At 70.9% G+C, this 55,800-nt stretch carries 47 protein-coding genes and 1 tRNA gene (1 of these 48 running past the window's edge); 15 read left to right on the forward strand and 33 right to left on the reverse strand.

Features of this window, described 5'->3' with window-relative positions:
- Positions 1-89 precede the first annotated feature (89 nt).
- Positions 90-1,775 carry a mechanosensitive ion channel family protein gene (locus V8J39_RS11165; RefSeq protein ID WP_336460956.1) on the forward strand — a complete coding sequence of 562 codons (1,686 nt, stop codon included), beginning with the start codon at positions 90-92 and terminating at the stop codon, positions 1,773-1,775.
- Positions 1,776-1,953: 178 nt separating this feature from the next.
- Here the strand turns inward: V8J39_RS11165 and gltB are convergent, their stop codons facing one another.
- From gltB to V8J39_RS11190, 5 genes are all read right to left on the reverse strand, one after another.
- Positions 1,954-6,492 (reverse strand): glutamate synthase large subunit, encoded by a 4,539-nt coding sequence (gene gltB, locus V8J39_RS11170; RefSeq protein WP_336460957.1) that lies wholly within the window; start codon positions 6,490-6,492, stop codon positions 1,954-1,956.
- The gene (locus V8J39_RS11175) at positions 6,479-7,225 is read right to left on the reverse strand and encodes a hypothetical protein (RefSeq protein ID WP_336460958.1); all 747 of its coding nucleotides are present in this window, start codon (positions 7,223-7,225) and stop codon (positions 6,479-6,481) included. Before V8J39_RS11175 ends, gltB begins: the two co-directional genes overlap by 14 nt.
- A gap of 124 nt (positions 7,226-7,349) precedes the next feature.
- A complete protein-coding gene (locus V8J39_RS11180; RefSeq protein ID WP_336460959.1) occupies positions 7,350-8,786 on the reverse strand; it encodes an NAD(P)-dependent oxidoreductase in 1,437 nt (478 codons plus the stop codon).
- 154 nt (positions 8,787-8,940) lie between these two features.
- A complete protein-coding gene (locus tag V8J39_RS11185; protein WP_336460960.1) occupies positions 8,941-9,744 on the reverse strand; it encodes an undecaprenyl-diphosphate phosphatase in 804 nt (267 codons plus the stop codon).
- 84 nt (positions 9,745-9,828) lie between these two features.
- Entirely contained in the window at positions 9,829-10,812 is a 984-nt protein-coding gene (locus V8J39_RS11190) for a complex I NDUFA9 subunit family protein (RefSeq protein ID WP_336460961.1), read from the reverse strand.
- A gap of 184 nt (positions 10,813-10,996) precedes the next feature.
- On the opposite strand from V8J39_RS11190, the gene V8J39_RS11195 reads away from it, so the two are divergent.
- Positions 10,997-11,081 (forward strand) — tRNA-Leu (locus V8J39_RS11195).
- A gap of 127 nt (positions 11,082-11,208) precedes the next feature.
- Here V8J39_RS11195 and V8J39_RS11200 read toward each other — a convergent pair.
- Positions 11,209-11,970, reverse strand: a complete 762-nt coding sequence (locus V8J39_RS11200; RefSeq protein WP_336460962.1) for a hypothetical protein — start codon at positions 11,968-11,970, stop codon at positions 11,209-11,211.
- Between the two features lie 229 nt (positions 11,971-12,199).
- On the opposite strand from V8J39_RS11200, the gene V8J39_RS11205 reads away from it, so the two are divergent.
- A complete protein-coding gene (locus tag V8J39_RS11205) occupies positions 12,200-14,488 on the forward strand; it encodes an arginine/lysine/ornithine decarboxylase (RefSeq protein WP_336460963.1) in 2,289 nt (762 codons plus the stop codon).
- A 16-nt stretch (positions 14,489-14,504) separates the two neighbouring features.
- Here the strand turns inward: V8J39_RS11205 and V8J39_RS11210 are convergent, their stop codons facing one another.
- Positions 14,505-16,055, reverse strand: a complete 1,551-nt coding sequence (locus V8J39_RS11210; protein WP_336460964.1) for an MDR family MFS transporter — start codon at positions 16,053-16,055, stop codon at positions 14,505-14,507.
- Between the two features lie 95 nt (positions 16,056-16,150).
- Here V8J39_RS11210 and V8J39_RS11215 point away from each other — a divergent pair, with 95 nt between their 5' ends.
- Positions 16,151-16,702 carry a MarR family winged helix-turn-helix transcriptional regulator gene (locus tag V8J39_RS11215; protein ID WP_336460965.1) on the forward strand — a complete coding sequence of 184 codons (552 nt, stop codon included), beginning with the start codon at positions 16,151-16,153 and terminating at the stop codon, positions 16,700-16,702.
- A 19-nt stretch (positions 16,703-16,721) separates the two neighbouring features.
- Here V8J39_RS11215 and eutC read toward each other — a convergent pair whose 3' ends face one another.
- Positions 16,722-17,462 (reverse strand): ethanolamine ammonia-lyase subunit EutC, encoded by a 741-nt coding sequence (eutC, locus tag V8J39_RS11220; RefSeq protein ID WP_336460966.1) that lies wholly within the window; start codon positions 17,460-17,462, stop codon positions 16,722-16,724.
- Entirely contained in the window at positions 17,459-18,844 is a 1,386-nt protein-coding gene (locus V8J39_RS11225; protein WP_336460967.1) for an ethanolamine ammonia-lyase subunit EutB, read from the reverse strand. The genes eutC and V8J39_RS11225 overlap by 4 nt, the downstream gene beginning before the upstream one ends.
- Before the next feature lie 223 nt (positions 18,845-19,067).
- Between V8J39_RS11225 and V8J39_RS11230 the strand changes: the two genes are divergently transcribed.
- Entirely contained in the window at positions 19,068-21,377 is a 2,310-nt protein-coding gene (locus tag V8J39_RS11230; RefSeq protein WP_336460968.1) for a xanthine dehydrogenase family protein molybdopterin-binding subunit, read from the forward strand.
- On the opposite strand, the gene V8J39_RS11235 is transcribed toward V8J39_RS11230, so the two are convergent.
- The 4 genes from V8J39_RS11235 to pip all read right to left on the reverse strand — a co-directional run bounded on the left by V8J39_RS11235 (position 21,362) and on the right by pip (position 25,674).
- On the reverse strand, positions 21,362-22,264 hold the full coding sequence (locus tag V8J39_RS11235; protein ID WP_336460969.1) for a ketopantoate reductase family protein: 903 nt from the start codon (positions 22,262-22,264) through the stop codon (positions 21,362-21,364). The genes V8J39_RS11230 and V8J39_RS11235 overlap by 16 nt on opposite strands.
- A gap of 55 nt (positions 22,265-22,319) precedes the next feature.
- Positions 22,320-23,174 carry a hypothetical protein gene (locus tag V8J39_RS11240; protein WP_336460970.1) on the reverse strand — a complete coding sequence of 285 codons (855 nt, stop codon included), beginning with the start codon at positions 23,172-23,174 and terminating at the stop codon, positions 22,320-22,322.
- Positions 23,171-24,538 carry a hypothetical protein gene (locus tag V8J39_RS11245; protein WP_336460971.1) on the reverse strand — a complete coding sequence of 456 codons (1,368 nt, stop codon included), beginning with the start codon at positions 24,536-24,538 and terminating at the stop codon, positions 23,171-23,173. Before V8J39_RS11245 ends, V8J39_RS11240 begins: the two co-directional genes overlap by 4 nt.
- 155 nt (positions 24,539-24,693) lie before the next feature.
- Positions 24,694-25,674: a prolyl aminopeptidase gene (gene pip, locus V8J39_RS11250; RefSeq protein WP_336460972.1), complete on the reverse strand. Its 981-nt coding sequence runs from the start codon at positions 25,672-25,674 to the stop codon at positions 24,694-24,696.
- A gap of 62 nt (positions 25,675-25,736) precedes the next feature.
- Here pip and ubiG point away from each other — a divergent pair, with 62 nt between their 5' ends.
- Positions 25,737-26,504, forward strand: a complete 768-nt coding sequence (ubiG, locus tag V8J39_RS11255) for a bifunctional 2-polyprenyl-6-hydroxyphenol methylase/3-demethylubiquinol 3-O-methyltransferase UbiG (protein WP_336460973.1) — start codon at positions 25,737-25,739, stop codon at positions 26,502-26,504.
- A gap of 109 nt (positions 26,505-26,613) precedes the next feature.
- Here ubiG and V8J39_RS11260 read toward each other — a convergent pair whose 3' ends face one another.
- Genes V8J39_RS11260 through V8J39_RS11270 form a run of 3 tightly spaced genes read right to left on the reverse strand, consistent with a single transcriptional unit; the run spans position 26,614 to position 28,098 of the window.
- Positions 26,614-27,069, reverse strand: a complete 456-nt coding sequence (locus V8J39_RS11260; RefSeq protein WP_336460974.1) for a MarR family winged helix-turn-helix transcriptional regulator — start codon at positions 27,067-27,069, stop codon at positions 26,614-26,616.
- Positions 27,070-27,093: 24 nt separating this feature from the next.
- Positions 27,094-27,369, reverse strand: coding sequence for a glutaredoxin 3 (gene grxC, locus V8J39_RS11265; protein ID WP_336460975.1), 276 nt, complete (start codon positions 27,367-27,369; stop codon positions 27,094-27,096).
- Between the two features lie 33 nt (positions 27,370-27,402).
- A complete protein-coding gene (locus V8J39_RS11270; protein WP_336461205.1) occupies positions 27,403-28,098 on the reverse strand; it encodes a ComF family protein in 696 nt (231 codons plus the stop codon).
- Between the two features lie 73 nt (positions 28,099-28,171).
- On the opposite strand from V8J39_RS11270, the gene V8J39_RS11275 reads away from it, so the two are divergent.
- Positions 28,172-29,002, forward strand: coding sequence for a methyltransferase domain-containing protein (locus V8J39_RS11275; RefSeq protein ID WP_336460976.1), 831 nt, complete (start codon positions 28,172-28,174; stop codon positions 29,000-29,002).
- Here V8J39_RS11275 and V8J39_RS11280 read toward each other — a convergent pair.
- Together V8J39_RS11280 and otsB are read right to left on the reverse strand one after the other, a co-directional pair.
- Positions 28,999-30,426, reverse strand: coding sequence for an alpha,alpha-trehalose-phosphate synthase (UDP-forming) (locus V8J39_RS11280; protein ID WP_336460977.1), 1,428 nt, complete (start codon positions 30,424-30,426; stop codon positions 28,999-29,001). The genes V8J39_RS11275 and V8J39_RS11280 overlap by 4 nt on opposite strands.
- A complete protein-coding gene (gene otsB, locus V8J39_RS11285; RefSeq protein WP_336460978.1) occupies positions 30,426-31,232 on the reverse strand; it encodes a trehalose-phosphatase in 807 nt (268 codons plus the stop codon). Before otsB ends, V8J39_RS11280 begins: the two co-directional genes overlap by 1 nt.
- A gap of 123 nt (positions 31,233-31,355) precedes the next feature.
- Between otsB and hemH the strand changes: the two genes are divergently transcribed.
- Positions 31,356-32,429: a ferrochelatase gene (gene hemH / locus V8J39_RS11290; protein ID WP_336460979.1), complete on the forward strand. Its 1,074-nt coding sequence runs from the start codon at positions 31,356-31,358 to the stop codon at positions 32,427-32,429.
- A 266-nt stretch (positions 32,430-32,695) separates the two neighbouring features.
- Here the strand turns inward: hemH and V8J39_RS11295 are convergent, their stop codons facing one another.
- Together V8J39_RS11295 and V8J39_RS11300 are read right to left on the reverse strand one after the other, a co-directional pair.
- Positions 32,696-32,878, reverse strand: a complete 183-nt coding sequence (locus V8J39_RS11295) for a hypothetical protein (protein ID WP_336460980.1) — start codon at positions 32,876-32,878, stop codon at positions 32,696-32,698.
- Positions 32,879-33,024: 146 nt separating this feature from the next.
- Positions 33,025-33,684, reverse strand: a complete 660-nt coding sequence (locus V8J39_RS11300) for a L,D-transpeptidase (RefSeq protein WP_336460981.1) — start codon at positions 33,682-33,684, stop codon at positions 33,025-33,027.
- Positions 33,685-33,921: 237 nt separating this feature from the next.
- On the opposite strand from V8J39_RS11300, the gene V8J39_RS11305 reads away from it, so the two are divergent.
- The gene (locus tag V8J39_RS11305; protein ID WP_336460982.1) at positions 33,922-34,437 is read left to right on the forward strand and encodes a CAP domain-containing protein; all 516 of its coding nucleotides are present in this window, start codon (positions 33,922-33,924) and stop codon (positions 34,435-34,437) included.
- 156 nt (positions 34,438-34,593) lie between these two features.
- Here V8J39_RS11305 and V8J39_RS11310 read toward each other — a convergent pair whose 3' ends face one another.
- From V8J39_RS11310 to hslO, 7 genes are all read right to left on the reverse strand, one after another.
- Positions 34,594-35,094 carry a L,D-transpeptidase family protein gene (locus tag V8J39_RS11310; protein ID WP_336460983.1) on the reverse strand — a complete coding sequence of 167 codons (501 nt, stop codon included), beginning with the start codon at positions 35,092-35,094 and terminating at the stop codon, positions 34,594-34,596.
- Positions 35,095-35,196: 102 nt separating this feature from the next.
- Complete coding sequence (locus V8J39_RS11315) at positions 35,197-36,426, reverse strand: class I SAM-dependent RNA methyltransferase (protein WP_336460984.1); 1,230 nt, start codon at positions 36,424-36,426, stop codon at positions 35,197-35,199.
- Between the two features lie 4 nt (positions 36,427-36,430).
- A complete protein-coding gene (locus V8J39_RS11320) occupies positions 36,431-38,287 on the reverse strand; it encodes an ABC transporter ATP-binding protein (RefSeq protein ID WP_336460985.1) in 1,857 nt (618 codons plus the stop codon).
- A complete protein-coding gene (locus V8J39_RS11325; protein WP_336460986.1) occupies positions 38,284-40,137 on the reverse strand; it encodes an ABC transporter ATP-binding protein in 1,854 nt (617 codons plus the stop codon). The genes V8J39_RS11320 and V8J39_RS11325 overlap by 4 nt, the downstream gene beginning before the upstream one ends.
- A 159-nt stretch (positions 40,138-40,296) precedes the next feature.
- Positions 40,297-41,433: a CCA tRNA nucleotidyltransferase gene (locus V8J39_RS11330; protein WP_336460987.1), complete on the reverse strand. Its 1,137-nt coding sequence runs from the start codon at positions 41,431-41,433 to the stop codon at positions 40,297-40,299.
- Positions 41,417-42,061 carry a CoA pyrophosphatase gene (locus V8J39_RS11335; RefSeq protein WP_442902579.1) on the reverse strand — a complete coding sequence of 215 codons (645 nt, stop codon included), beginning with the start codon at positions 42,059-42,061 and terminating at the stop codon, positions 41,417-41,419. The genes V8J39_RS11330 and V8J39_RS11335 overlap by 17 nt, the downstream gene beginning before the upstream one ends.
- On the reverse strand, positions 42,054-43,073 hold the full coding sequence (gene hslO / locus V8J39_RS11340) for an Hsp33 family molecular chaperone HslO (RefSeq protein WP_336460988.1): 1,020 nt from the start codon (positions 43,071-43,073) through the stop codon (positions 42,054-42,056). Before hslO ends, V8J39_RS11335 begins: the two co-directional genes overlap by 8 nt.
- A 136-nt stretch (positions 43,074-43,209) precedes the next feature.
- Here hslO and V8J39_RS11345 point away from each other — a divergent pair, with 136 nt between their 5' ends.
- Positions 43,210-43,653: an NUDIX hydrolase gene (locus tag V8J39_RS11345; protein WP_336460989.1), complete on the forward strand. Its 444-nt coding sequence runs from the start codon at positions 43,210-43,212 to the stop codon at positions 43,651-43,653.
- 3 nt (positions 43,654-43,656) lie between these two features.
- On the opposite strand, the gene V8J39_RS11350 is transcribed toward V8J39_RS11345, so the two are convergent.
- A complete protein-coding gene (locus tag V8J39_RS11350; protein WP_336460990.1) occupies positions 43,657-44,928 on the reverse strand; it encodes a PP2C family protein-serine/threonine phosphatase in 1,272 nt (423 codons plus the stop codon).
- Between the two features lie 258 nt (positions 44,929-45,186).
- Here V8J39_RS11350 and V8J39_RS11355 point away from each other — a divergent pair, with 258 nt between their 5' ends.
- Positions 45,187-45,519: an Hpt domain-containing protein gene (locus V8J39_RS11355; RefSeq protein WP_336460991.1), complete on the forward strand. Its 333-nt coding sequence runs from the start codon at positions 45,187-45,189 to the stop codon at positions 45,517-45,519.
- Positions 45,520-45,574: 55 nt separating this feature from the next.
- Here the strand turns inward: V8J39_RS11355 and ilvA are convergent, their stop codons facing one another.
- Complete coding sequence (gene ilvA, locus V8J39_RS11360; RefSeq protein ID WP_336460992.1) at positions 45,575-46,822, reverse strand: threonine ammonia-lyase IlvA; 1,248 nt, start codon at positions 46,820-46,822, stop codon at positions 45,575-45,577.
- A 146-nt stretch (positions 46,823-46,968) separates the two neighbouring features.
- On the opposite strand from ilvA, the gene V8J39_RS11365 reads away from it, so the two are divergent.
- The 3 genes from V8J39_RS11365 (at position 46,969) to V8J39_RS11375 (ending at position 49,536) form a co-directional block, all read left to right on the forward strand.
- Entirely contained in the window at positions 46,969-47,493 is a 525-nt protein-coding gene (locus tag V8J39_RS11365; protein ID WP_336460993.1) for a hypothetical protein, read from the forward strand.
- Positions 47,494-47,666: 173 nt separating this feature from the next.
- A complete protein-coding gene (locus tag V8J39_RS11370; protein WP_336460994.1) occupies positions 47,667-48,890 on the forward strand; it encodes an argininosuccinate synthase in 1,224 nt (407 codons plus the stop codon).
- Positions 48,891-49,146: 256 nt separating this feature from the next.
- Positions 49,147-49,536 carry a hypothetical protein gene (locus V8J39_RS11375; protein WP_336460995.1) on the forward strand — a complete coding sequence of 130 codons (390 nt, stop codon included), beginning with the start codon at positions 49,147-49,149 and terminating at the stop codon, positions 49,534-49,536.
- Positions 49,537-49,612: 76 nt separating this feature from the next.
- On the opposite strand, the gene deoC is transcribed toward V8J39_RS11375, so the two are convergent.
- The 4 genes from deoC to V8J39_RS11395 all read right to left on the reverse strand — a co-directional run bounded on the left by deoC (position 49,613) and on the right by V8J39_RS11395 (position 54,464).
- Entirely contained in the window at positions 49,613-50,335 is a 723-nt protein-coding gene (deoC, locus tag V8J39_RS11380) for a deoxyribose-phosphate aldolase (RefSeq protein WP_336460996.1), read from the reverse strand.
- 80 nt (positions 50,336-50,415) lie between these two features.
- Positions 50,416-51,132, reverse strand: coding sequence for an HAD family hydrolase (locus tag V8J39_RS11385; protein WP_336460997.1), 717 nt, complete (start codon positions 51,130-51,132; stop codon positions 50,416-50,418).
- A 117-nt stretch (positions 51,133-51,249) separates the two neighbouring features.
- Entirely contained in the window at positions 51,250-52,128 is an 879-nt protein-coding gene (locus V8J39_RS11390; protein WP_336460998.1) for a ribokinase, read from the reverse strand.
- 71 nt (positions 52,129-52,199) lie between these two features.
- Entirely contained in the window at positions 52,200-54,464 is a 2,265-nt protein-coding gene (locus tag V8J39_RS11395) for an NADP-dependent malic enzyme (protein WP_336460999.1), read from the reverse strand.
- 197 nt (positions 54,465-54,661) lie between these two features.
- Here V8J39_RS11395 and mutS point away from each other — a divergent pair, with 197 nt between their 5' ends.
- Positions 54,662-55,800, forward strand: the 5' portion of a protein-coding gene (gene mutS / locus V8J39_RS11400; RefSeq protein ID WP_336461000.1) for a DNA mismatch repair protein MutS. 1,516 nt of this gene lie beyond the right edge of the window; only the first 1,139 of its 2,655 coding nucleotides appear in the window; its start codon is at positions 54,662-54,664; the stop codon falls past the right edge of the window.

Raw genomic sequence — 55,800 nt, forward strand, 5'->3', positions numbered from 1 at the left:
GGGGGGGAGGCGCGCCTCCCCCCCGCCCTTCCCCGATTGACCCTCCCACCTGGCGGAACCTGAGGGCACCGGGCGCGTTCGCCCCATCGATGATCCGCGCGCGCTTCCTGATCGCCCCCTTTCTGGCCTGCCTTCTCGCCGCGACGCCGCTCGCCGCGCAGCAGGAGGGCGCGGCCCCCGAGGGCGACAACCCCGGCTGGTACGAGAGCGACGAGCTCGATCCCGGCCAGGCCGAACCCGCGGCGCCGATCGACCACTCGACCCCCCGCGCGATGGTGTCGAGCTTCCTCGACCGCGCCGATGCCGGCGACTGGAAGACCGCGGCCTGGCTTCTGAACCTCACCTTCCTGCCCGAGGACGAGCGCGCCACCCGCGGCCCCGTCCTCGCGCGCGAACTGGCGACGGTGATCGACCGGCGGCTCTGGATCGACTGGCAGTCGCTGCCGGGCCGCCCCGACGCGGTGATCGAGGACGAGACCGGCCAGAATCCCCAGGCCGGCACCGTGCGCCGCTCGCTGGTGCTGGCCACGCTCGAGACCGGGCAGCGCGTCTACGACCTGCGCATCGCGCGCTACCGCGAACCCGACGGCGACCTGAAATGGGCCTTCGCCCCCGACACGATCGAAAACGTGCCGCTGCTGTTCGACGCCTTCGGCCCCCGCTGGTTCGAGGCCTGGCTGCCGCCCTGGGCGCAGGACCGCTTCGCCGGGCTGCGGGCCTGGGAATGGGTGTTCCTGCCGCTGATGCTGGTGGTGCTGTTCGGGGTCGGCGTCGGGGTGCGGCGGCTGGTGATCCGGCTTTCGGGCCGGTTCCAGCGCCCCTACCTGCGCCGCGCCGCCGCCGCCGCCGCCACGCCGCTCGCGCTGGTGGTGGCCACGGCCGGGGCGCAGGCGCTCTCGGGGCTGGTGGTCAGCTTCTCGGGCCCGACGATCACCATCCTCGCCCCGGCGCTGACGATCCTGATGGCGGCGGGCCTCGGCCTCGCGGCCCTGCGGGTGGTCGACGGCGTGCTCGACCACGTCTCGCGCCGCTACGTGGGCGAGATCTCGGATGCCCGCTCGGTGAAGGAGCGCGAGCTCTACACCTCGATCTACGCGCTGCGCCGGGTGATCATCCTCGCCACCGTCGCCTTCTCGCTGATCGTGCTTCTCGTGCGGCTCAACATATTCGAGACGATGGGGATGACGCTGCTGGCCTCGGCGGGCGTGCTGACGGTGGTGCTGGGCATCGCCGGACAGGCGGTGCTGGGCAATATCCTCGCCTCGCTGCAGATCGCGCTCGCGCGGCCGGTGCGCATCGGCGACACCGTGGTCTACGAAGGCCAGTTCGGCCATGTCGAGGCGATCTTCTACACCTTCCTGCGCATCCGGCTGTGGGACGAACGCAGCCTGATCGTGCCGGTGAAGCATTTCGTCAGCCAGCCGATCGAGAACTGGTCGGTCGGCAACGCCCGCATCATCAAGCGCGTCGACCTGCTCCTCGACCTCGCCGCCGACACAGACGCGCTGCGCGCGGCCTACCTGCGGCTCGCCGCCGACATTCCCCAGATGGTCTCGCAGGACGAGATGAAGATGCAGATCATCGGCCAGGACGACCGCGGCGTGACGGTGGGCTTTTACGGCTATGCCGACGACCCGGCCTCGAGCTGGGATCTCGAATGCAACCTGCGCGAGGTGATGCTGACCTACGTGCGGACCGAACATCCCGACTGGCTGCCGCAGGACCGCTTCCGCGCCTCGGACGCCGGCGCGGCGGGCGCCCGGACCGCGGACTGAGCCCCCGAACGGCAACAGCGCCCCGGTCTCCCGAGGCGCTGGCAGAAGTCGCGCGGGGGGGTCCGGGGGGGGACGCGTGCCCCCCNACGGCAACAGCGCCCCGGTCTCCCGAGGCGCTGGCAGAAGTCGCGCGGGGGGGTCCGGGGGGGCACGCGTGCCCCCCCGGCCTGTCTTCGGATCACTCCGCCGGCACCGCCTGCGGCTCGTCGGTCAGCGGGTGCGGCAGGTGCACCAGCATCTCCTTGGGGCAGACCTGGATGAAGTTCGCCCGCTCCTCGGCCCAGTGCGACAGGATCTGTGCGGCCTTGACCGACCCGGTCTCCTTGGCGTGGCGCTCGATCAGCCCCTTCACCTCGGCCTCCCAGTGCGGATGCCCCAGCCCGCAGGTCACGAGGCTCTCGAGGTTCATCATGTCCTCGGCGGTCCCGTCCGGGTCGTAGACATAGGCCATGCCCCCGGTCATCCCGGCGCCGAAGTTCGCGCCGATCCGCCCGAGGATGACCGCCTTGCCGCCGGTCATGTACTCGCAGCCGTTCGACCCGCAGCCCTCGATCACCACCGTCGCGCCCGAGTTGCGGACCGCGAAGCGCTCGCCCGCGCGGCCGGCCGCGAACAGGTACCCGTCGGTCGCCCCGTAAAGCACCGTGTTGCCGATGATCGTGTTCTCGGCCGCGACCAGCGGCGAGGCCATCGGCGGGCGCACGACGATCGTGCCGCCCGACAGGCCCTTGCCCACGTAGTCGTTCGCGTCGCCCTGCACCTCGATCTTCAGGCCCGGCGCGATGAAGGCGCCCAGCGACTGGCCGGCGGAACCGGACAGCTTGATCGTCAGGTGGTCGGGCTGCAGCTGGTTGCGCATGCCGAAGTTCTGCACGATGTGGCTCGCCGCCCGGGTCCCGATCGTGCGGTGGGTGTTGCGCACGGCATAGGACAGCTGCATCTTCTCGCCTTCCTCGAAGAAGCGCTGACCGTCCTTGACGATCTCGGCATCCAGCGTGTCGGGCACGAAGTTGCGCGGCTTCGAGCGGTCGTAGACGATCTTGTCGAAGCCATCGACGGTGATCAGCAGCGGGTTCAGGTCGAGGTCGTCGAGATGCGCCGCACCGCGGCTGACCTGCGTCAGCAAGTCCGCACGCCCGATGATCTCGTCAAGGCTCCGCGCGCCGATGGCGGCCAAGATCTCGCGCACCTCCTGGGCGTAGAAGGTGATCAGGTTGACCACCTTGTCGGCCGAGCCGGTGAACTTCGCGCGCAGGCGCTCGTCCTGCGTGCACACGCCCACCGGGCAGGTGTTCGACTGGCACTGGCGCACCATGATGCAGCCCATGGCGATCAGCGCCGCGGTGCCGATGCCGTATTCCTCGGCCCCCATCATCGCGGCGATGACGATGTCGCGGCCCGTGCGCAGGCCCCCGTCGGTGCGCAGCGTGACCCGCTCGCGCAGCTTGTTCATCGCCAGCACCTGGTGCGCCTCGGTCAGGCCCATCTCCCACGGCAGGCCCGCGTATTTGATCGACGTGGCCGGCGAGGCCCCGGTGCCGCCGTTGTGGCCCGAGATCAGGATGATGTCGGCTTTCGCCTTGGCCACGCCCGCGGCGATCGTGCCCACGCCCGAGGACGCGACCAGCTTCACCGTGACCTTGCAGCGCGGGTTGATCTGCTTGAGGTCGTAGATCAGCTGCGCGAGGTCCTCGATTGAGTAGATGTCGTGGTGCGGCGGCGGCGAGATCAGCGTCACGCCGGGCGTCGAGTGACGCAGGCGGGCGATGAGCTTGGTCACCTTCATGCCGGGCAGCTGGCCACCCTCGCCGGGCTTGGCGCCCTGCGCGACCTTGATCTCCAGTTCCTCGCAGTGGTTGAGGTACTCGGCCGTCACGCCGAAGCGCGACGAGGCCACCTGCTTGATCTTCGCCGACGGGTTGTCGCCGTTCGGTTCCGGCACGAAGTGCGCCGGATCCTCGCCGCCCTCGCCCGAGTCGGACTTGGCGCCGATGCGGTTCATCGCGACGTTCAGCGTCTTGTGCGCCTCCGGGCCCAGCGCCCCAAGGCTCATGCCCGGGGTCACGAACCGCTTGCGGATCGAGGTGATCGATTCCACCTCGTCGATCGGCACCGGCTTGCCGAAGGGCTTGATGTCCAGCAGGTCGCGCAGGTGGATCGGCGGGTTCGCCCGCATCGCGGCCGAATACTGCTTCCACAGGTCATAGCTGGCGCGGTCGCAGGCCGCCTGCAGCATGTGCATGGTCTGCGCTTCCCAGGCGTGCTTCTCGCCCGAGCGGCGCGCCTTGTAGAAGCCGCCGATCGGCAGCACGTCCTGGCCACCCAGCCAGCCCTTGGCATGGGTCTCCTCGATCTTGTGCTGGATGCCGTGCAGGCCGATGCCCGAGATCCGGCTGTGCATGCCGGGGAAGTACTCGGCCACCATGGCGCGGCTCAGGCCCACCGCCTCGAAGTTCAGCCCGCCGCGATAGGACGAGATCACCGAGATGCCCATCTTGGCCATGATCTTCAGCAGGCCCGCGTCAACCGCGTCGCGATACTTGCGCATCGCGTCGATCAGCGAGCCTTCCAGCAGGCCGCGCTCGATCCGGTCGGCGATCGAATCCTGCGCGAGATACGGGTTCACCGTCGTCGCGCCGCAGCCGATCAGCACCGCGAAGTAATGCGGGTCGATGCAGTCCGACGCCCGCACGTTGAGCGAGCAGAAGGTCCGCAGCCCCTTGCGGGTCAGCCAGCTGTGCACGGCCGAGGTGGCCAGGATCATCGGCATGCCGACGCGGTCCTCGCCCTGGTCGACATCCGACAGCACCAGGTGCCCGGCGCCCGAACGCACGGCATCCTCGGCCTCGGCGCGGATGCGCTCAAGCCCCTCGCGCAGCGCCTCCTGCCCCGCCCCGACCGGGAAGGTGCAGTCGATGAAGGCGACGCTCTCGCCGAAGGTGCGCACCATCTCGTCGAATTCGGCATTCGCGATGAACGGGCTTTCCAGCACCAGGATCTCGGCCTGGCCGGAATTCTCGTCCAGCACGTTCTTGAGGTTGCCGAACCGGGTCTTCAGGCTCATCACCCGCGTCTCGCGCAAGCTGTCGATCGGCGGGTTGGTGACCTGGCTGAAGTTCTGGCGGAAGAAGTGCGACAGCGGCCGGTAGACCGACGACAGCACCGCGGCCGGCGTGTCGTCGCCCATCGAGGCGATCATCTCTTTCCCGTCCTCGGCCATCGGCGCCAGAACCTGCTCCAGCTCCTCGATCGTGAAGCCGGCCGCGATCTGACGCTTGCGCAGGGCCGCGCCCTCCGACAGCGGCTTCTCGGGCACGTCCTTCATGATCGCGCTCAGGTCGGTGACCTTCTCGATCCACTCGCCGAAGGGCTGGCTGGCGGCCAGGCGGTCCTTGATCTCGCGGTCGTGGTAAAGCCGGCCTTCCTTCATGTCGACGGCGATCAGCTGGCCCGGGCCCAGCGCGCCCTTCTCCTTCACGCGCATCTCGTCGACCGGCACCATCCCGGCTTCCGAGCCCGCGATCAGCAGGTTGTCGCCCGTCACCACATAGCGCAGCGGCCGCAGGCCGTTGCGGTCAAGCCCGCCGCAGACCCAGCGCCCGTCGGTCATCGCCAGCGCCGCCGGCCCGTCCCAGGGCTCCATCACCGCGTTGCAATAGGCGTACATGTCGCGCCAGGGCTTCGGCAGGTCGACGGCCGAGTTAGACCAGGCCTCGGGCACCAGCATGGTCTTGACCATCGGCGCCGAGCGTCCGCCGCGCACCATCACCTCGAACACCGCGTCCAGCGCGGCCGAGTCGGACGAGCCCGCCGGCACGATCGGCTTGATGTCCTCGGCCGCCTCGCCGAAGGCCGAATGCGCCATCCGGATCTCGTGGCTGCGCATCCAGTTCAGGTTGCCCTTCAGCGTGTTGATCTCGCCGTTGTGCGCCAGCATGCGGAACGGCTGCGCCAGCCACCACTGCGGGAAGGTGTTGGTGGAATAGCGCTGGTGATAGATCGCGAAGGCGCTCTCGAACCGGTCGTCCTGCAGGTCCGGGTAGAAGACCGAGACCGACTCGGCCAGCATCATCCCCTTGTAGATGATCGACCGGCACGACAGCGAGCAGAGGTACAGCCCCGCGATCTGCGCGGCCACCGCCGCCTTCTCGATCCGGCGGCGGATGATGTACAGCTCGCGCTCGAAGGTCTCCTCGTCGATGTCCTTCTCGCAGCGGATCAGGATCTGCTCGATCTCGGGGCGCGTCGCATTGGCCTTCTCGCCCAGCACCTCGGTGTTCACCGGAACGTGGCGCCAGCCGTAGATGTAGTGGCCCATCCGCAGCACTTCGGTCTCGACGATCGTGCGGCAGCGCTCCTGCGCGCCGAAGTCGGTGCGCGGCAGGAAGACCTGGCCCACGGCGATCAGCTTCTGGCGGTCGGGCTCGTGCCCGGTGCGGCGCACCTGGTCATAGAAGAACGGCACCGGGATCTGGATGTGGATGCCCGCGCCGTCGCCGGTCTTGCCGTCGGCATCGACCGCGCCGCGGTGCCAGATCGCCCTGAGCGCGTCGATCCCGGCCTGCGTCACCTTGCGGCTGGCCTTGCCGTCGAGCGCAACGACCAGACCCACCCCGCAGGACGAATGCTCGTCATCCTCGCGGTACAGCGAATGCTCGGCCATCCACTTGCGCTTGGTCTCTTCGGCCTCGACCCAGGATTGATCATAGGTGGTCATGGAACGGATCCTCCATAAGGGGCGGCTCGGCGCGGGACATCAGCCCGTCGCAGTCGAACAGCGGCACGGTCGACAGGAACCCCGGTTCCCCGGGAAAGACGAAATCCACCGGCGTGTTGTCGATGGGAAGCTGGCCCGCGTCGTCCGCGAAGGTCTCGGGGCCGGAAAAGAACAGGCGCCAGTCGCGGTGCACGTACTGGCTGCCCCAGCGCCGCGCGATCTGGGTGCCGTCATCCGCGGTCTCGGTCATCGCGAATTCGGTCACCTCCAGCACGACGCCGTCGATGGTCTGGCTGCGCCCCGTCAGCCGGTCGACGCCGGTGTAGCGGCTGCGCTCGCCGGTGTCGGACATGGTGGCGAAGTCATAGCTGTCCTCGCCCGAGGCCAGCAGGTTCGAGAAGCTCGCCGCGTCGGCCGAAGGCTCCTCCAGCCAGCTGGTCGCGCCGGTGCCGTAATCCTGGCTGCGGATCCACTGGTATTCCGCATCCACGGTCGAGGCGAAGAACGGCCCGTCGCTGTCGAACAGCACGTCGTGCTTGGTGCCCGCCGGATCGCCGGCGCAGGTGAAGTACTGCCCGACGACGCAGCCGCGCATCTGCACCGTCATCGTGGCGGTGCAGCCCTGCGGCGGGGTGAAGCGCGCCGCCTGCACCGCGGGCGCCGACAGCCACAGCACCGCCGCCGCGGCGGCAACCGCGCGGATCGGGGCTGAGGAGGATCGGGCCAGCGGCATCGGCGGGGCTCCAGGAAGGGTCAGGCGGGCTGACCTGCTGTCTTAACGAACGGTGACGCCCCTGCGCGCAGGGGGTGTACGGGGGGTGCACGCCCGGTGCACGGGCTGCACCCCCCGGATCGGTTCACTCGGCGGCGACGGTCGAGGGCTGGGCGAGATAGGTCAGGATCGCCTCGGCGGCCTCGCGGCCGTCGCGGATCGCCCAGACCACCAGGCTCGCGCCGCGCACGATGTCGCCCACGGCATAGACGCCGGGCAGGCTGGTCTGGTGGGTGCGGAAATCGGCCTTGATCGTGCCCCAGCGGGTCACTTCCAGCTCGGGCACCGACCACAGCGCCGGGATCTCCTCGGGCTCGAAGCCCAGCGCCTTCACGACCAGGTCCGCCTCTTCCAGGTAGTCGCCGCCCTCGATGATCTCGGGGCTGCGGCGGCCGGTGGCGTCCGGGGCGCCCAGGCGCATCTTCTGCACCATCACGCCCTCGACATCGGTGCCGCCGGTGAAGCCCTTCGGCGCCGCCAGCCAGACGAACTCGACGCCCTCCTCCTCGGCGTTCTGCACCTCGCGCTGCGACCCGGGCATGTTGGCTTTGTCACGGCGGTACAGGCACTTGACCGAGGTCGCGCCCTGGCGGATCGCGGTGCGCACGCAGTCCATCGCGGTGTCGCCACCGCCGACCACGACCACGCGCTTGCCCGCGGCGTTCAGCTCGCCCGATTCGAATTCCGGCACCTCGTCGCCGAAGCTCTTGCGGTTCGACGCGGTCAGGTAGTCGATCGCGCGCACGATGCCGTTCGCTCCGGCGCCGGGGCCGGTCAGATCGCGGGTCTTGTAGACACCGGTGGCGATCAGCACAGCATCATGCTTGCCGCGGATCGCGTCGAAGCTCAGGTCCTCGCCGACGTTGCAGTTCAGCACGAACTGCACGCCGCCCTCTTCCAGCTGCTTGACGCGGTTCATCACCACGTCCTTCTCCAGCTTGAAGCCGGGGATGCCATAGGTCAGCAGGCCGCCCGCGCGGTCGTAGCGGTCATAGACCGTGACCTGGACGCCGGCCCGGCGCAGCATGTCCGCCGCCGCAAGGCCCCCGGGGCCCGCGCCGATGATGCCGACGCTCTCGGGGCGCTCGGTATGGGGCTTGGCGGGCTTGACCCAGCCCATGTCCCAGGCGGTGTCGGTGATGTACTTCTCGACCGAGCCGATGGTGACGGTGCCGTGGCCGGACTGCTCGATGACGCAGTTGCCCTCGCACAGCCGGTCCTGCGGGCAGATGCGGCCGCAGATCTCGGGGAAGGTGTTGGTCGCCTGGCTGATCTCGTAGGCTTCCTGCAGCCGCCCCTCGGCGGTCAGGCGCAGCCAGTCCGGGATGTTGTTGCCCAGCGGGCAGTGCGCCTGGCAGTAGGGCACGCCGCACTGGCTGCAACGGCCGGCCTGCTCGGCCGCCTTGCGCTCCGCGTACTCGCGGTAAATCTCGTTGAAATCCTGCGCGCGTACGCTGGCATCGCGCTTCTCGGGCGTCTCTTTCGCCACGGTCACGAACTGGAGCATGCGTTGCTGGGCCATCGGCTGCGCCTCCTCGACTATTCGCGCCTTGCTACACTGGCCCCGCAACGAATAAAAGTAAGCAATGCTGACCCATATTGACGATTTCGGGGCCCTAACGGGCAGGCTGACGCCCACCAACCCGGAAATCAGGTCAACAAAGCTTACCTATCCTTCAGAAGCCCGCCAGAAGCAACGCCAGCGACAGGGCTCCGACGATGATTCGCCACCAGCCGAACAGCGCGTAGCCATGCTTGGAAACATAGCCCAGAAGCCACTTCACCACGAAGACCGCAGCGATGAAGGCGCAGACAAAGCCCACCCCGATCTCGTTCAGCGCCGAATAATCAAGCACGTCGCGGTTCTTGTAGAGATCATAGGCAAAGGCGCCCGCCATCGTCGGCATCGACAGGAAGAACGAGAACTCGGCCGCCGCCCGCTTGTCGACACCCAGCAGCAGCGCGCCGACGATGGTCGAGCCCGAGCGCGAGGTGCCCGGAATCATCGCCAGGCACTGGATGAAGCCGATGCCCAGCGCCACGCCCAGCGGCACGTCCTCGGCCTCGTGGTATTTCGGGCGCAGCTGCATCCGGTCGACCGCCAGCAGCACGACGCCGCCGATGATCAGCATCACCGCGATCAGCATCGGCGTCTCGAACAGCACGGTCTTGATGAAGTCATGCGCCAGCACGCCGATCACGACGGCCGGGGCGAAGGCCAGCAGCACCGCCGCGATGAACCGCCGCGACCGCGGGTCCGATCCCGCCGTCGCCAGGATATGCAGGATCCGCGCGGAATAGACGCCCAGGATCGCCAGCACCGCGCCCAGCTGGATCACCACCTCGAAGGTGTTGCCGGCACTGTGGAAGCCAAGGAAATGCCCTGCCAGCAGCAGGTGCCCGGTCGATGAGACCGGAATGAATTCGGTCAGGCCTTCCAGAAGTCCCAGGAAGGCCGACACAATCAGGGTTTCGCCCATTTAATCTCGCTCTCGTCGCCATGGCGCCGCGGCGCAGCATGGCGGGGCCGGCGGCCGAGGTCCAGCCCCGACCGCGCCCGGCCGTCAGGCGCGCAGGTTCTTCGCCGAGGCCTTGATCGCGTCGTACTGCCCCGAGGGACGGAACCGCCACAGGTAGGCGGGCAGGATCGACCCCGCGCTGTGCGGCGCGATGCCGAAGGCCTCGAAGCCCTTGGCGCCGGGGCTGACCACGTTGTCACGGGCCAGGTTCTTCAGCTGGTCGCGGGTCAGCGTCTTGTTGGCCAGAAGCCCGCCGGTCGCGCCCTGCAGCCCGTCGAGCACCCCGGCCATCAGCCCGGCGACCGCGCCCGGCATCTCGACCACGGCGCGGCGGCGGTTGATGGTCTTGAGCATCAGCGCCATCATCTCGCGGAAGGTCATGACCTCGGGGCCGCCCAGCTCGTAGATCCCGGCCGGCACCTCGGTCAGCACCGCCTGCGCCGCGGCGGCGGCGACATCCTCGACGAAGACCGGCTGGAACCTGGTCTCGGCGCCGACGATCGGCAGCACCGGCCCGAACCGGCTCATCGAGGCAAAGCGGTTGAAGAACTCGTCCTCGGGGCCGAAGATGATCGAGGGGCGCAGGATCACGGCAGAGGGGAAGGCCGCGCTCACCGCCGCCTCGCCCGCGGCCTTCGAGCGGCCGTAGGCGCTGGGAGAGCCGGCATCGGCGCCGATGGCCGAGATCTGCACCAGACGCTCGACGCCCTCGGCCGCGGCCAGGCGCGCGACGCGGCCCGCGCCCTCGGCCTGGATCGAATCGAAGCGGTTCTTGCCCGACTCGGCCAGGATGCCGACGCAGTTGACCACCGCGTCCGCGCCCGAGATCGCCGCGGCGACCGAGGCATCCGAGCGGATGTTGCAGAAGATCGGCTCGACCTGGCCGACGGCGCCATAGGGGCGCACGAACAGCGCCTCGTTCGGGCGGCGGCAGGCGACGCGGACGCGCCAGCCGGCCTTGGCCATGCGGCGGGCGACATAGCGGCCGACGAAGCCGGACCCGCCGATGATGGTGACAAGCTTGGACATGGGCGCGACCCCCCCGTGACGCCTTGCAATTGCTTCCGATTTATCCCCATCGGCCCTGCCGGACAAGGCGCAATGCCCCGTGTCCGCGGCAGGCTGACGCAGGCATCGAAAGAATGACGAGAAAATCGTCAAATGCCCGTTGACACCCCCCGCGGCCATCGGTACATCGCCCCCCACGACACCTGCCCAGGTGGCGGAATTGGTAGACGCGCACGGTTCAGGTCCGTGTGCCGCAAGGCGTGAAGGTTCGAGTCCTTTCCTGGGCACCATGTCGAAAAGACCCGCAAGTGGAAACACTTGCGGGTTTTTTCGTTTTGGCGCCCGCCGTCTTCCCGCGCGCCCGCGCCCTGTCCCGAAACGCCGCGCGCGTCCCAGCCCAAGCCGGCCGGCCCGGCGCTAGCTGGCGAAGAGCCTGACCACCTCGGCCCCGCCCTCGGCCTGGCCCGGATCGCGTCGCACCCGGCGCAGCGCGGCCAGCTCTCCCAGCCCCGCGGCGCACAGTTCGACCGCCTGCTGCGCCGGCGGCAGGTCGTGGAACAGGCCGATCTCCTCGACCTCGGGCAGGCCCGCGCCCTGGCGCACCAGCGCCGCCATCACCTCGGCCCGCAGGTCCTGCGTCGCCTGCAGCGACAGACAGCCAAGCGCGTCGCGCAGCGCCGTCTGCAGGAAGGTCGGGCGCCCGGTCTCGGCCGGGGCGCCGCGCCGCGCCAACGCCAGCGCCACCGCCCGGCGCAGGCCGTCGACCGACAGCTCGTCCTTCAGCAGATAGTCGCAGCAACCCGCGCGCAGCGCCTCGAGCACCGCGCGCGCATCAAGCCGGTCGCTGAGCACCACCGGCGCCACCTGCGCCCCCGCCGGCAGCCGCGCCAGCGCCTCGGACAGGCCGCTGTCCCAGGGCAGCAGTTCAAGGAACAGGATGTCGATCTCGGTCACCGACAGAAGCTTGTCGACCTCGTGCAGCGAGGCGGCCTCGAACAGGTCCACCTTCAGGTCGGCCTCGCGCAGCAGTCGCGCCAGCCGGTCTCGATCGCCCTGCCGGCGGTCGAAGACCACGGCCCGGATCCGGTGTTCGATCCGCCGGCCGCCGGCCACCGCCCCGCCGCGGCTGCCCGTTCCGGTCCCCGTCCCGTTACCCGTTCCGTTCCCCGCTCCGATCATCGCCCCCTCCTGGGTCACTGGTGCTGACCTGCGCAGGGTTGCGGAGAATGGTTGCCAAAACACGAACGCCGCCGCGCCGGGTCGCGCCGGGGCGCCGCTTGACTGTCCCGCCCCCAGAGGAAACAACGGGACCGACGCCCCGGCCGCCATGGCCCGGGGCCTGACGCAGCCCCCGCCCCCGGCGCCCAGCCCGCGCGCCGGCCCCACTGCCCAAGGCCAGGAGAGGCTCATGAAATTCCGCTTCCCCATCGTGATCATCGACGAGGACTTCCGCTCCGAGAACTCATCGGGCCTGGGCATCCGCGCCCTTGCCGAGGCGATCGAGGCCGAGGGATTCGAAGTGCTGGGCGTGACCAGCTTCGGCGACCTGTCGCAGTTCGCCCAGCAGCAGTCGCGCGCCTCGGCCTTCATCCTGTCGATCGACGACGAGGAATTCACCCCGGGCCCCGACCTTGATCCCGCGGTGCTGAACCTGCGCAGCTTCATCGAGGAGGTGCGCTGGAAGAACGCCGACGTGCCGATCTACGTCTATGGCGAGACCAAGACCTCGCGCCACCTGCCCAACGACATCCTGCGCGAGCTTCACGGCTTCATCCACATGTTCGAGGACACCCCCGAATTCGTGGCGCGCCACATCATCCGCGAGGCGAAGACCTATCTCGAATCGATCCAGCCGCCGTTCTTCAAGGCGCTTCTCGATTACGCCGAGGACGGGTCCTATTCCTGGCACTGCCCCGGCCACTCGGGCGGCGTCGCCTTCCTGAAGTCGCCGATCGGGCAGATGTACCACCAGTTCTACGGCGAGAACATGCTGCGCGCCGACGTCTGCAACGCGGTCGAGGAGCTGGGCCAGCTGCTGGACCACAACGGCGCAATCGGCGCATCCGAGCGCAACGCGGCGCGGATCTTCAACGCCGACCACTGCTTCTTCGTCACCAACGGCACCTCGACCAGCAACAAGATGGTGTGGCACCACACGGTGGCGCCGGGCGACGTGGTGGTGGTCGACCGCAACTGCCACAAGTCGATCCTGCACTCGATCATCATGACCGGGGCGATCCCGGTGTTCCTCAAGCCCACGCGCAACCACTACGGCATCATCGGCCCGATCCCGTATTCCGAGTTCGAGATCGAGACGATCAAGGCCAAGATCCGCGCGAACCCGCTGCTGCAGGGCGTCGATGCCGACACGGTCAAGCCGCGGATCCTGACGCTGACGCAGTCGACCTATGACGGGGTCCTGTACAATACCGAGGTGATCAAGGGCCTGCTGGACGGCTGGGTCGAGAACCTGCATTTCGACGAGGCCTGGCTGCCGCACGCGGCCTTCCACCCGTTCTACGGCACCTATCACGCGATGGGCCGCAAGCGCGGGCGCACCCGCCAGTCGGTCACCTATGCCACCCAGTCGGTGCACAAGCTGCTGGCCGGGATCAGCCAGGCCAGCCATGTCCTGGTGCAGGACAGCCAGGAGGTGAAGCTTGACCGCCACCTCTTCAACGAAGCCTACCTGATGCACACCTCGACCAGCCCGCAATACTCGATCATCGCCTCGTGCGATGTCGCCGCGGCGATGATGGAGCCGCCGGGCGGCACGGCGCTGGTCGAGGAATCGATCCTCGAGTCGCTCGATTTCCGCCGGGCGATGCGCAAGATCGACGCCGAATTCGGCGAGGACGACTGGTGGTTCCAGGTCTGGGGCCCCGACGAGCTTGAGGAAGAGGGGATCGGGCGCACCAAGGACTGGGTGCTGCGCCGGACCGACTCGGACGGGGTGCAGCGCGACGGCGAGGACGCCTGGCACGGCTTTGGCGACATGGCGCCGGGGTTCAACATGCTCGACCCGATCAAGGCCACGATCGTGACGCCGGGCCTGAACATGGACGGCCGGTTCGAGAACTGGGGGATCCCGGCCTCGATCGTGACGAAATACCTGGCCGAGCACGGGGTCGTGGTCGAGAAGACCGGGCTTTATTCGTTCTTCATCATGTTCACGATCGGCATCACCAAGGGGCGGTGGAACACGCTTCTGACGGCGCTGCAGCAGTTCAAGGACGACTTCGCGCGCAACCAGCCGATGTGGCGGATCATGCCCGAGTTCTGCCAGAAGCATCCGCGTTACGAGGGGATGGGCCTGCGCGACCTGTGCGACCACGTGCACCGGCTTTATGCCAAGTACGACGTCGCGCGGCTGTCGACCGAGATGTACCTGTCGGATCTGGTCCCGGCGATGAAGCCCGCGGACGCCTTCGCCTGCATCGCGGCGCGCAAGACCCAGCGGGTGCCGATCGACGACCTCGAGGGCCGGATCACCACCAGCCTCGTGACCCCCTACCCGCCGGGGATCCCGCTGCTGATCCCGGGCGAGCCCTTCAACCGCAAGATCGTGGAATACCTGAAGTTCAACCGGGAATTCGCCCGCGAATGCCCGGGGTTCGAGACCGACATCCACGGGCTGGTGCAAGAGACCGGCGCCGACGGCCAGCTGCACCACTTCGCCGACTGCGTGGCCGAGTGACCGGACCCCGCCCGCCCTATTCGGCGGGCGCGGTCCGGGCCGGGTCGGGGCGGCGGGCGACCACCGCGGGGCGGCCCGCGGCCAGCACCACCGGGCGCAGCATCAGCGCGGCGATCAGCCCGACCGCCGCGATCCCGGCCGCGGTCAGATAGAGCGTGTGGAAGGCGCTGGAATAATAGCCTGCCAGCGTCGCCCGCGCGGCGGCGGGCAGCGCGGCCATCGCCTCGGGCGTCAGCCGGGTCATGTCGCCGCCACCGGCCATCCGCGTGTCCTGCCCGGCAAGGCTCGCCGCGATGATCGCGCCGTAGATCGAGATCGCGAGCGAGGCGCCCGCCATCCGGGCCAGCGTCACCGCCCCGGTCGCGGCGCCGACGTCGCGCACCGGCGCCACCGACTGCACGCCGATGATCGGCGCCTGCTGTCCGAGGCCGACGGCGATCCCCTGCACCAGCAGCACCGCGGCGATCACCCACAGCGGCGTGCCCGCGTGCAGCTGCGCCATCGCCGTCAGCATCGCGACATTGCAGACCAGCCCGGTGATCAGCACCGGCTTGACCCGGCCCGTCGCCTCGATGATCCGCCCCGCGCTGAGCGATCCCGCGGCGATGCCGCCGGTCACGGCGATGAAGAACAGCCCCGCATGCGCCGGGCTGAGACCGGTGGTCATCTGCAGGAACAGTGCATGGTAGTTCACCATGCCGATCGCGATCCCGCCCGAGGTCAGCGTCACCAGCAGCATCAGCGGGAAGGTCGGGTTGGCAAACAGCCCCGGCGGGATCACCGGCTCGGCCGCGCGCCGCTCGACCGCCACCCAGACGGCGATCGCCACAGCCGACAGCACCAGCAGCCCCAGCGCCTTCGCGCTGCCATAGCCGCCGAACAGCTGGCCCGCGTCGGCGTACAGCACCAGGCTCGCGATCGCGAGGGCCAGGAGCGCGGCCCCCGGCACGTCGATCCTCGGGCTGCGGCCCGGCTTCTTCAGCGGCAGCAGCAGGAACAGCCCCGTCACCGCGACGATCCCGATCGGCAGGTTCACGAGAAAGATCGACCGCCAGCCGAAGGCCTCGCTGAGCGTGCCGCCCAGGAACGGGCCGATGCTGCCCGCGGCCATCACCATCAGGCTGCTGAAGCTTTGGTACCGCGCGCGCTCGCGCGGCTCGAACAGGTCGGCGTTGATCGAGAAGATCGACACCATGATCCCGCCGCCGCCCAGGCCCTGCAGCACCCGCGCCGCGATCAGCGAGTTCATCGACCAGGCCATCCCGCAGGCGAGCGAGCCCAGGGTGAAGATCGTGATCGCGGTCATCATCACGTATTTGCGCCCGAACAGGTCGCCGAGCTTGCCGTAGACCGGCATCGTCGCGCTCATCGCGAGCAGATAGGCCGATCCGATCCATCCGAAGCGGTCGAGCGCGCCGAACTCGCCCACGATCGTGGGCAGCGCGGTCGACACGATCTGGTTGTCCAGCGTCGCCATGAACAGCGACAGCATCAGGAAGCAGAACACGACAAGCCGACGGCGGCGGGTCAGCGCAGGCGGGGTTTCGCTGGAAAGCACATCGGTCATCTGCGCAGACTTTCGGCAAGAGAGACGATTGAGTTGTGTGCTTTTGTCATTTAATTGTCAATCGCACATGTTTTGATGCCAACGGATGCCCCGCCATGACCGACGCTCCGCCCCCGCCGCGCGACGCCCTGACCGAAGAGATCTCGGCCACGCTGGGGCAACTGCGGCTGCTGATCGGGCGGCGGCTGCTGGGCCGGGTCGCGGTGGCGACGGTGGCGCCGGGGCTGGAGCTGTCGGCGCTGGACGTCCTGAACCTGGTGCCGCCCGAAGACGCGGCCGGCGACACGACGGTGGCCGAGGTGACGGTGGGCGACGTCGCGCGCGGGCTGCGCGTCGATCCCAGCCGGGCAAGCCGGCTGGTGGCGGATTTGGTGGACAAGGGGCTGCTGTCGCGCGCGGTCTCGCAGGCGGACGCCCGGCGCAGCATCCTCTACCGCACCGCCTTCGCCGAGCGCATCGTGGCCGAGATCCGGCGGCTGAAGCACGAGGTCATCGCCGAGATCACCGCCGACTGGCAGCCCGACGAGGTCACGGTCTTCGCCGATCTCTTCGCCCGCTTCGTCGCGGGTTGGGACTGCCGCCTGGCCGGGCGCGACCCCGAGACCGCGCCCGCGGCCCAGCCCGCGCCCGCTTCCGCGGCGGGCTGAGAAGGGCTGGGCCCGCCAGTCAGGGCGCCGGCAGCACCGGGGCCCTGTCGTCCTTCAGCGCGACGCCCGTGGCCCCGATCTCGCGCGCGCGGCGGATCAGGTAGGCCAGCAGGTCGCTGGCCCGCGCATGGTCGAGCCCGCCGTTGGCATGGATGTTCGACACACAGTTGCGGCTGCTGTCGGGCGTGCCGACCCGCGGCTGCCACGTCAGGTAGGCCCCGAGACTGTCCGAGACCGACAGGCCCGGCCGCTCGCCGATCAGCACCAGACACAGCGGCGCGCCCATCGCCTCGGCGATCTCGTCGCCCACCGCCACGCGACCCTCGCGCACCAGCGCGACCGGGCCGATCGACAGCTCGGGCAGCGCCGCCGCCAGCGCCGCGACCATCGCCGCGGCATGGGTGCGCACCGCGAGGGCCGACAGGCCGTCGGCGATCACCAGGCACAGGTCCGGCCCGGTCCTTTCGACCCGCGCGAGGCTCGCCGCGTCCAGCCGGCGCCCGAGGTCGGGACGGCGGATATAGGTGTCGCGGTCGGACGCGCGGCTGTGCAGGTCGAGGCTTGGCCGCCCGCCGAGCGCGCCGCGCACCGCGTCCCAGTCGACGGGCTGGCGGATCGCGTCCCGGGCCCGGGCGTGGCTGGCCTGGAAATCCAGCACTGCCGCCAGCGGCGAGGGCCCCCCGGCCGCGTCGAGACGCACCCGCGCGGGCGTGAGCGCGCGCAGCCGCGGCGACAGGTCGGTCAGGTCGCGCCCGCTCATGCCGACAGCCCCATCCGTGCCGCAAGGCCCGGCAGGTCGGGCAGCGCCCGCGTGCCGCCGTCGGGCACGAGCCCGGTCCGATCGAGCCAGGCCGCGAATTCCGGCGCCGGCTTCAGCCCGAAGGTGCGCCGCAGATAGGCCGCGTCCTCGAAGGCGAGGGTCTGGTAGCTGAGCATCACGTCGTCCGATCCCGGCACGCAGATCACGAAGTTCACCCCCGCGGCCGCCAGCAGCGTCATCAGCGTGTCCATGTCGTCCTGGTCGGCCTCGACATGGTTGGTGTAGCAGACGTCGACGCCCATCGGCAGGCCAAGGAGCTTGCCGCAGCAATGGTCCTCGAGGCCAGCGCGGATCACCTGCTTGCCGTCATAGAGATATTCGGGCCCGATGAAGCCGACGACGGTGTTGACCAGCAGCGGGTCATAGGCCCGGGCGACGCCATAGGCGCGGCATTCCAGCGTCTGCTGGTCCACGCCGTGATGCGCGTCGGCCGACAGCGGCGCGCCCTGCCCGGTCTCGAAATACATCACGTTGTCGCCGACGGTGCCGCGCCCCAGGCTGCGGGCAGCCTCGTTGGCCTCCTTGAGCATGGCCAGGTCGACGCCGAAGCCGCGGTTCGCCGCCTCGGTCCCGGCGATCGACTGGAACACCAGGTCCACCGGCCCGCCGCGCTCGATGATCCGGATCGAGTTGGTGACATGGGTCAGCACGCAGCTTTGCATCGGCATGTCGAATTCCAGCCGCAGCCGGTCGAGCGCCTGCAGGATCGCCGTCGCGCCGGCCAGGCTGTCCGAGGCCGGGTTGATGCCGATCACCGCGTCGCCGGTGCCCTGCAGCAGCCCGTCGAGCACCGCGACCGCGATCCCCTTCGGATCGTCGGCCGGGTGGTTGGGCTGCAACCGCGTCGCGAGATGCCCCTTCAGCCCGAGGGTGGTGCGGAAGCGGCTGACGACCTCGCACTTGCGGGCGACCGAGATCAGGTCCTGGTTGCGCATCAGCTTCGACACCGCGGCGACCATCTCGGGCGTCAGGCCGCGGGCGACGCGGGCAAGGGCGCGGGTGTCGGCGGCCTCGGACAGCAGCCAGTCGCGCAGCCCGCCCACCGTCATCGCCGCGAGCGGCGCGAAGGCCGCCCGGTCGTGGCCGTCGAGGATCAGCCGCGTGACCTCGTCGGTCTCGTAGGGCACGACGGTCTCGTTCAGGAACTCGGCCAGCGGCAGGTCGGCCAGCGCATAGCGCGCGGCGACGCGGGCGGCCTCGGTCCGGGCGGCGATGCCCGCAAGCTCGTCGCCCGAGCGGCGCGGCGAGGCGGCGGCCAGCAGGGCGGGCAGCCCGTCGAAGCGGTGGCGCTCTCCTCCGAGCGTGGCGGTGTAGGTCGGCATGGTCAGGTTCCGTCTGTGGGCAGCCCCCACAGGACACCGGGACGCGGGCGCTTGCAACGCCCCCGCCCGGCCGCGGGGCCGGAATCGACTCTGCCGGCCCGGGGTTTGTGCAATTTTCTGCCGCGGCCTTGCGCTTGCCCCGGGCCGGCGGCAGGGTGCGCCCGCCGGCGCGCCCCCCTCCGGGCAGGCGCCTCCCCAGCCGGCCGAGACCAAGGAGACAGCGATGGCGGATGCGGGCAGGACAGCGGGCGGGCGCGCGCTCGAGGACGGGCCGCTGCTGACGGGCACCGGCCTTTACGCGGCCGACCTGGCGGCGGGTGACGCGCTGCACGCGGTGTTCCTGCGCGCGCCCTTTGCCGCGGCCGGGGCGGTGACGCTGGATCTGGACGACGCGCGCGCGATGCCCGGCGTCGTCGCGGTGCTGACGGCCGCGGACCTTGCCGCGGACGGCATCGGCCCGGTGCAGGTGGGCATGGCGCTGACCGGACCCGACGGCGAGCGCTGGACCGCCACCCCGCGCCCGCTGCTCGCCGGGCCCGCGGTGCGCTTCACCGGCGAGCCGCTGGCGATCGTCATCGCCGCGACCCGGGCCGGGGCGCTGGACGCGGCCGAGGCGATCGGGCTCGAGTGGGACGCGCAGGACGCCGTCGTCGGCACTGCCGCGGCGCTGGCCGAGGGCGCGCCCCTGGTGCATGCGGACCGGCCCGGCAACATCGGCTACCGCCATGCCTCCGGCGATCCCGCTGCGGTCGAGGCGGCGCTGGCGGCCTCGGCCCGGGTGGTGCGGATGCAGACCCGCGTCACCCGCGTCGCCGCGATCGCGATGGAGCCGCGCGCGGCCACGGCGCAGCCGCTGGCCGATGGCCGGTGGGAGCTGTTTGCCAGCCATCAGGGTCCGCAGGGCCTGCGCGGGATCCTGTCGGCGGCGCTGGACCTTCCGGCCGATCAGATCCGCGTGCGCACCGGCCATGTCGGCGGCAGCTTCGGCATGAAGGCGGGCCCGCTGCGCGAGGAGATCGTGCTGTTCTGGGCCGCCCGCCGGCTTGGCCGGGCGCTGCGCTGGCAGGCCGAGCGCGCCGACAGCTTCCTGTCGGACGAGGCCGGGCGCGATCTCGACATCGAGGCGGCGCTGGGGCTGGACGCCGCGGGCAACTTCACCGCGCTCAAGGTCGAGATCCTCGCCGACATCGGCGCCTATGCCACCGGGCGCTCGCTGCCGCCGGTGATGAACCTCGGCGGCATCGCCGGGCCCTATCGCACGCCGGCGATCTCGGGGCTGGTGACCGGGGTGCTGACGCATTCGGTGCCGGTCGCGGCCTATCGCGGCGCCGGCCGCCCCGAGGCCACCTTCATCATCGAGCGGCTCGTCGACCTCGCCGCGCGCGAGACCGGGATCGACCCGGTCGCGCTGCGCCGGCAGAACTTCATCCCGCCCGAGGCGATGCCGTGGAAATCGCCCTATCAGTTCGACTACGACAGCGGCGATTTCGCCAGGGTGCTGGACGCGGGCCTGGCGCAGGCCGATGTCGCGGGCTTCGCGGCGCGCCGCACGGCGTCCGAGGCGAAGGGCCTCGTGCGGGGGCTGGGCATCGCCTTCTGCATCGAGACCGCGGGCGGTCCCTACAACACCCCCGGCCGCGACCACGCGATGATCGAGATCGACGCCGAGGGGCGGATGATCGTCGGCGGCGGCAGCTTCTCGGCCGGCCAGGGCATGGCCACGACCCTGCTGCGCCTGGCCTCGGAGCGGCTGGGCCTGCCTGCCGAGGCGGCGGTCTTCGTGCAGGGCGACACCGACGTGATGCCCGAGGGCCGCGGCATGGGCGGATCGAGCGGCACGATCGTCGCGGGATCGGCCGTCACCGCCACCGCCGAGACGCTGATCGCCACCGCCCGCGCGCTGGCCGCGACCGAGCTTGATGCCGACCCCGGCGCGCTTGAATTCGACGAGGGCACCTTCCGCCTGCCGGGATCGAACCGCTCGCTGTCGCTGGCAGAGCTCGGCCGGATCGCGGCGGCGCAGGGCACCCCGCTTGTCGCGCGCGGCAGCTTCAAGCCGGCGCAGGCCACCTTCCCCAACGGCTGCCACGTCTGCGAGGTCGAGATCGACCCCGAGACCGGGCAGGTCGCGATCGTGTCCTATTCCGCGGTCGAGGATGTCGGCACGGTGCTGAACCCGCAGCTGGCCGAGGGCCAGCTGCACGGCGGCATCGCCCAGGCGCTCGGCCAGGTGCTGGCCGAGGAGATCCGGCTGTCGGACGACGGCCAGGTGCTGTCGGGCAGCTTCATGGACTACGCGATGCCGCGCGCCGCCGACCTGCCGCCCTACGCCACCGGGTTCGAACCGGTGCCGACGAAGCTGAACCCGCTCGGGGTCAAGGGCGTGGGCGAGGCGGGCTCGGTCGGCGGGCTGGCCGCGGGCATGAACGCGATCTGCGACGCGCTCGCGCAGCGCGGCGTGCGCGACTTCGCGATGCCCGCCAGCCCGCACCGGGTCTGGCAGGCGCTGGCGGCGGCTCAGGCCTCGCGGTAGCGGGCCTCGATCAGCCGGACGATGACGGTCAGCGCGCGGTTGAGCGGCGCGGCGATCCCCGCCCGATCGGCCCGGCGCGCGACCTCGCCGTTGATCCAGTCGATCTCCGTGGGCTTTCGCAGCGCCACGTCCTGCCCGGTGGACGAGATCTGGTCGCGCATCGCCGAGGTGATCCGCTCGACCTGCGCGTCGATGTCGGCGGGCAGGGTCACGCCCTCGGCCGCCGCGACCGCCCGGCATTCGGCGACGATGTCGCGCATCATCGCCACCGCCCCCGGCTCGGCCGCGATCCGGCCATAGCCCTGCTGCGTCGCGGCCGAGACCGCGTTCAGCGCGCAGTTCACCGCAAGCTTGGTCCACATCGCGGTGATCGCCTGGTCCGAGACCTCGCAGCCGATGCCCGCGCCGGACAGGATCGCCGCCGCCTCGGCCGCGCCCGGCCCCTCGCCCAGCACCAGCTCGCCCCGGCCGTTGTGGACCACGTGGCCGGGGCCGCCCATCTGGCTGGCCACGTAGACCACCGTCGGCACCACCGGCCGCCCCAGCACCGCCGCAAGCCGCTCGGCGTTCGAGATGCCGTTCTGCAGGCTCATCACCACCGCGCCGGGCGCGAGATGCGCGGCGATCGCGGCGCCCGCGGCCTCGGTGTCGGCGCTCTTGACGCAGAACAGCACGATCTCGGCGCCCGCCACGCCCTCGGCCCCCTCGGTGGCGGCCATCGGGATCACCCGCGTCTCGCCGCCCTTCTCGAAGACCAGCCCCGCGCCCGCGACCTGCGCCACCAGCGCCGGGCGGCCGATCAGCACCACCTCGTGCCCGGCCAGGGCCAGCATGCCGCCATAGTAGCAGCCGACGGCCCCCGCCCCCATCACCGCGATCTTCGCCATATACGCCTCCTGCACATCGCGGGCAGGATCGACCGGGCGGCCGGGGATGGCAAGCTCAGCCGTCCGCGCCGCCGGGATCGCCCACAAGCGCGGTCGCGACGCGCCAGTCGGTCAGCTCGTCGGGCAAGAGGATGTAGATGTCGTCGGGCGGGGTGGCGAGCGCCTTCGACATCACCATCGGGTCGATCCCCATCCGGTGCAGGTAGTCCATCACCTGCGCCTGCCCCGCCTGCACGTCGGACACGGCGGTGAAGGCCGGCAGCAGGCTGTTCTCGCCGAAATAGTGCTGGTGCACGCCGACGCGGGCGTCACGGTCGACGCGCCGCTCGGTCCCGCCGGCGAGGATGTAGGGACAGGCCGAGAAGCAGGCCGCGCCCGCCGCCATCGCCGTCGGCAGGCCGGCATCGCGGATCGCCTGCCCGATCCGGAGCGCGTCGGCGACCGATCCGCCGGGGCTGTGCAGCGCGACCTGCGCCGGCGGCGCGGCCCAGCCTTCCAGCTCGCGCAGGAAGCGGTCCGCGTCGCCCGGCTCGATCGCGCCGGTCACGAGCAGCGTGTCGGCGATCCCGCCGATCGTCGCCCGCTCGAAGCTCAGGCGCGAGGGGACGGCGTCGCGGCGGGGAAAGCCGGGCCCGGCCGGGCGGTCGGTCGGCAGTGTGCGCGGGCTGAAGCGGCGTGTCTGGTCGCCGGGGCGCACGGGGACCTCGGTCGCGGGGGCGTTGTCGCGACCGGGGATCAGGCCGGGATGGGCGGTCATCACGTCGCCCGCGACGATCATGCCCGCCAGCGCCACCTGCAGCCCCAGCATCAGCCGCAGCACCCGGGTCGCGGTCCAGCCCCGCGCCGGACGGGCCTGAGCTGAATGGGCCTGGGCTGAATGGGCCTGCGCCGGATGGGGCAGCGCCGTCATGTCCGGCGCTGCCCGCGGTCGATCAGGGCGACGTTGCCGGGCGTGCCGGGCAGGTCGTCGCGCGGATCGCCGTCCGGGGCCGCGCCCGGATCCTCGCGCCGCGGCGGCCCGGGATCGGGCGAGGACGGGGCCGGCTGCCCCTCGATCTCGCGCAGCGCGGCCATCGCGGCGCGCAGTTCGGCCAGCGTCATCATCTCCTGCGCATCGACCGGGTCGCGCTGGGCCCGGATCGCCGACTGCGCCACCATCATCACGAAGACCAGCACCGCCGGCAGCAGGTCGATCGCGATCGCCCCCGCCCAGCTGGGGATGAAGTCGCCCGCGTAGCGCAGCACCGCCTCGGCGGTCGAGATCGGCTGGTACGTGGTCTCTTCGGGCAGCGGCATCGCCATCACCGCCTGCGCCGCCGCGCGCAGCGTCTCGGCGCGCTGCTGCAAAAGGCCCATCACCGACTCGATCGTCGATTGCTGGCCGGTGCGGATCGCCTCGGTCCGCCCGTCGAGCGCAGGCAGCACCACCGAGGCCGACAGGTCCTGCGCGGCGCGGTCGACGAGCGGCGCCACCGACAGCTGGCGCAGCTGCGCGATCAGGCCGGCGAGACGCACCGATTCCTCGGCGAAGCGCACCGAGCGTTCGTTGACGTCGCCGGCGCCCGCGGTCAGTTCCCGCATCCGGCTGAGGATCGCGTTGCCCTCCTCGAAGGCGGCGGTGATCTGGGGACCCTGCCCTTCGATCTGGCGCTCGAGCCCGGCAAGCTCGTCGGCCTTCTGCGTCAGCACCCGGAACACCGCGCCGCGACCGGCGGTGCCCGACAGATCGCCCGTCGCCTCCTGCGCCGAGAGGTCCTGGAAGCTCTGGCGCGCGCGGGCGACGTCAAGCTGCAGCGACTGGCCCGCCACCGCGACCCGGTTGGCCAGCTCGAGTTCGGTCTGGTAGTCCTGCACGGTCTCGGCAAGGTGTTGCTCGACCGCGGCGGCACCGGCGAGCGCGGCGGCGTTCAGCCAGCTGGACATGGCGATGATCGCGGCCGAGCCGAGCGCCATCGCCAGCATCATCCCCAGCCGGTCGCGCGCGGTGCGCATCGCGGGCAGCAGCCGGATCATGTAGCTCCAGAACACGAAGATCGCGACCGAGACCGCCAGCGAATAGGCGACGGCGGCGAAGAAGGTCATCCCGCCCGAGCCGTCGAGCTGCGAGCGCACGCCGAGATAGGTGTAGATCCCCGAAGCGACCGACAGCACGCCCAACGCCATCGGCGCGAAGCTGTCGAGCGCGGCTAGGTGGCCCTCGATCTCGCGCGCGTGGCGCAGGCCGCGCGATTCCTCGCGGCTGGGCGGGCGGCGGGCGGCGTCGGTCGATGTCATCGGCAGGTTCCCCGTCACGGACCCGGCCGGTCGCCGGGACCCGGCGAATTTAAGGAAGCCGCGGCCCTGCACAAAGGTCGCAGGACACAGCCCGGGCCGGCAGGGGCCCCGGCTCGCGCATTTGTCACCGCGACGGGGAGTCGCGTGATCGGTCCTCAGCCGTGGGTGCGGCCCAGCCCGTCCATCACCCGCACCAGTTCGGCGCTGATTCCCGGTTCGGACAGGGCGTGCCCGGCCAGCGGCACCATCCGCAGCCGGGCCCTGTCCCACCCGTCGGCCAGACGGTGCGCCGAGACCGGCGGGCAGATCATGTCGTAGCGGCCCTGCACGATGTCGGCGGGGATCTGCTCGATCAGCCGGCGGTTGCGCAGCAGCTGGCCGTCGGTCTCCATGAAGGCGTCATGGTGGAAATAGTGGTTCTCGATCCGGGCGAAGGCGCGGGCATAGTCCGACGCCGCCTCGCCCATCGGGCCGTCGTGGTCGATCGAGGCAAGCGCGTTTTCCCAGTTGGCCCAGATCCGGCCGTGCCGCGCCTCGGATCCGTAGTCGCCCGAGAACAGGCGCCGGTGATAGGCGCCGATCATGTCGCCGCGCTCGTCCTCGGGGATCGGCGCGCAGAAGCTGCGCCACAGGTCGGGCCAGAAGGCGCCGGCGCCGCCGCCGTAGAACCAGTCGAGCTCGGAGCGCTGGGCGAGGAAGACGCCGCGCAGCACGAGGTGCACCACCCGGTCGGGGTGGGTCTGGGCATAGGACAGCGCGAGCGTCGCGCCCCAGCTGCCGCCGAAGACGATCCAGCGGTCGATGCCCAGCTCTTCGCGGATGCGCTCGATGTCGCGCACGAGATGCCAGGTGGTGTTGGCCTCGACGCTGGCGTGGGGGCGCGAGCGGCCGCAGCCGCGCTGGTCGAACAGCACCGCGCGGAACACCGCCGGGTCGAAGTAGCGCCGCATCGCCGGGGAACAGCCGCCGCCCGGGCCGCCATGCAGCACCAGCACCGGGATCCCGTCGCGCCGGCCGCATTGCTCGACGTAAAGGGTATGGCCGTCCCCCACCGCCAGCATGCGCTGGTCGAAGGGATCGGTCGCCTGATAGAGCGGGGGCAAGCCGCTGCGCTTTTGACCTGCGGTTCTGTCCATGAGCGGACTATATAGCCAAAAGGAACCGGCCTTCCACCGGCGCCGTGACGCAGGAGTGCATGATGTCCGACACCGCCAGCCCCGGGACGAAAGCCGGCTCGACCATCGATCCGGCAGAGGTCGCGAAGTTCGAGGCGATGGCCGCCGACTGGTGGAACCCGCATGGCAAGTTCAAGCCGCTGCACCAGATGAATCCCTGCCGGCTGGACTACATCGTCACCCAGGTCGCGGCGGAATTCGGGCGCGACCTGTCGGCGGCGCTGCCCTTCGGCGGGCTGCGGGTGCTGGACATCGGCTGCGGCGGCGGGCTGCTGTCGGAGCCGATGGCGCGGCTGGGGGCCGAGGTCGTGGGCGCCGATGCCGCCGAGCGCAACATCCCCGTCGCGCGCATCCATGCCGAGCAGTCGGGGCTGGAGATCGACTATCGCCACACCACGGCCGAGGATCTGGCCGCGGCGGGCGAGCGTTTCGACGTGGTGATGAACATGGAGGTGGTCGAGCACGTGGCCGATCCGCCGTCCTACCTGCGGGCCTGCCACGACCTGCTCAGGCCCGGCGGGCTGATGCTGTGCTCGACCCTCAACCGCAACCCGAAGTCGTTCATGATGGCGATCGTCGGCGCGGAATGGGTGATGCGCTGGCTGCCGAAGGGCACCCATGACTGGCAGAAGTTCATCACCCCCGACGAGCTGTTCGCGCTGCTGCGCGGCGCCGGGCTGGACCCGGTCGACCGCAAGGGGATGGTGTTCAACCCGGTCAGCTGGAGCTGGTCGCTGTCCGAGCGCGACCTGTCGGTGAACTATGTGACGGCGAGCGTCCGGCCGCGGTAGAGCCGGTCCGGGCCCGGGTTCGGGCTTGCCGGGGGGCGGATGGGGGCGCTGCCCCCGCCCCTGCGGGGCTCCCCCGGGATATTTGGGCCAATGCGAAAGAAGGGGCGCGTCAGTCTTCGGCGCCCAGGCGCAGGCGCAGCTCGCGCAGGACGGGCAGCACCGCGCGGACCTTGTCGACGCCCACCGCCTTCACCACCTCGCCGATCACCGGCGAGAGCGCGGCGAGCGCGGCGTCGCGGGCGGCGCGGCCCGAGGGGCTGATCGCGACGAACTTGCGCCGCGCGTCGTCCCAGTCGGGGCGGATGTGGATGTGCCCGGCCCATTCCAGCTTCGACAGCGTGTTGGTCATCGCGCCGCGGGTGACGTGGAAGGTGCGCGCGAGCTGGGCCGGGGTGCGTTCCTCCTGGGCGCGGGCCAGGTGGTTCAGCACCGAGAAATGCGAGATCTCCATGCCCTTGGGCAGCGCCTTCGACACCACGGTGCGGGCGAGCTGGTCGGCCATGAACACTTCGGCAAAGAGCGCCGCCGCGAGCGGGTCGGCGCCGGGATCGGTCGGCTGGGCCATCTCAGGCGGTCCGCGCGCCGGTCGTCATCCGGTGCGCCCCAGCATCAGGTCGAGCTTGCCGGCATCGTCGAGCGCGTGGATGTCGTCGGACCCGCCGACATGCGCGCCGTCGATGAAGATCTGCGGCACGCTGGTGCGGCCGCCCGCGCGCTCGGTCATCGCGCGGCGCAGGGCCGGGTCGCCCGAGACGTCGGTCTCTTCGAACAGGACGCCCTTGGCCGTCAGCAGCCGCTTGGCGGCCAGGCAGTAGGGGCACCAGGGGGTGGTGTAGATCTCGATACGGGCGGAAGCTGCGGGCATGGGAGTTCCTTTCGACGGCCGGACTATAGGGATTCAGCCGTCCTTCGCAACGCGGGCCAGCGCGATCACCCGCACCGAGACGGCCCCGCCGGCCATCAGCGCGCCCGTCGCGGCGGCGAAGGTGGCGCCCGAGGTCATCACGTCATCGACCAGCAGCACCGGCCGCCCCGCGATCAGCCGCGCGCGCCGGGGGTTCAGCCGCAGCGCCCCCTCGAGGTTGGCGAATCGCTCTGCCGGGCTGCGGCCGTCCTGCGAGGGCGTGGCGCGCGCGCGCAACAGCAGGTCGGGACAGCTGGCCAGGCCCGCCGACCGGCCCAGCGCCCGCGCCAGCAGCGCCGACTGGTTGTAGCGCCGCCGCAGCAGCCGGCGCCAGTGCAGCGGCACCGGCACCACCAGCATCCCGGGCAGGATCAGCGGCGCCGCCGCCTGCGCCATCCAGGGGCCGAGGCTTGGCACCATCTCCAGCCGGTCGCCGTGCTTGAGCGCCAGCACCAGCGCCCGCCCCGTGCCGCGGTAGGCCAGCACCGCCCGGCCCCGGGACCAGGGCCGCGGCGTCGCGAGGCAGTCGTCGCATTGCTCGGCCCGGTCCGAGCTGCCGGGCAGCGCCGCGCCGCAGCTGTCGCAGACCAGCCCGCGCAGGAATTCGGCCCCCTGCCAGCAGTCGGTGCACAGCCCGCCCTCGGCCGCGACCGGGGCGCCGCAGGCGAGGCATTGCGGCGGGAACACCATGCGCAGGACCTGGCCGGTCGCCGATGTCAGCGCCGCTTGCGCCCGCCCCAGAAGCGCGCCAGTCTCCGGCGCCATGTCGACCCCTCCGTCCCTGACCGACCGTGCCGCGCTGGAAGCGCACCGTGCCCGCGCCCGCGCCCGCGGTCCCGAGCTGTTCCTGCATGACGAAGCCGCCGCCGAGATCGAGGAGAGGCTGGCCGAGGTTAACAGAACGTTTACGTCGCCGGTGGTGATCGCGCCCTTCGCGGCACCCTGGCAGGCGATCCTGCCCGGCGTGCGGGTGATCGCCGACGACGAGGTGCTGGATCTGACCGAGGGCGCGCAGGACCTCGTGATCCACGCGATGGCGCTGCACTGGGCCGAGGACCCGGTCGGCCAGCTGATCCAGTGCCGCCGGGCGCTGAAACCCGACGGGCTGTTCCTCGGGGTGCTGTTCGGCGGCCGCACCCTGAACGAGGCGCGCAGCGCGCTGGCCGAGGCCGAGATCGCCACCGCGGGCGGCCTGTCGCCGCGGGTGCTGCCGATGGGCGAGATCCGGGATCTTGGCGCGCTGCTGCAGCGGGCGGGCTTCGCGCTGCCGGTCGCGGACAGCGCGGTGAAGACGGTGGAATACGGGTCGCTGACCGGGCTGCTGCGCGACCTGCGCGGCATGGGCGAGACGAACGCTTTGGCCGCGCGGCTGCGCCGGCCGATGTCGCGCGCGATGCTCGCGGCCTTTGCCGCGGCCTATGGCGCGGCCTTCGCGACGCCGGGGGGCCGGCTGCGGGCAAGCTTCGAGCTGATCTTCCTGACCGGCTGGGCGCCGCACGACAGCCAGCAGCAGCCGCTGCGCCCGGGCTCGGCCAAGCAACGGCTGGCCGATGCGCTGAAGGTGCCCGAGACCCGGCTGCCGGGCGACGGCTAGCCCGCGCTGCGCGCACCCGCCGCGGCGTCGAGCGCCGAGAGGAATCCGCCCGACCACCAGTGCACGTCGCGCGCGGCCAGATCCTGCATCAGCGCCGCGTACCGCCGGCGGCGCTCGGCCAGCGGCATGGTCAGCGCGGTCAGGATCTGGCCGGCGATCTCGCCCTCGTCATGCGGGTTCACCACCAGCGCCTCGGGCATCTGTTCGGCCGCGCCGGCGAACCGCGACAGGATCAGCACGCCCGGGTCCCCCGGGTCCTGCGCGGCGACGAATTCCTTAGCGACCAGGTTCATGCCATCCATCAGCGGCGTCACCAGCGCGATGTGCGACGCCCGGTAGAGCCCCGCCAGCACGTCGCGCGGCACGGGGCGGTGGATGTAGCGGATCGGCGTCCAGGTGATGTCGGCGAAGGCGCCGTTGACCTTGCCCGCGAGGCCCTCCAGCTCCTCCCGGATCTGGTCGTAGGCCTTCAGCCCCTCGCGCGTCGGCGGCGCGATCTGCAGAAGCGAGACGCGGCGGTGCCAGTCCTCGTGGCGGTCGAGGAAGTGGCGGAAGGCGCGGAACCGGTTCGGCAGGCCCTTGGAATAGTCCAGCCGGTCGACGCCGATCATCAACTGGCGCGGCGGCTTGACGATGCCCGGCGGCAGGCGGTCGAAGGCCTCGGCCGCGGTGCGGGCGAAGTCGGCCGTATCGATGCCGATCGGGAAGGCCGCGACGCGCAGGCGACGGCCCTCGTGGGCATAGAGCCCCTCGGCGGTCTCCTCGATGCCGCCCACGCGGGTCAGGGCGCTGCGGGCATGGACGCAGTCGCGTTCGGCCTGCAGGCCCACGAGGTCGTGCGCCATCAGCCAGCCGCAGATCTCGTCGCCATGCGGCATCGCCTGCAGCGCCAGCGCGGTCGGGAATGGCGTGTGCAGGAAGAAGCCGATCGGGACATCGACGCCCAGCCGCCGCAGCTCGGCCGCGAGCGGCAGCAGGTGGTAGTCGTGGATCCACAGCCGGTCGCCGGGCCGCAGGACCGCCGCGACCATGCGCGCGATCCGGCGGTTCACGGCGCGATATGTCTCGCGATCCTCGCGCCGGTAGGCCATCAGGTCGGCACGGTCATGCACCACCGGCCAGAGCACGGCGTTGGAATACCCGGCGTAATAGCCGTCGTGCTCGGCCTCGGTCAGCCGGAAGGCCAGCCGCCGGAACGGCCCGCCCGCGATCTCGGACAGGCTGTCGTCCGGCCCCTCGGCCGTGTCGGGCGCGGCGCCGATCCAGACCCCGCCCGACCGCGCGAGCACGTCGGCCAGCGCCACCACCAGCCCGCCCGAGGGCTCGGCCCCCGTGGGGATCCGGTTCGAGACGCAGATGAGCCGGCCGGGGGCGCCGCCCGTGCGGTCCCCGGCGCCATCATCGGCGAGGCTGCTGCCGTCCATCACCCGTCCTCCCTGCCGTCCGGCCCACCACCCGGCCCACCACCCGGCGCGGGCTCGGCCGCCTGTGCGCACAGCCATCCCAGCACCTCGGCCGGGCCGGACAGCCGGTGGCGCGCCGCGCTGTCGCCATCCCCCACCTTCACCCCGATCCCGCCCGAGGACCCGGCCCAGGCGATTGCCGGCTCGTCGGTCGTGTCGTCGCCCAAGTAGACCGGGCGCCGTCCGGCGAAGGGGGCGGCGGCCACGGCGGCCCGCAGCGCCGCATCCTTGGTCGCTCCCTCGGGGCGTAGCTCGAACGCCATCTTCGCCGTCTGCAGCGCCAGCCCGGGTTCGCCGGCCAGCACCTCGGTCACGAAGGCGCGGGCCCGCGCCTCGGCCTCGGGTCGGGCGCGGAAGTGGATCGCGGCACCGTGGGGCTTGGGTTCGAACAGCAGCCCCTCGGCGGCGGCGAAGGCCCGGAAGCGGTCGTGCAGCGCGGCAAGGTCGCGCGGCCCTACACCACCGCCGGCAAGCCCCGGCAGGCCGCGGGCCTCGGCGCCGTGGCTGCCGATGGCGGGACCGCCATAGCCGGGCAGGAAGCCCGCGATCTCGTCCAGCGCCCGCCCCGAGACCAGCGCGAGCGCGCCGCCAAGCCGCGCCGACAGCGCCGTCAGCAGCGGCGCCAGCGCCGGTGGCACGATCACAGCGTCGGGCGTCGGCGCGATCGCGACCAGCGTGCCGTCGAAGTCGAGAAACAGCGCGTCATGCGCGGGATCCAGCCGCGGCGGGGCCGCTGCCGTGCGGAGTGTGTCCGGATGCCGGGTCATCTTGCTCTCGCTGAAACGCCGGGGCGGCGCATCGACGCCTTTGCCCCCGAGGAAAAACGGATTATCTCCGCCTCGGTTCCGCGCCAGCGGCACCGGGGATCAGCGGCAGGCGGAGATCGGCGCATGGACAGCACAATGGCAGCGGGCACCACGGCGGGCATCCGCCCCGAACACGCGCCGGGCGATCACCCGAAGGTGGCGGTGCCGAAGATCGGCGTGCTGGTCGCGAACCTCGGGACGCCCGACGGCTACGACTACTGGTCGATGCGGCGCTACCTGAACGAATTCCTCAGCGACAAGCGGGTGATCGACTACCCCAGCTGGAAGTGGCAGCCGATCCTGCAGGGCATCGTGCTGACCAAACGGCCGTTCTCGTCCGGCGCGAACTACAAGCTGATCTGGAACGAGGAGCTGGACGAGAGCCCCCTGATGACGATCACCAAGGCCCAGGTCGCCAAGCTGCGGGACGCCTGCGCGGCGCGCTGGGGCACGGCGGTGCAGGTCGAGTTCTGCATGCGCTACGGCAACCCCTCGACCCGTGACGTGGTCGACCGGATGGTCGCGGCGGGCTGCGAGAAGATCCTGTTCTTCCCGCTCTATCCGCAATACGCGGGCGCGACGACGGCCACGGCGAACGACCAGTTCTTCCGCGCGCTGATGGCGCAGAAGCGCCAGCCGGCCGTGCGCACCGCGCCCGAATATTTCGCCTCGCCGCGCTACATCGACGCGCTCGCGCGCTCGGTCGAGACGGTGCTGTCGGGGCTCGACGACCAGCCGGGCAAGCTGGTGGCCTCGTACCACGGGATGCCGAAGCGCTACCTGATGGAGGGCGACCCCTACCACTGCCAGTGCCAGAAGACCTCGCGCCTGCTGCGCGAACGGCTGGGCTGGGACCGCTCGCGGCTCGACACCACGTTCCAGTCGGTCTTCGGGCCCGAGGAATGGCTCAAGCCCTATACCGTCGAACACGTGGCCGAGCTGGCGAAGCAGGGCGTCAAACACATTGCCGTGATCTCGCCCGCGTTCTCGGCCGATTGCATCGAAACGCTCGAAGAGATCAACGGCGAGATTCGCGAGGCCTTCGAACATGCGGGGGGCGAACGCTTCACCTACATCCCCTGCCTCAACGACGACGACGCCCATATCGAGGCGCTGATGGCCGAGATCGCCGACGGCCTTGCGGGCTGGATCGCCTGAGCCGGCGACCCCGCGGCGGCACGGCCCACGCCACGCCGGGATGACCGGGCCCCGGTCGGGCGACACCCGGTCACGCCGCATCCGATCCGGCCGCACCCGGCCCGTCGGGTGCCAGAAACGACAGGGACCCGGACGATGCCCGGGTCCGGTCCTGTCGGCGGCCAGGCCGCCCTGTGGCACATACAGCTTGCCGAAACCTTAATGCACAAAAGAAAAAGGCGGCAGGGCTGACCCTGCCGCCTCTTCCATTGACCATGCGGTCTGGATCAGTCGGCGGCCACGACGGCGGCGACGAGAACCAGCAGCATCAGCGGGACCAGGATGCCGGCCGACGAGGACGAGGTGTCTTCGACGATGACTTCCGGCTCGACGACGGGCTCAACATAGCCGCCGGCGAAGGCCGAGGAAGCAGCAACCGACAGGGCAGCGGCGAGCGCGAGTTTCTTCATAGTAACCTCCAGTTACGCCCTTGGCCGAATTTCGTGAGGACGGCAAAGGCTCTCAAGTCTGTACCTCGTGAAACCGTCTAACCAACTTCCCGCGCGATTTGCAACGGGTCCCTCTGGGGGGATCGGCAGACGGCCGCTTGATGTCGTCAAATTAGCAACACCTGCGTGCCTACTTTCGCGAAGCCAAAAAGTTCCGTGATATGTTGATTATAAAGTCCGATGCAGCCGTTCGACGACCGCCTCCCTATCTTGCGCGTGTCATGCGTGCCGTGGATCCGGTAGTACTGCCACGACAGGTACAGCGCATAGGGGCCGAGCGGGTTCATCGGGTCGCCGCCGGCGACGAATTCCGGCCAGTCGGGATAGCGCTCGCGCATCGAAGGGGTCGGGCGCCACGGCGGCGCGGTGACCTTCTGCGTCACCGAGGTGTCGCCCTTGCGGGTCAGCTCGTCCGTCGCCGGCACCGAGGTCGGGTAGAGACGGTAGATGCTTTCGTCCTCGGACCAGTAGTGCAGCGCGCGGCTGTCGATATCCACGAGGATGACGCCGTTCTTGGTGCTGGAGAAGTAGTCCTGCCAGCGCAGCGTGCGGAAGGCCGAGGCGTTGCGACGGGCGCCGGGCTGGACCGCGGCCTCCATCACCGTCGAATTCGCCATCGCGTTCTGCGCGAGCGCCGGGGCCGCGAGGCCGGAGACGGCGGCGGTGCCGAGGGCCGCGGCGGCGGTGGACAGGAAGGCGCGCCGGCCCGGCTGGGCTGCGACGCGGGTGAGATCGGGCGCGCGGGGACGGCGCGGAGCGTCCGTCATGGTGGGTTCTCCTGAAAAAGACCTGTCTCTCGGGGGGCCGCCTTCGCCGGGCGCCCTTGGGCAGTGACCTGCCGACCGCTCCCTGCTAGCCGAAATGCGGTTTTCCGACAACTCACGCACGCGTAATCGCGCGAGGGTGAGCATCGCGGGCCACGGCGGGGTTTGATCGACGCGGCCCGGCGCTGTATGGCTGCGCGCCAGACGTATCCCCGCGCATCCTCGAGCGAAGCCAGCCCCATGTCGAACCGCCTGATCCCCGCCGCCCTGATGACCGCAGCCCTCGCGCTGGCCGCCTGTGGCGGCACCCCCGCGAAGCTGGGGGCGGACGGCAAGCCCCTGCCCCGCGTCTACCACATCAAGGCCGGCCAGGAGGGCACGATCCAGTACCGCTTCCTGGACGCGGTGAACGCGCTGCGCGCGCCCCGCGGCGCGGCGCCGCTCGCGCTCGATGCGCAGCTGACCGCGGCGGCGGCCACCCATTCGCGCGACATGGCGGTGCAGAACCGGTCGTGGCACTTCGGCTCCGACGGCTCGTCGCCGGTGCAGCGGGTGGCGCGCACCGGCTATCCGGGGCGCACCATGGGCGAGAACATCTCGGAGAGCTACGAGACCGAGCTGGAGACGCTGTCGGCCTGGATGGAGGATCCCAACACCGCCCGCGTGGTGCTGGACCCGGCGGCGCGCAACCTTGGCCTGTCGTGGTACCAGGAGCCGAACGGCAAGATCTGGTGGACCATGGTCACCGGCGGCTGAAGCCACCGGCGGCGGACCCGGACCCGGCCGCGGAGGGGGCGCTGCCCCCGCCCCTGCGGGCCCCCCGGGATATTTCGGCCAAGGCGAAAGGGGGTCGGCGCCAGCCCCTTCAGGCGCCGGCGCGGCTGCGCAATCTGGCGGCCGGGGATCTGGCGGTCAGGGGACGATGGTGATCGGGGTGCCGTTGCGCACCATCGAATAGACGTCTTCCATTTCGGTGTCGGTCACCGCGATGCAGCCGTCGGTCCAATCCCACAGGTCGGCCGGCGGACGGGCGCGGCCGACGCCGTGGATCACGATCGCGCCGCCCGGGCTCTTGCCCTGGCCTTCCGCGAAGGCGACGTTCTGCGGATTGGGATAGCTGATCCCGATCGAGAGGTGGAACGGGCTGTCGGGACGGCGGCGGTCGATGACATAGCTGCCCTCGGGCGTCTTGCCGTCGCCCTCGAATTCCTTGGCGCCCACCGGCATCTTGCCCAGCGAGACATTGTAGACCTTGAGCGCCTGGTTGCCGTGCATCAGGTACATCTTGCGGTCGGACTTGTCGACGTAGATGCCCGTGATGTCGGGGCCGCGATAGGTCTTGAATTTGGACTCGCCACAGCCGGACACGAGGCCGAGGCTCGCCATCACCATGCATACTGCGATCATGCGCATTGACTACCGTAACTGCTCGGGGAGGTTCTTGGGTGTTTTGCCCGAGCAGATACACCGGCGCGCGCGCTGCGCCTAGCGGGTCGTTAAACCTTCACGCAATGGTCATCGCCGGGTGTTGCGGAACCGCGCCACCAGCTCGACATGCGCCGACCAGCGGAACTGGTCGATGACGTCGACATGCTCGAGCGCGAAGCCCGCGGCGACGAGCCGCGCCGCGTCGCGCGCGAAGGTCACCGGGCTGCAGGACACGTAGGCGAGCACCGGCACGCGGCTGGCCGCGATCTCGGCCACCTGGGCTTCGGCTCCGGCGCGGGGCGGGTCGAGCACCACCGCGTCGAAGCGGTCGATCTCGTCGGGCAGCAGCGGGCGGCGGAACAGGTCGCGGGTCTCGGTCGTGACGCGCTTGAGCCCGGTGGCGCGGCGCCAGCCACGGTCGAGCGCGGCCAGGGCGGCGGCATCGGATTCGACGGCATGGACCTCGGCCCCCGCCGCGAGCGGCAGCGTGAAGGTGCCCGAGCCCGAGAACAGGTCGAGCACCCGCGCCGCCGGGCCGACGATTCCCGTCACCGCGGCGACCAGCGCCGCCTCGCCGGGCTTCGTCGCCTGCAGGAAGCCGCCCGCCGGCGGCTCGACCAGCGCCGCGCCGAAGGCCTGCGCGGTGGGGCGGCGCGCCGCCACCGGTTCGCCGTTCCAAGTCAGTCGCGCGAGATCGGCGCTTTCGGCGATGGCCGAGAGCGACTGGAACAGCGCGGGCTCCATCGGCTTGCCGCCGGTGACGGCAAGGTCGATCCCGCCCTCGGTCAGGGTCGCCGTCAGGTCGAGCCCGCCCTTGCGCGACCCGCCCGCCAGCACGACCGCGCGCAGCGCCGGGACCACCGCCAGCAGCGCCGGGTCGACAAGCTGGCAGTGCGGGATCTCGACCACCGTGTCCGAGGCGCGGGCATGGAAGCCGATCAGCGTGCCCGCCTTGGTGCGCCGCCCGGCGAAGGTCGCGCGCCGCCGCGAGCGGGCGGGCGACGTCATCGTCGCGCCCACCGGGGCCGACAGCCCCTGCCCCTTCAGCGCCGTCTCCACCACCTGCGCCTTCCAGCGCGCGACGAAATCGTCCGATCCGTGCTGCAGCACGCAGCCGCCGCAGGCGCGGTAGTGCGCACAGGGCGCCTTCACCCGGTCCGGCGAGGGGGTGACGATCTTCGGAACCTCGACCCGGCCGTCGGCGATGGCGCCCTCGATCACCTCGCCCGGCAGGACGCCGGGCACGTGGACCGTGCCCTCGGGCGTGCGGGCCACGCCTTCGGCATGCAGCGACAGGCGGTCGATCGTCAGGGTCATGGCGTCACTCGGCGGCTCGGTTGGGTTTGGCATCCTCGTCCTCGGTGCCGATGAAGCCGCCCGATTGCCGGTTCCAGTAGCGCGCGTAAAGCCCGTTTCGCTCCAGAAGCTCGGCATGGCTGCCCTGTTCGACGATCCGGCCCTGTTCGAGCACCACGATCCGGTCCATCTCGGCGATGGTCGAGAGGCGGTGGGCGATCGCGAGGACGGTCTTGCCCTCCATCACCCGGGTCAGCGCCTCCTGGATCGAGGCCTCGACCTCGCTGTCGAGCGCCGAGGTCGCCTCGTCCAGCACCAGGATCGGCGCGTCCTTGAGGAAGGCACGCGCCAGCGCGATCCGCTGGCGCTGACCGCCGGAGAGCTTCACCCCCCGCTCGCCCAGATGCGCCTCATAGCCCTTGCGGCCGGCATGGTCGCGCAGGTTCAGGATGAACTCGTGCGCCTCGGCGGCCTTGGCCGCGGCGATCATGTCCTCTTCCGAGGCGAGCGGGTTGCCGTACATGATGTTGTCGCGCGCCGAGCGGTTGAACATCGCCGTTTCCTGCGTGACCATGCCGATCTGGCGGCGCAGGCTTTCCTGCGTGACGGTGCGGATGTCGGTGCCGTCGATCCGCACCGCGCCCTGCTCGACGTCGTAGAGCCGCAGCAGGACCGAGACGAGGGTCGATTTCCCCGCCCCCGAGGCGCCGACGATTCCCAGCCGCTCGCCCGGCGCGATGGTGAGGTCGATGTCGGACAGCCCCCCCTCCTTGCGGCCATAGGTGAAGGTCAGGTGATCGAAGGCGACCTCGCCGCGCGGCACGTCAAGCCGGGCGGCGCCCTCGGCGTCGGTCAGCGTGTGGCGGGGCGACAGGGTGTTCATCCCGTCCTCGACCTCGCCGACCGAGCCGTACATGTTCATCAGCGACATCGAGACCCAGCCGGTCATCTGCGCGATGCGGATCGCGATCGTGCCGGCGGCGGCGATCTCGCCGGTCGAGGCGACGCCCTCGTTCCACAGCCAGATCGTGCCGCCGATCAGGATCACCGGCAACAGGCCCGAAATCAGCATCAGCGCGGCGCGGAACCCGGCCGAGACATAGCCGAAATCAAGCGCGCGTTCGCGGAAGCCCGCCATCGCGGCCAGCGCGGCGCGGTCCTCGTGGTCGGAATGGGCGAAGAGCTTGACGGTCTTGATGTTGGTGATCGTGTCGACGACCTGCCCCGTCACCATCGCCCGCGCCGAGGCGCGCGCGGCCGACCGGGTGCGGATGCGCGGCATGAACCAGCGGATCATCCCGAGATAGAGCCCGAGCCAGACCACGAGCGCCACGGCGATCGAGCCGTCGATGGCGATCAGGAAGATCGCCGAGCCCACGACCGAGGCGAAGGCGAAGCAGACGGTGTTGACGAATTCCGAGGCGACATCGGTCACGGCGCGGGCGGTCTGCATCTGCTTCTGCGCGATCCGGCCGGCGAAGTCGTTGTCGAAGAAGGTCACCGACTGGCCCATCGTCCAGCGGTGCAGCCGCGACAGCACCAGGGGCAGGATGTTGGGCTGCACCACCAGCGCGTTCGAGGCGGCGTTCAGCCCGAAGACCACCGGGCGCAGCAGGATGAAATAGACGATCGCGCCGATCAGAAGCGGCCAATGCGCGCTGAAGGCCTGGCCCACCGGCGTGCCGACCACCGCGTCGATCACCCAGCCCAGGATCGTGGCCGAGATGATCTCCATCGTGCCGGCGGCGGCCGAGAAGGCCGCGCCCCAGCCCAGCGCCGGCCAGGCGCCCGACAGACACCACCCGAAGAACCGCCCCAGCCGGTCCGGCGGCGGCCCCTCGGCGGGCTGGAACGCGTCGATGAAGGCGGCGGGGTGTTTCATTCGGCGGCCTCTTCGTTCTCGTCGGTCCCGAGGAAGCCCCCGGACTGCCGGGCCCAGAACCCGGCATAAAGCCCCTGGCGGGCCAGAAGCGCGTCGTGGTTGCCGATCTCGGCGATGCGGCCCTGGTCCATCACCACGATGCGGTCCATCGCCGCGATGGTCGAGAGCCTGTGCGCGATGGCGAGCACGGTCTTGCCCTCCATCACGCCGTAGAGGGTCTGCTGGATCGCCGCCTCGGCCTCGCTGTCGAGCGCCGAGGTCGCCTCGTCCAGGATCAGGATCGGCGCATCCTTGAGGATCACCCGCGCAAGCGCGATGCGCTGGCGCTGACCGCCCGACAGCTTGACCCCCCGCTCGCCCACCTGCGCGTCATAGCCGCGGTTGCCGTGCTGGTCCTGCAGCGTCAGGATGAAGTCATGCGCCTCGGCCCGGGTCGCGGCGGCGACCATCTCGGCCTCGGTCGCGTCGGGCCGGCCGTACAGGATGTTGTCGCGCACGGTGCGGTGCAGCAGCGAGGTGTCCTGCTGCACCATGCCGATCGCCTGGCGCAGGCTGTCCTGCGTGACCGCCGCGATGTCCTGGCCGTCGATCTCGATCCGGCCGGCCTCGGCGTCGTAGAAGCGCAGCATCAGCTTCACGAGAGTCGACTTGCCCGCGCCCGAGCGGCCGACGATGCCGACCTTCTCGCCCGGCGCGACCACGAGGTCGAGCGCCTCGAGCCCGCCCGAGCGGCGGCCGTAGTGATGCGTGAGGCCGTGGATCGCGATCCGGCCCTCGGTCAGCGCGAGCGGGCGCGCGGCGGCGGCATCGGTGAGGGTGACGGGGGCGGTGATCGTCTCCATCCCCTCGGCCACGGTGCCAAGCGCGTTCACGAGGTTGGTCGTCGCCCACATGATCCAGTAGGTCAGGTTGTTGAGCCGCAGCACCAGCGCCGCGGCGGCGGCGACAAGGCCCACGCTCGCGCTGCCCTGGACCCAGAACAGGATCGACAGCGCGATCATGCCCACGATCATGACGCCGTTCAGCACCGTCAGGACGAGATCCATCCGGGTGATGATCCGCATCTCGCGCGCAAGCGTGTCGCGCGCGGTCTCGATCGCCTCGCGGGCATAGGTCAGCTCGCGGTCGTGATGGGCGAAGAGCTTGACGGAATGGATGTTGGAATAGCTGTCGACGACCCGGCCCGTGATCGCCGAGCGCGCGTCGGACGAGGCCTTGGCCGCCGGCCCCGCGCGCCGGATCGTCCAGCGCATCAGCGCGAGATAGGCGCACAGCCACAGGATCACCGGGATCATCAGCCGCGCATCCGTCCCCGCGAGCATCAGCAGCGAGCCGATGACGGTCGTGACCGCGAAGGCGACCGCGTCGAAGGTCTGGAACACCGCGTCGCCGGCGGCGGTCGGCGCCTGCATGATGCGGTTGGCGATGCGCCCGGCGAAGTCGTTCTCGAACCAGCCGACGGGCTGGCGCAGCACGTGGCGATGGGCGCGCCAGCGCACCAGCGTCGCGAAGTTCGGCAGGATCGTGTTGTGCAGGAGCGCCACCGTCCCCACCACGAGCACCGGCCGCACGATCAGCACGAAGAGCGCGACCGCCAGGAATTCGGCGCCATGCGCCGCGATCACCTCGGCCGGGCTGCCCGCGCCCAAGAGGTCGACCACGCGGCCGACGTACCAGATCATGCCCACGTCGATGAAGGCCGAGATCATCGACAGCAGCCCGGTCGCGACGAAGACGCCGCGGAACGGACGCGCCTGCGACAGCAGGAACGGCCACAGCCGCCGCGCGGGCGCGTCGGTCTCGGCATAGCTCTGGAACGGGTCGACCAGGGTCTCGAAGAAGCGGAACATCTGCCTGCCGGGGTTTGAGGAAGCGGGGCCTTGGGCGGCGACGGCGAGCCTTGGATATAGTTGGCCCGCAACAAAAGGGAAACAGGCGGGGGCGCTGCCCCCATCGCGCGGGACGCGCGACCCCCCCGGGATATTTCCGGCAAAGTCGAGGGCGCGGCGTCAGGACAGGAGCTGGGCCCGGGTCGCGGTGAGGTCGCTTGCGATCCAGCGCGCCTCGGCCGCCTTCAGCGCGGCGCCGAGCGCGGGCCCCGCGAGGCCCGCGCGCGCGAGGTCGGCGGCCTTGAGCGGGAAGGCGGCCGCGGCGCCGCGGGCGATCTCGGAGCCGGCATCGAGGGGCGGCGCCCCGAGCAGCGCCGCGCGCAGGGCGAGCGCGCCGGCCGCGTCGCGCGCGCCGAGGCGCCAGCCGAGGACCGCGGGGCTGGCCAGCCCTGTCGCCCCGTCGCGCAGCGCGGCGAGGCGCTTCGCCTCGGCCCTGGACAGGCGCAGCGCGGTCGCCGGATCCTCGCCGCCGAGGGCGGCAAGGCGCAGGATCGGGTCTGTTTCGGCCGAAAACGAGACCAGCGGGGCGAGCGCACGCGGATCGGCGCCGGGCAGCGCGGGGGCAAGGCAGCCCGCCTGCGCCATCGCCGCGACCGCTGGCGCCGGGTCGGCGGCGGACAGGAGCTTCTTCATCTCGGCGCCGATCCGTTCGCGCGAGAGGCCTTCGATCCCGTCGCGACCGGCAGCGCAGGCGGCGAGGCCCTCGGGGTCGATGCCGCCGGCAGGATCGGCGTACCAGGCGTGAAAACGGAAGAAGCGCAGGATGCGCAGGTAGTCCTCGCGGATCCGCGCCCCGGCCTCGCCCACGAAGCGCAGCCGGCGCGCGCGCAGGTCCGCAAGGCCGCCGAGCGGGTCGATGACCGTGCCGTCGGCCTCGGCATAGAGGGCGTTCATGGTGAAGTCGCGCCGCGCCGCGTCTTCGGCGATGTCGGTCGAGAAGGCGACGGTGGCGTGGCGGCCGTGGGTCTCGACGTCGCGGCGGAAGGTGGTGACCTCGTGCGGGGCGCCCTGCGAGACGATGGTGACGGTGCCGTGCGCGATGCCGGTCGGCACAGGCTTCAGCCCGGCCGCCTGCGCAAGCGCGATCACCCGGTCGGGCCGCGCGTCGGTGGCGATGTCGATGTCGGTCACCGGCGCGCCCAGAAGCGCGTTGCGCACGCAGCCGCCCACCAGCAGCGCCCGGTGCCCGCCGCCCGCAAGCGCCGCCATCACCGGCGCGAGGCCCGGCCGCGCGAGGATCTCAGCCGCGATCTTCATGGGCCATGCGCTCTGCCAGCGCCTTCAGCATTCGCGCGGTCGCCCCCCAGATGTAGTAGGGGCCGTAGGGAACAGACCAATAGGCGCGCCATTCGCCCAGCCAGCGCCGCCGCTCCAGCCGATAGCGCGACAGGTCGGCGACATGCGCGAGCGGCACCGAGAACACCTCGGCCACCTCGCCCGCCTCGGGGACGGGCGTGAATTCCCCGGCGATCCAGCCGAAGACGGGGGTGCACAGAAAGCCGGTGACGGTCTCGTGCGGGGACATGGTGCCCAGAAGCTCGACCTGCGACGGTCCAAGGCCGATCTCCTCGCGCGCCTCGCGCAGGGCGGCAGCGATCGGGTCGGCGTCGCCGGGATCGAGCTTGCCGCCGGGGAAGGCGATCTGGCCGGGGTGGTGGCGCAGGCGCGGCGAGCGCTTGGTCAGCAGCAGTTCCGGCCCCGAGGGACCATCGCGGAACGCCGCCAGCACGCCCGCGGCGCGCAGCCTGCGGTTCGCCGGCGGCACGAGACCCGCCGTCATCTCGTAATCGGACGACCGCGGGGCCCCGGCCGGCGCCGCCCCCGCGACGGCGGCGCGCAGGCAGGCTTCGGTGAACCGCGCGGCCGGGGCGGAGGCGTCAGGCATCGCCCGGTCCGGGCTGGTCGTCCCCGGCGGGCTTCTCGGCCTCGAACCCGAGCGTTTTCGGGTCGAATTCGTAATGCGCGCCGCAGAACTGGCAGTCGGCGGTGACGATGCCCTCGTCCGTCGTCATGTGGCCGATGTCCTTGGCCGAGTAGATCGACAGCGACTGGCGCACCTTGTCGGGCGAGCAGGTGCAGCCGAATTCGACCGGCTGGGCGTCGAAGACCCGCGGCGTCTCTTCGTGGAACAGGCGCACCAGCAGGTCGGTGGGCTGCACCGTCGGGCCGATCAGCTCGAGATCCTCGACCGTGTCGAGCAGCAGGTTCGCGCGGTTCCAGTTGTCGCCCTCGTCCCCCTCGAGGATGTCGGTCGCGGCCAGAAGCCCGCCCTCGCCCGAGCCGCCTTCCGAGGCGACGAAGGGCGAGGCCTTGGGCATGTGCTGGATCATCACGCCGCCGGCGCGCCAGCGCTCCGCCTGCCCCGGCAGGGTCGAGCGACCGTAGCTGAGCGCGAAGCGCGTCGGCAGCTGTTCGGACTGGGCGAAATAGGTCTCGGCGCAGGACGACAGCGAGCCGCCGGCGATCGGCGTGATGCCCTGATAGGGGGTCATGCCGGCACCCTGGTCGATCAGGATCGCGAAATAGCCCTGCCCGATCAGGTCGAAGGGCTTCGCGGCCCCGTCGACCCGCGTCTCGTCGAAGCTGGCCCAGGCGCGGATGCGCGCGGGCTCGCCCTCGGCCTCGGGGCCGTAGTAGTCGGTGGCGATGATGCGCGCCGGGCCGTCGCCGCGGATCTGCAGCGACAGCTTCCAGCGCAGCTTGATGGTCTGGCCGATCAGCGCGGTCAGCAGCGCCGCCTCGGCCACCAGCGCCTCGATCTGGGCGGGATAATGGTGCTGGCGGAGCACGCGTTCCAGCACGCCGTCAAGGCGCGCGATGCGACCGCGGATGTCGCTGCGGTCGAGCTGGAAGGGCAGGACGGTGTCGTCCCAGGCGATCTGCGACAGGGTGGTCATGGCAATTCCTTCCCGACGGCGGCGGCACCTTCCGGCGCGCGCGGGCGATCGGGGATCATGGGGGGTTTCCTCGGCGTTCGGGCCTTGGCATACCGCGACCATATAGGCACGGCAATCGGGGAACCAAGGGGGTCGCATGATCAGGCGCATCGGAAAGCCGCCGCGCGCGGACCGGGTCTATCGCCGCCGCCCAGGGGCCTATGCGGTGCTGCTGCGCGATGGCGCGGTGCTGCTGACCCATCAGGCGGCCCCGGTGCCCGAGTTCCAGCTGCCCGGCGGCGGCATCGATCCCGGCGAGCAGCCGATCCCGGCGCTGACGCGCGAGATCTTCGAGGAAACCGGCTGGTCGGCGGCGGTCGCGCGTCGGCTGGGCACGTTCCGGCGCTTCACCTACATGCCGGAATACGATCTCTGGGCCGAGAAGATCTGCACCGTCTACCTCGCGCGGCCGATCCTGCGCCGCGGCCCGCCGAGCGAGCCCGGGCACGCGGCGGTCTGGATGCCGCCGGGCGACGCGATCGCCGCGGTCGGCAACGACGGTGACCGGATGTTCCTGCTGCGGGCGCTGGCGCTCGGCTGAGCGTCATCCCTCGGGCTTGGCGCGGCGGTAGTCGATCAGCACCGCCGAGACATCGTCGTCGAACCGCCCGGCCGAGGCCCGCAGTCCGGTCTCCAGCCGCTCGAGGAAATCCGGCCCCTCGAGCCAGGCCCCCGCGGGCCAGAGCCCGGCCAGCGCCGCGCCGAGCTGGCCGGTGACGGTATCGCCGAGGCCGTCGGACAGGATCAGCAGACGGTCGCCCGGCGTCAGGGTCACCTCGGTCTCGTCGTAATCGGCATCCTCGATCAGCCCGATCGGGAAGCCGCCTGCCCCCAGCGCCTCGATCCCGCCGTCCGAGCCGAGCAGGAGCGGATGGGGGTGGCCGGCCTGCACCAGCCGCGCCCGCCCCGTCACCATGTCAAGGTCGCAGTAGAGCAGCGTGGCATAGCTCTCGCCCTCGTACTCGCCCAGCATCAGGCGGTTGAGCGCCGAGGCGACCTCGGCCGGCGGGCGGCCGTCGTAGATGCCAAGCTCGGTCTCGTAGAGCGCGACGTTGCGCTCGGGCGCGCCGGCGGCGAGACGGCCGGCCAGCTGCGCCGCGACCAGCGCCGCCGCGACGCCGTGGCCCGAGACATCGAGCGCGAACAGCCCGATCCGTCGCGCGTTGATCGGGAAGAAGCCCACGAGGTCGCCGCCCAGCTGCCCGGTCGGGCGCAGCATCAGCGCGATATGGGTGCCGCCGAAATCGCGGAAGCGTTCCGGCACCAGCCGCTCCTGCAGGCGCCGGGCCGCCTGCAGGTCGCGGTCCATCGCGTCCTGCGCCTGGCGCAGCTCGTCGAGCGTGTCGGCCAGAAGCCGGGCCTTGCGGCGAAGGCGCCGCTCCATGTCCAGCACACGGGCGCCCGAGTGGATCCGCGCGACGAGTTCCTGCAGGTGGACGGGCTTGGTCAGGAAATCGTCCGCCCCGGCCTCGAGCCCGGCCGAGATCTGCTGCTTCTCGGTGCGCGAGCTCATCAGGATGAAATAGATGTAGCCGGCGGCCGAGGCGCGCAGCCGTGCGCACAATGTCAGCCCGTCGCCGCCGGGCATCACCCAGTCCGACAGCACCAGGTCCGGGGGCGTGATCGCGGCGATCTCCAATGCCTCGTCCATCGAGGCGGCCTCGTCGACCTCGTAGCCGTGCGGGGCGAGCAGGCGCGCGACGAAGCGGCGCTGCATCCGGCTGTCGTCGACCACGAGCACCCGTCGCACCGCGCCGGCCCGGCCCGCGATGCCGCTGCCGGGCGCGGTCGTGCTGCTGTCCGCCGTGTCGGCCATCGTCGCGCGCATTCTCCCGTCGCGGGCCCTCGGCCCGGGTCCGCGCCGCCGCGGCCCTCGCGGGCGCCAGACTGACGCCGGGGGGTGAAGCAAGTCTCAACGGCGGATCGCGCGGGATGAACCGGGCCGGGCCAGTGGCGGGCCGGCGGCGGGCCGCTGGCGGGCCAGTGGCGCAGGGCCCGGCTTAACCGGCTCTTCAGCCCGGGGCGCTAGGGTGCGTCCCGATGGCGTGGGGGCGTCGGATGAAGGGGATGATCGATGATCGATTGGGACCGCGTGTCCGAGCTGCGGTACGAGCTCGGGGCCGAAGGCTTTCGCGAGGTGGCCGAACTGTTCCTCGAAGAGGTGGAATCGCTTCTCGCGCGGGTGCCGGATCGGATCGACCGGCGCGAGGATGACATGCATTTCCTGAAGGGCAGCGCCTGGAACCTCGGGTTCGAGGCACTGGCAAGCCTGTGCCAGGACGGCGAGCGCTGCGCCGCGCGCGGCGATGGCGCCAGCGTCGACGTGCCCGCGATCTGCAAGACATGGGAGGAATCGCGCACCCAGTTCCTTGAAGGCATCGGCCCGGGCTGGGGCGCGGCGGCCTAGGCCCCGCCCGGCCCGTCCGCACCGGACGCGGCAGGGCGGGCCAGAGACCTCTGGCTCAGATCAGGAATTCGGCAAGCAGCGGGTCCTCGGAAATGTCGCGATAGCTGAAACCGGCCGCGTCCAGCTGCCCGGTCAGATGCGCGAAATTCGCCGGATCCGACGTCTCGATCCCGATCAGGACCGAGCCGAAATTCCGTGCCGATTTCTTGAGGTACTCGAACCGCGCGATGTCATCCTCGGGACCCAGCATCGCCAGGAATTCGCGCAGCGCACCGGGCCGCTGCGGCATCCGCAGGATGTAGTACTTCTTGACCCCGGCGAAGCGCTGCGCGCGCTCCTTGACCTCGGGCAGGCGCTCGAAGTCGAAATTGCCGCCCGAGGTGACGCAGACGACGGTCTTGCCGCGGATCTCGGGGCCCAGATCGGCCAGCGCGTCGATCGACAGCGCCCCCGCGGGCTCGAGCACCACGCCCTCGACATTCAGCATGGTCAGCATCGTCGTGCAGATCCGGTCCTCGGGCGCGAGCAGCACCTGCGCCGCCGAGAAGCCCGCGAGCCGCTCGAACGGCAGCGCGCCGATCCGCGCCACCGCGGCGCCATCGACGAAGCTGTCGACCCGCGGCAGGGTCACCGGCCCGCCGGCACGGAGCGCCGCCTGCAGGCTGGCGCCGCCCGCGGGCTCGACGAAGCGGAAGTCGGTCTGCGGCGCGGCGGCGCGCAGATAGCCGGTCACGCCCGCGGCCAGCCCGCCCCCGCCGACCGGCAACACCACCAGATCCGGCGCCCGGCCAAGCTGTTCGAGCATCTCGACCGCGACCGAGGACTGCCCCTCGATCACGTCGGGATCGTCGAACGGCGCGAGGAAGCGGGCGCCCGCCTCGGTGCAGAAGGCCTGCGCGGCGGCGAGCGTCTGGTCGAAATAGTCGCCGGTCAGCCGGATCGTCACGCCGGCGCCGCCGAAGGCGCGGGTCTTGTCGATCTTCTGCTGCGGCGTGGTCACCGGCATGAAGATCGTGCCGCGCACGCCGAAATGGCGGCAGGCATAGGCCAGCCCCTGCGCGTGGTTGCCCGCGCTGGCGCAGACGAAGTGATCGGCGGCCGGATCGCTTTCGCGGATCTTGCGCATCGCGGTGAAGGCGCCGCGCAGCTTGTAGCTGCGCACTGGGGTCAGGTCCTCGCGCTTGAGCCAGACTTCGGCGCCGTACTTGGCCGAGAGATAGTCGTTCAGCTGCAGCGGAGTCGGGTCGAACAGGTCGCGCAGCGCGGCTGTGGCGGCACGTGCCGCGGTTGTGACGTCGGTCATGGTCTTCGGCCCCCTGCCGGTCAGGATTGTCGCCAACCGCCACGATAATCGCGCGGTGTCAAGAAAGCCGGGTTTCGCGACCGCGGCTTAGTTAAGCCATGATCCGGCGTCAGCCTGCCCGCGTTCCCCGTGAGGAGGTCGGTTCCGTGCACCCGTCTGTCTGTCTCTCTGCCGTCGCGCGTACCGGCGCCCTTGCGCTGCTCGCCGGCATCGGCCTCGTGCCCGCCGGCCTGCGGGCCGAGCCGGTGGCCGGCACCTGCCTCGCCGCCGTGAGCGAGGCCGCGGCCCTGCGCAAGGTTTCGGCCGGCGGGCCCGGCGACAGCCACCTCGTGCTGGCGATCGAGGCCTGCAGCCTTGCGCGCATCAACCGCCTTGCGGCCCAGCGCAGCCACGACCTGGCCCTGGATGCGCTGGCCGACATCACCCAGACCTATACCGGGCGCAGCATCACCTTCATCGAGGCCGACATCGACGCGCTGGTCTACGAGGCGCCGAATTACGGGATGTCGTCCGAGGTTCTGGCCGAGGAGCTGGCTGCGGCCCGCCGCCACGAAGAGGACCTCGCCGCGGCGCATGCGGCCGAGGAAGCGACGGCGGACCGGCTGTCGGCCGCACGGGCGGACGAGGCGCGCGCGGCAGAGGTCGTGGCGCGGCTGCGCGACGCGGACTGATGCGGGCCGGGGCTGCCAGCGGGCCGACAGCGGGCGAACTGGGGCGGCCGCGGCACGGCGCGATTGCGCGGGATACAATTTTGCCCCGCCCCCCGGGCCCCGCGAGCCTTGTCCCATTGGCAAAAAGGCACTAAGCGGGCGGGTCAGTTGACACGTCCCACACGGAGCCGCCGATGTCCGCGCCCAAGAAAGTCGTACTCGCCTATTCCGGCGGCCTCGACACCTCGATCATCCTGAAATGGCTGCAGACGGAATACGGCTGCGAGGTCGTGACCTTCACCGCCGATCTCGGCCAGGGCGAGGAACTCGAGCCCGCCCGCGCCAAGGCAGAAATGCTTGGCATCAAGCCCGAGAACATCCACATCGTCGACCTGCGCGAGGAATTCGTGAATGACTTCGTCTTCCCGATGTTCCGGGCGAACGCGGTCTACGAGGGTCTCTACCTGCTCGGGACCTCGATCGCGCGGCCGCTGATCTCGAAGTACCTCGTCGAGATCGCGCAGAAGTCGGGTGCCGACGCGGTTGCGCATGGCGCGACCGGCAAGGGCAACGACCAGGTGCGCTTCGAGCTGGGCGTCGCAGCGCTCGATCCCTCGATCAAGACCATCGCCCCCTGGCGGCTGTGGGACCTGACATCGCGCACCAAGCTTCTGGAATTCGCGGAAGCGAACCAGATCCCGATCGCGAAGAACAAGCGCGGCGAGGCGCCGTTCTCGGTCGACGCGAACCTGCTGCACACCTCGTCCGAGGGCACCGTGCTGGAGAACCCGGCCGAAGAGGCGCCCGACTATGTCGCGCAGCGCATCGTCGCGGTCGAGGATGCGCCGAACGAAGCCGAGATGATCGAGATCACCTTCGAGAAGGGTGATGCGGTCGCGATCAACGGCGAGGCGATGAGCCCCGCGACGATCCTGACCAAGCTGAACGAACTGGGCGGCAAGCACGGCATCGGCCTGCTGGACTTCGTCGAGAACCGCTTCGTCGGCATGAAGTCGCGCGGCGTCTACGAGACCCCCGGCGGCACGATCCTTCTGGAAGCGCACCGTGGCATCGAGCAGATCACACTCGACTCGGGTTCGGGTCACCTGAAGGACTCGATCATGCCGCGCTATGCCGAGCTGATCTACAACGGCTTCTGGTTCTCGCCCGAGCGCGAGGCGCTGCAGGCGCTGATCGACAAGACGCAAGAGCACGTGACCGGCACCGTCCGGCTGAAGCTTTACAAGGGCGTGGCGCGCACCGTGGCCCGCTGGTCGGATCACTCGCTCTACTCCGAGAAGCACGTGACCTTCGAAGAGGATGCCGGCGCCTACGACCAGCGCGACGCGGCGGGCTTCATCCACCTCAACGCCCTGCGGCTGAAGCTGATCGCGACGCGCAATGCCCGCGTGAAGTGATCTCCACCAAAGGTTGCACGATCATCGGCCGGCCCCTCGGGGCCGGCCGTTTTCATTGGTGAATTCCGGATCTCACATCATCGCACGAAGCGCGCGGCCGCGACGTCACCTGTGCGCAAAAAAACAATGAACCGTTCAGTTTGGATAGTTTCGTTCGTTCGCGGAATGCCTAAATCAGGGACACCGGACGTGGAAGGGCAGCGCAAGTCCCCGCCTCTCTCCCCGCTAACGTCCTGATATTGGATAGGAGATCTAAATGTCCGCTCGTCTCAGCACTCTCGCCCCGATCCTTGCCGGCATCGCTGCCGTTGCGCTTTCGGCCAGCTCCGCTCTCGCCCTCGACATCTACGGCGGCGACGACCCGATGGGCTTCTCGCCCCGCAGCGCGAAGGTCGCGTCGCGTGCCAACACCAATTTCGACGCCACCGGCAGCCTGAACGATCGCGCTGTGGTTGACGGATCGGGCAAGCTGATCGGCCGCGTCCACGGCTTCGCGCAGGAAGGCACCGGCAACAACATGCGCATCTACGTCCAGCTCGACCCGACGGCGACCGGCTCGGACAAGATCGTGTCCTTCGTGACCTCGAACTACGTGCGCGGCCCGCTCGTCATCACCGACAGCACCTTCGTCACCGGCGCCCGCTGATCGCCGAGGCATCCGGGCCCGGAGCCGAAGCCGGTGCCCGGACCGGCCGGAGGGGTGGCGCGCCGCCCCCTCGCCCTCAATAGGCGGTCGCGGTGCCGGCTTGGCCGACCAGCGCATCCAAAAGCCCCGAGCACCCGATGCGGAACATGCCCGGCCCGGCATTCTCGGGCCCGAACGCCGCCCGCGCCTGCGCCAGATAGCCCAGCGCCGCCGCCCGGTCGCGGATCCCGCCCGAGACCTTCAGCCCGAGATCGCGATCCGACGCCGCGATCTCGGCCAGAAGATCCGCCGCCGCCTCGGGCGAGGCCCCGTGCGGGGTCTTGCCGGTCGAGGTCTTGAGGAAATCGGCGCCACCGCCGATCGCGGCGCGCGCCAGCGCGCGACGCTCGTCGCTCTCCATCTCGCCGGTCTCGAGGATCGCCTTCAGCGGCAGGTCCGGATGCGCGGCCTTGACCGCCGACACCATCGTCTCGGTCGCGCGCGCCGGGTGCGGCAGAGCGTAGGGCACCACAAGGTCCAGCTCCTCGGCGCCCTCGGCCACGGCATGGGCCGCTTCGGCCAGCACCGCCTCGAGCGTGGCGCGCCCGGTCGGGAAGTTCAGGACAGTCGCCACCCTGACGCCGCTGCCCGCGAGGCAGCGCCGCGCAAGCGCGACATGCTCGGGAAAGACGCAGACGGCCGCGGTGCCGAAGCGCTGCGCCTTGGCGCACAGCGCCTCGATCGCGGCAGCCGGGGCGCCGGGCTCGAGATTGGTCAGGTCGATGACCGCGATGATCGCGGCGGTGCTGTGATCGGTCATGGGTCCATCCTCCCCCGAGGGTCTCTGGCCGATCATCCCACGGCCCGCCCCGCCGCGCCAGCCTCGCGCGGGGTCAGCCCTTACAGCCGGTAGCCGGCGAGGCGCTGGTAATGCGGCAGCGCGGCCTCGGCCAAGGCGGCGTAGTCGGGCGAGAGCGCGGGCAGCGGGCCCTCCGCATCCTCGAAGCCGGACGAACGGTGCACGGCGCCATACCAGTGCGGGGCCCAGACGCCGTCATAGGGCTTCGGCCCGGCGGGCCAGCGCAGCATCGCCTCGGTGAACGGCAGCCCGAGCGCCGCGCAAAGCGCCGAAAGCTTGCCCGCGGGATCGGCGCGGATGTCGGCGCTGTCGATCACCAGCGGCGCGCGGCCCAGCCGGTCGGCGGTCTCGTCGAAAAGCCGCGCCTGCTGGAGGAAGCCGATATCCTCAAGCGTCGGCCCCTCGCGCTTTCTGGCATAGCTTGCCACCACCCGGGCCGGGTGGCGGATCAGGAAGACGTTCTCGCACGCCGCCATGAAGCCGCGGTCGATGCCGGGGATCATGTGCAGGGTCATGTGCTTCTGGTAGAAATGCGCCTTCCCGCCGGGCGCCGGGCCGGCGCAGGCGGCGGCGACGCTGCCCGGGTCGCGGTCATGGGCGACGAGGATCTCGTCGCGCATCGGGTGATCGATGCCGCTGCGGTCCAGGTAGGCGGCATAGAACGGCTCGTCCCAGACCGCGCAGTCGCCGCGCGCGGCGAAGCTGTACATCATCGCCGTCGAAAGGTTGCGTGGCCCCGACCACATCGCGATCCGCATCGCACGTCCCCGTTCCCGTTTCTGTTCGCGGTCCTGTCCCGGCCCCGCCCAGCCGGGTGGCGTCCCGGGGCCAGACTAGCGGCCGCCGCGGCGGCCGCCAGACCCGATGCGCGGCGATCAGCCGTGGCGGGCGAGGAAGTCCGCGATCTCGTCGCGCGAGGGCATCGCGTCGCCGGCACCCGGGCGCGTGACCTGGATCGCCGCGGCCGCCGCCGCCTCGCGCAGGGCCGCGGCCGGTGTCTCGCCCCGATCGCGCGCCGCGGCGAAGACACCGGCGAAGCAGTCCCCCGCCCCGGTGGTATCGACCGGCGTCACCCGGAACGCGGGCTGGTGCAGGCGGGTGCCGGTCGCGGTCTCGATCCATTCGGCGCCCGCGCTGCCGCGCGTCACCAGAAGTTCGGGCACCGGCACCTCCTCCAGCCCGCAGCCGAGCGCCCGCGTCAGCTCGGCCGCCTCGCCGGCATTGAGCGCGAGGACCGAGACATGCGGCAACACCGCGCGCACCGCACCAAGCTCGAACGGCGCCGCGGAATACATGACCCGCAGCCCGCGCGCCCCCGCCGCCGCCGCAGCCTCGGCCTGGTACGCGGTCTCGTTCTGCAGCAGCAGCGTATCCCCCGCGGCGGCCGCCGCCAGCGGCCCGAACACCTCGGGCCCGGCGGCCCAGTTCGCACCCCTGAGGATGACGATCACGTTCTCGGCGGCCGCATCGACGTAGATGTTGGCATGCCCGGTCGGCGCCGCGGTGCGCAGCACCTTGTCGACCGTCACCCCGGCGGCCGCCATCCGCTCAAGCGTCCAAGCGCCATCCGCCCCGACCGCGCCCAGGTGCACGACCTGCGCGCCGGCGCGCGCCGCCGCCACCGACTGGTTCGCGCCCTTGCCCCCAAGGCCCATGCTGTGGGCCGTGGCCGTCAGCGTCTCTCCCGGCGCGGGCAGGTGCGGCACCGCATAGACATGGTCGATGTTGATCGACCCAAGGTTCCAGATCGCCACGCAGGGCCCTTTCTCGACTTTGTGCAAATATCCGCGGGGGGTCCGGGGGGCGGCAGCCCCCCGGCGTCCCGTCACTTCGCCTGCCCGATCCGGCAGGCCGCGATCGCTGCCATATTCAGGATGTCATTCACCGTCGACACGGTCGAGCAGATCTGGACCGGCTTCTCGACGCCGACGAGGATCGGCCCGATCACCGTCGCCCCGGCCATCTCCTGCATCAGCTTGACCGAGATCGAGGCCGAGTGACGCGCCGGCACCACCAGCACGTTGGCCGGGCCCGACAGGCGGCAGAACGGGTACATCGCCTGCTGCTCGGGGTTCAGCGCGACGTCGACGGTCATCTCGCCATCGTATTCGAAATCGACCCCGCGCCGGTCGAGCACCCGCGGCGCCTCGAGCATCTTGGTCGCGCGCTCCGACACCGGGTGCCCGAAGGTCGAGAAGCTGACGAAGGCCACCCGCGGATCGAGGCCGAGCCCCCGCGCCACCTTGGCCCCGGCCTCGGCGATGTCGGCAAGGTCCGCGGCCTCGGGCCACTCCTGCACCAGCGTGTCGCCGATCAGCACGATCCGCCCGCGATGCAGCAGCGCGGTGATGCCGACGGCATGGGCCGCGGCATCGGCATCGAAGACGTGGTTGATCAGCTCGAGCACATGCGCCGACTTGCGCGTGGCGCCGGTCAGCATCGCGTCGCCGTGACCATGCGCCAGCATCAGCGCCGCGAAGACATGGCGGTCGCGCGCGGCCAGGCGGTGGATGTCCTGCGCGTCGAACCCCTTGCGCTGCAGCCGGTCGTAGAGGAAGGCCTTGTAGGTCTCGAAATGGCGGGTGTTGGCGGCGTTCACCACCTCGATCTCGCGCCAGGCGTCGCCAAGGCCCGCCTCCTCAAGCTTCTGCTTCACGTCGGCCTCGCGCCCGACGACGATCGCGCGGCCCATGCCGCCGCGCGTCCAGGCCACCGCCGCGCGCAGCACGCGCGGATCGTCGCCCTCGGCGAAGATCATCCGGCTCTGCGCCGCGCGGGCGCGGGCGTGGATCGCCTGCAGGATCGAGGCGGTCGGGTCCATCCGCGCCCGCAGGCTCTGCGTGTAGCCGTCCATGTCGATGATCGGACGGCGGGCGACGCCGGTGTCCATCCCCGCCTTCGCGACGGCGGGCGGCACGGTGTAGATCAGCCGCGGGTCGAAGGGCGTGGGAATGATGTAGTCGCGCCCGAACGACAGCTTGCGGCCATAGGCCACCGCGACCTCGTCGGGCACGTCCTCGCGCGCCAGCGCCGCCAGCGCCTGGGCGCAGGCGATCTTCATCTCGTCGTTGATCGCGCGGGCATGGATGTCGAGCGCGCCGCGGAACAGGTAGGGGAAGCCCAGGACGTTGTTGACCTGGTTGGGATAGTCCGACCGCCCGGTGGCGACGATCGCATCCGGGCGCACCTCGTGCGCCTCCTCGGGCGTGATCTCGGGATCGGGATTGGCCATGGCGAAGATGACCGGGTTGTCGGCCATCGCGCGCACCATCTCCTGCGTCACCGCGCCCTTGGCCGACACGCCCAGGAACACGTCGGCGCCGCGCATCGCCTCTTCCAGCGTGCGCGCCTCGGTGCGCGCGGCATGGGCCGACTTCCACTGGTTCATCCCCTCGGTGCGGCCTTGGTAGATGACACCCTTGGTGTCGCACATGATGCAGTTGTCATGCTTGGCACCCATCGACTTCAGCAGTTCGAGACAGGCGATGCCGGCCGCGCCGGCGCCGTTCAGCACGATCTTCACATCGCCGATCTTCTTGCCCGTCATCTCCAGCGCGTTGATCAGCCCCGCGGCGCAGATCACCGCCGTCCCGTGCTGGTCGTCGTGGAAGACGGGGATGTCCATCTCCTCCTTCAGCCGCTGCTCGATGATGAAGCACTCGGGCGCCTTGATGTCCTCGAGGTTAATGCCGCCGAAGGTCGGCTCCATCAGCTTGACCGCGCGGATGATCTCTTCGGGGTCCTCCGACGCCAGCTCGATGTCGATGGCGTTGACGTCGGCGAAGCGTTTGAACAGCACCGCCTTGCCCTCCATCACCGGCTTCGACGCGAGCGCACCGAGGTTCCCAAGCCCCAGGATCGCTGTCCCGTTCGAGATCACCGCGACCATGTTGCCCTTGACGGTATAGTCATAGGCCGTCTCGGGGTTCTTCGCGATCGCCTCGACCGGCACGGCGACGCCGGGGCTGTAGGCCAGGCTCAGGTCGCGCTGGGTCGCCATCGGCGTCGAGGCGACGATGTCGTATTTCCCGGGCGTCGGCTCCAGGTGATAGGCCAGCGCCTCTTCGGGGGTGATACGGGTCTTCGACATACCGGGCCTCGGGGTTCATGCAAGCCCGGGCTGCTTACCCAGAAACCCCCCGTCCGACAACGAAATCTCCCGCCGCGCCGCAGCACCCTTTCGCATTGGTCCAAATATCCCGGGGGCGCGGGGGCGGCGCCCCCGCCCTTTCGTCCCTCCGCCCGCTGGGCTAGGGTCCGGCCTCGACCGAGACCAAGGGGTGCGAAGTGGCCGACGGAACCGTCACGCCGATGATGGCGCAGTATCTGCAGATCAAGGCCGCGAACGAGGGCGCGCTGCTGTTCTACCGGATGGGCGACTTCTACGAGATGTTCTTCGACGATGCCGTCGCGGCCTCGGCGGCGCTCGACATCTCGCTGACCAAGCGCGGCCAGCACCTGGGCCAGGACATCCCGATGTGCGGCGTGCCCGTCCACGCGGCCGAGGCCTACCTGCTGACCTTGATCCGCAAGGGCTTCCGCGTCGCCATCGCCGAGCAGATGGAGGACCCGGCCGAGGCGAAGAAGCGCGGCTCGAAATCCGTCGTCGCCCGCGACGTCGTGCGGCTGGTCACGCCGGGCACGCTGACCGAGGAAAGCCTGCTGGATGCCCGCCGCGCGAACTGGCTCTGCGCCTGGGCCGAGGTCCGCGACGAGGCGGCGCTTGCCTGGTGCGACATCTCGACGGGCGAGCTGCGCGTCACCCCCTGCCCGCTCATGCGCCTCGCGCCCGAGCTTGCCCGCCTTGCCCCGCGCGAACTCCTGGTCAGCGAGGCGCGCGAGGCCGATTGCGCCGAGATCGTCTCTGATTTCGGCCTCTCGCTCACGCCGCTTGCGCGCGCGAGCTTTGACAGCACCGGGGCCGAGCGGCGGCTGTGCGCGCTCTACGGGGTCGAGACGCTCGAGGCCTTCGGCAGCTTCGAGCGCGCCGAGCTGGCGGCGCTTGGCGGCATCGTCGACTATCTCGAACTCACCCAGCGCGGCCGCCTGCCGCTCCTGCGCCCGCCGGCGCGCGAGGCCGCCGGCGCCGCGATGCAGATCGACGCCGCGACCCGGCGCAACCTCGAGCTGACGCAGGCGCTGTCGGGCGGGCGCGAAGGCTCGCTGCTGTCGGCGATCGACCGCACCGTCACCGCCGCGGGCGCGCGGCTTCTGGAGCGCCGGATCTCGGCGCCCTCGCGCGACCTGGCAGAGGTGCGCGACCGGCTGTCCGCCGTCGGTTTCCTGCTGGAACAGGGTCGGTTCCGCGAGGATCTGCGCGACGGGATGCGCCGGGTGCCCGATATGGACCGGGCGCTGTCGCGCCTCGCGCTCGATCGCGGCGGCCCGCGCGACCTCGCGGCGATCCGCGCCGGGCTGGCCGAGGC

This window comes from Frigidibacter sp. MR17.24 (assembly GCF_037095655.1).
Classification (GTDB): domain Bacteria; phylum Pseudomonadota; class Alphaproteobacteria; order Rhodobacterales; family Rhodobacteraceae; genus Frigidibacter.

What these genes read in the sequence shown, in the direction of transcription:
- ubiG (WP_336460973.1), top strand. Translation starts at nt 25,737, where the DNA reads ATGTCCGACACCGCCAGCCCCGGGACGAAAGCCGGCTCGACCATCGAT.
- V8J39_RS11315 (WP_336460984.1), bottom strand. Translation starts at nt 36,426, where the DNA reads ATGACCCTGACGATCGACCGCCTGTCGCTGCATGCCGAAGGCGTGGCC.
- V8J39_RS11260 (WP_336460974.1), bottom strand. Translation starts at nt 27,069, where the DNA reads ATGGCCCAGCCGACCGATCCCGGCGCCGACCCGCTCGCGGCGGCGCTC.
- V8J39_RS11270 (WP_336461205.1), bottom strand. Translation starts at nt 28,098, where the DNA reads ATGGTGTTCCCGCCGCAATGCCTCGCCTGCGGCGCCCCGGTCGCGGCC.
- V8J39_RS11385 (WP_336460997.1), bottom strand. Translation starts at nt 51,132, where the DNA reads ATGCGGATCGCGATGTGGTCGGGGCCACGCAACCTTTCGACGGCGATG.
- V8J39_RS11165 (WP_336460956.1), top strand. Translation starts at nt 90, where the DNA reads ATGATCCGCGCGCGCTTCCTGATCGCCCCCTTTCTGGCCTGCCTTCTC.
- hslO (WP_336460988.1), bottom strand. Translation starts at nt 43,073, where the DNA reads ATGACCACCCTGTCGCAGATCGCCTGGGACGACACCGTCCTGCCCTTC.
- grxC (WP_336460975.1), bottom strand. Translation starts at nt 27,369, where the DNA reads ATGCCCGCAGCTTCCGCCCGTATCGAGATCTACACCACCCCCTGGTGC.
- pip (WP_336460972.1), bottom strand. Translation starts at nt 25,674, where the DNA reads ATGGACAGAACCGCAGGTCAAAAGCGCAGCGGCTTGCCCCCGCTCTAT.
- V8J39_RS11190 (WP_336460961.1), bottom strand. Translation starts at nt 10,812, where the DNA reads ATGTCCAAGCTTGTCACCATCATCGGCGGGTCCGGCTTCGTCGGCCGC.
- V8J39_RS11240 (WP_336460970.1), bottom strand. Translation starts at nt 23,174, where the DNA reads ATGACGGCGCTGCCCCATCCGGCGCAGGCCCATTCAGCCCAGGCCCAT.
- otsB (WP_336460978.1), bottom strand. Translation starts at nt 31,232, where the DNA reads ATGACCCGGCATCCGGACACACTCCGCACGGCAGCGGCCCCGCCGCGG.
- hemH (WP_336460979.1), top strand. Translation starts at nt 31,356, where the DNA reads ATGGACAGCACAATGGCAGCGGGCACCACGGCGGGCATCCGCCCCGAA.
- V8J39_RS11335 (WP_442902579.1), bottom strand. Translation starts at nt 42,061, where the DNA reads ATGCCTGACGCCTCCGCCCCGGCCGCGCGGTTCACCGAAGCCTGCCTG.
- V8J39_RS11325 (WP_336460986.1), bottom strand. Translation starts at nt 40,137, where the DNA reads ATGTTCCGCTTCTTCGAGACCCTGGTCGACCCGTTCCAGAGCTATGCC.
- eutC (WP_336460966.1), bottom strand. Translation starts at nt 17,462, where the DNA reads ATGAGCGGGCGCGACCTGACCGACCTGTCGCCGCGGCTGCGCGCGCTC.
- V8J39_RS11230 (WP_336460968.1), top strand. Translation starts at nt 19,068, where the DNA reads ATGGCGGATGCGGGCAGGACAGCGGGCGGGCGCGCGCTCGAGGACGGG.
- V8J39_RS11185 (WP_336460960.1), bottom strand. Translation starts at nt 9,744, where the DNA reads ATGGGCGAAACCCTGATTGTGTCGGCCTTCCTGGGACTTCTGGAAGGC.
- V8J39_RS11200 (WP_336460962.1), bottom strand. Translation starts at nt 11,970, where the DNA reads ATGATCGGAGCGGGGAACGGAACGGGTAACGGGACGGGGACCGGAACG.
- V8J39_RS11295 (WP_336460980.1), bottom strand. Translation starts at nt 32,878, where the DNA reads ATGAAGAAACTCGCGCTCGCCGCTGCCCTGTCGGTTGCTGCTTCCTCG.
- V8J39_RS11370 (WP_336460994.1), top strand. Translation starts at nt 47,667, where the DNA reads ATGTCCGCGCCCAAGAAAGTCGTACTCGCCTATTCCGGCGGCCTCGAC.
- V8J39_RS11215 (WP_336460965.1), top strand. Translation starts at nt 16,151, where the DNA reads ATGACCGACGCTCCGCCCCCGCCGCGCGACGCCCTGACCGAAGAGATC.
- V8J39_RS11275 (WP_336460976.1), top strand. Translation starts at nt 28,172, where the DNA reads ATGTCGACCCCTCCGTCCCTGACCGACCGTGCCGCGCTGGAAGCGCAC.
- V8J39_RS11375 (WP_336460995.1), top strand. Translation starts at nt 49,147, where the DNA reads ATGTCCGCTCGTCTCAGCACTCTCGCCCCGATCCTTGCCGGCATCGCT.
- V8J39_RS11310 (WP_336460983.1), bottom strand. Translation starts at nt 35,094, where the DNA reads ATGCGCATGATCGCAGTATGCATGGTGATGGCGAGCCTCGGCCTCGTG.
- V8J39_RS11225 (WP_336460967.1), bottom strand. Translation starts at nt 18,844, where the DNA reads ATGCCGACCTACACCGCCACGCTCGGAGGAGAGCGCCACCGCTTCGAC.
- ilvA (WP_336460992.1), bottom strand. Translation starts at nt 46,822, where the DNA reads ATGACCGACGTCACAACCGCGGCACGTGCCGCCACAGCCGCGCTGCGC.
- V8J39_RS11175 (WP_336460958.1), bottom strand. Translation starts at nt 7,225, where the DNA reads ATGCCGCTGGCCCGATCCTCCTCAGCCCCGATCCGCGCGGTTGCCGCC.
- V8J39_RS11330 (WP_336460987.1), bottom strand. Translation starts at nt 41,433, where the DNA reads ATGAAGATCGCGGCTGAGATCCTCGCGCGGCCGGGCCTCGCGCCGGTG.
- V8J39_RS11245 (WP_336460971.1), bottom strand. Translation starts at nt 24,538, where the DNA reads ATGACATCGACCGACGCCGCCCGCCGCCCGCCCAGCCGCGAGGAATCG.
- V8J39_RS11320 (WP_336460985.1), bottom strand. Translation starts at nt 38,287, where the DNA reads ATGAAACACCCCGCCGCCTTCATCGACGCGTTCCAGCCCGCCGAGGGG.
- V8J39_RS11180 (WP_336460959.1), bottom strand. Translation starts at nt 8,786, where the DNA reads ATGGCCCAGCAACGCATGCTCCAGTTCGTGACCGTGGCGAAAGAGACG.
- V8J39_RS11205 (WP_336460963.1), top strand. Translation starts at nt 12,200, where the DNA reads ATGAAATTCCGCTTCCCCATCGTGATCATCGACGAGGACTTCCGCTCC.
- gltB (WP_336460957.1), bottom strand. Translation starts at nt 6,492, where the DNA reads ATGACCACCTATGATCAATCCTGGGTCGAGGCCGAAGAGACCAAGCGC.
- V8J39_RS11355 (WP_336460991.1), top strand. Translation starts at nt 45,187, where the DNA reads ATGATCGATTGGGACCGCGTGTCCGAGCTGCGGTACGAGCTCGGGGCC.
- V8J39_RS11235 (WP_336460969.1), bottom strand. Translation starts at nt 22,264, where the DNA reads ATGGCGAAGATCGCGGTGATGGGGGCGGGGGCCGTCGGCTGCTACTAT.
- V8J39_RS11305 (WP_336460982.1), top strand. Translation starts at nt 33,922, where the DNA reads ATGTCGAACCGCCTGATCCCCGCCGCCCTGATGACCGCAGCCCTCGCG.
- deoC (WP_336460996.1), bottom strand. Translation starts at nt 50,335, where the DNA reads ATGACCGATCACAGCACCGCCGCGATCATCGCGGTCATCGACCTGACC.
- V8J39_RS11280 (WP_336460977.1), bottom strand. Translation starts at nt 30,426, where the DNA reads ATGGACGGCAGCAGCCTCGCCGATGATGGCGCCGGGGACCGCACGGGC.
- V8J39_RS11350 (WP_336460990.1), bottom strand. Translation starts at nt 44,928, where the DNA reads ATGGCCGACACGGCGGACAGCAGCACGACCGCGCCCGGCAGCGGCATC.
- V8J39_RS11210 (WP_336460964.1), bottom strand. Translation starts at nt 16,055, where the DNA reads ATGACCGATGTGCTTTCCAGCGAAACCCCGCCTGCGCTGACCCGCCGC.
- V8J39_RS11345 (WP_336460989.1), top strand. Translation starts at nt 43,210, where the DNA reads ATGATCAGGCGCATCGGAAAGCCGCCGCGCGCGGACCGGGTCTATCGC.
- V8J39_RS11300 (WP_336460981.1), bottom strand. Translation starts at nt 33,684, where the DNA reads ATGACGGACGCTCCGCGCCGTCCCCGCGCGCCCGATCTCACCCGCGTC.
- V8J39_RS11395 (WP_336460999.1), bottom strand. Translation starts at nt 54,464, where the DNA reads ATGTCGAAGACCCGTATCACCCCCGAAGAGGCGCTGGCCTATCACCTG.